We start from the raw sequence: 57,671 nt of genomic DNA, 5'->3' as shown, positions 1-57,671 counted from the left end.
CGCGTTCCACCGCAGTGTCTACACCGCGTCGCACAACCCGCTGCTGTCGTCGCTGCTGGAAGGGCTCTGGGACAAGGCCGACCGCTACCGCCTGATCGGCCTGCGGGCGAAGCCGGACTCGGCCGAAGATTCCGAGCGCGTCCGCCGCGAGCACCTCGCGATCGCCGAGGCCGTCATCTCGGGTGACGCGCGGGCGGCCGAGCAGGCGATGAAGAAGCACGTGCTCGGCAGCCTCGGCCGCCGGGCGATCGCCGCGCTGGCGGACTGAGCACCCGGTGACCCGCGCGCGGGTCACCGGGTGATCGGTCAGCTGAAGGCTTCGGCGTTGTCCTCGGCCCACTGCCGGAAGGTGCGGGCCGGCGCCCCGGTGATGTCTTCGACGGTGGACGTCACGACGCACTCGGCCGCCATCTGCGCGGCCATGGTCCGGATCATGAAGTCCGGCCACCTCGGCTCGGTGTCCTCCGGCGCGACGTCGACGACCTCGATCACGCGGCCGATGACCGCGCCGATCGTCTCGATGTGCTGCTGCTGCGTCAGGGCTTCCGGGCCGGTCAGCCAGTACGCCTGACCCTCGTGGCCGGCCTCGGTCAGTGCGCGGACGGCCACGTCGGCGATGTCCCGCTCGTGGATCGACGCGGTCTGCAGCTGCAGGAACGGCATGCGCAGCGTCTCCCCGGCCCGGATCCGCGGCGCGAAGTTGAGCTGCTTGCTGGAGAACGTCGTCGGGCGGAGGAAGGTCCACGCGATCCCGGACTCCTTCAGCGCGTCTTCCACCGTGGAGTGCGTGGTCGCGTTGCGGGTCTGGCGCATGAGGGGTTCGACCACCGACGCCGACGAGAGCAGCACGACGTGCTCGACGCCGGCCTTCTGCGCGGCGCCGACGAACTCGCCGACGCTCTCCGGGTTGGCGTAGAGAAAGACCTTCTTGATGCCTTCGAGCGCCGCCGGCAGGCTCCCCGGCTCGTCCAGGTCGAGGCGGACGACCTCGACCTCGTCGGGCAGTGCGCCGGGTTTCGGCGTCCGGCTGGTCCCCCGGACGGGGACGCCGGCGGCCAGCAACCCGGCCACCACGTGGCCGCCGACGCTGCCGTAAGCGCCGATGACAAGAACGGACATGCTTCTCCCGGGAGTTGGCGGGCGGCGTTCGGACGAATCGCCGTCAAACTACAGCATCTGAATATTTTAAGCAGCAGTAGGTTTCTGTGGTCGAGCGGCATTGTGGATGTGTCCCAGGACACTATGCGCCGTTCACCGAGGGTGATGCCCAGCTGCCGCGGCGGCAGTTCAGGGCTCGATGCCCGCCGCGCGCAGCCACACCACCCGGCACGTCTCCGAAGCCCGGTCGAGCGCCTCCGGGGAGACCGCCGACGCGTGGTAGAACGTCCGCTCGATCATCCAGCACAGCGCACCCGCGACGGCCCGGGCGCCGTCGGGCTCGTCGTGCGCCGCCACTCCGGCGCGGACGAGGATCGCCGTGATCGCGTCGATGAAGATGTCCGCCGTTTCCAGCCACAGCGCGCCCAGCTCCGGGATGGCCGAGGACTGGTCGATCGCGACGCGCATGATCAGCCCGTGCTCGTGCCAGCGTTCGCGGGTGCGCCGCAGGGCCGTCGCGATCGCGTCGCGGGGCGCCGCCGGGTCGTCGGCCGCCGCGCGGGACTTCTCGTGCAGTGCCTCGACCGTCTTGGTGAAGAGCGCGACCAGCGCCTCCTGCTTGGAACTGAAGTAGAAGTACATCGACGCGCGGGACAGCCCGGCGCGCTGGGCGATGTCGTTGGTCGTGAGCGCGTCGAAGCTCTTGACCGCCAGCAGCTCCTCGAGGACTTCGAGCAGCTTCGACTCGCGCAAGTCCCCTTTGGACGGTGCGGCGCGCCGGCGGCCCGGCTCAGGCATCGGTCGCCGCGATCTGGTGCCCGTCCGGGAAGTCCGTGGACCGCGACAGCGCTTCCCAGGCTTCGATGTCGGCGGTCACCGCGCCCCGGCCGCTCGCCACCAGGCGCAGCGCGTCCGAACCGAGCACCAGGTGCACCGGCGGCCGCTCCGCCTCGATCACCCGCAGCACGGCTTCGGCGGCCTTGGCGGGGTTGCCGAGCTGGTTGCCGCTGGCGGCGTGGCGAGCCGCGCGGATCGGCTCGAAGAGCTCGTCGTAGTCGGCGATCGAGCGGTCGCTGCGGACCATCGAGCGGCCCGCCCAGTCCGTCCGGAACGAGCCGGGTTCGAGGACGGTCACCCGCACCCCGAACCCGGCGACCTCCTTGGCCAGCGTTTCGAGCATGCCCTCCACCGCGTACTTGCTGCCGCAGTAGTACGCCAGCCCGGGCACGGTCATCAGCCCGCCCATCGAGCTGACGGCGAAGATGTGCCCGGAGCGCCGCTGCCGCATGCCCGGCAGGACGGCGTGGACGGTGGCCGCCACCCCGAACACGTTCACGTCGAACTGCGCGCGCAGTTCGGCCATCGGGGACTCTTCGAACACGCCCTCGTGCCCGTAGCCGGCGTTCGCGATCAGCACGTCGATCGGGCCGACGGTGCGCTCCACCTCGCCGACCACGGCGAAAACCGCCTCGTCGTCGGTCACGTCGAGCTGCCGCGCGTGGGCGTGCCCGGGCGCCAGCGCTTCGAACTTCGCCAGGTCATCGGGCTTGCGGACGGTGCCGACGACGGTGTGCCCGGCCGCCAGCGCGCCCTCGGCGAAAGCCCGGCCGAGGCCGCTGCTCGCGCCGGTGATCAGGAAGGTTCGCTTCGTCATGCCGCCGACTCTACACCTCGTCGATAAAACTCGACACTGTGTCGACTCAGTGGTCAGCGGCCGTAGGCTTCGAGCAGCCGCAGCCACACCTCGCTGACCGTGGGGAACGCCGGGACCGCGTGCCAGAGCCGGTCGATCGGCACCTCGCCGGCCACTGCGATCGTCGCCGCGTGGATCATCTCCGCGACGTCGGGTCCGACGAGGGTGAAGCCGACGATCACCTTGCGGTCCTCGTCGACGACCATGCGGGCGCGTCCCCGGTAGCCCTCGGCGTGCACGGCGGATCCCGCCGTGGCGGCCAGGTCGTGGTCCACGACCCGGATGCGCAGCCCGGCGGCCTCGGCCCTGGCCGCGGTCAGGCCGACCGACGCGACTTCCGGGTCGGTGAAGACCACCTGCGGCACCGCGCGCACGTCCGCGGTGGCCGCGTGCCGCCCCCAGGGAGCGTCGTCGAGGGGCTCGTCCTTCGCGCGGGCCACGATGACGTCGCCGACCACGCGAGCCTGGTACTTGCCCTGGTGCGTCAGCAGCACGCGCCGGTTCACATCACCGGCCGCGTACAGCCAGTCGCCGACCCGCATCGTGTCGTCGACCGTCAGCCAGGACCCCGGCGTCAAGCCGACGTTCTCCAGACCGAGGTCCTGGGTGTTCGGCGTCCGGCCGATCGCGACGAGCAGCTCGTCGGCTTCGATCTGTTCGCCGTCGGTGAGCGTGATGGCCACCGTGCCGTCGTCGTTGCGCTTGACCGAACCGGCTTCGGCGCCGACGCGCACCGAAACCCCCTTGTCCTGCAAAGAAACGGTCACCTCCTCGCCGACGAACGGCTCGTTGAGGTGCAGCACGCCGTCGCGGGCCAGCATCGTCACCGACGACCCCAGCTCGCTGAACGCGGTCGCCATCTCCGAGGCCACCACCCCGCCGCCGATGACGGCCAGCCGGGCCGGGACCTCCTTCGCCGCCACGGTTTCGCGGCTCGTCCACGGTTTCGCGTCGCGGAGGCCCTCGATGTCCGGGACCAGCGCGGCGCTGCCGGTGGCGACGACGACCGCGTGCCGCGCGGTCAGCGTGGTCGTGGTGCCGTCGGCGGCGGTCACCTCGACCAGCCGCTCGCCGGCGATCCGGCCGTGCCCGCGGTGCAGCGGGACACCCGCCGACTCGAGCCAGGACACCTGGCCCTCGTCGTTCCAGTGCGACGCGAAGGAGTCGCGACGGCGGAGCACCGCGGCCACGTCCAGCTCGCCGGTCACCGCCTCCCGCGCGCCGGGCACCCGGCGGGCGGCCCGGAGTGCCGCGCCGCTGCGCAGCAACGCCTTGGTGGGCATGCAGGCCCAGTAGGAGCACTCGCCCCCGACCAGCTCCCGCTCCACGATCGCGGCGGTCAGCCCGCCCCGCACCACGCGGTCGGCCACGTTCTCGCCGACCGGGCCGGCCCCGATGACGACGACGTCGTAGGTGGTCACGTCAGCTGCCCTTCGCGGCGCGGCCGAGGCGGATCGCCGAGACGAGGAAGAAGATGCCGCCGAGGACGGCGTAACCGGCCACATTGGACAGTGACGCGTTCGCCGCGGACGCCCCGGCGATGAACGACCCACCGGCCAGCACGGAGATGCCACCACTGAGGATCATCGGCCACTGGCCGCCCATCTTGCGGCGGGTGACGCCGACGACCAGCTGGACGAGCCCGGCCACGATCGCCCAGGCGCCCCACACCCGCAGCACGCCCGGGATACCCGAGGTGGCGGCGACGGCGATCCCGATGGCCGCGAGCGAGCTGATCGCCATGTTCACGTACAGGCCGGTCACCGAGCCGCCGCTCTTGGCCGAACGAGCGTCGACGATGGCCGCGGCGACGTCGAACAACGGGTAGACGACGACCAGGGCGATGCCCACCGCCCCCAAGCCCGACTTGGTCGTCAGGAACACCAGGACCGCCCACACGATGGCGAACGCGAACCGCACGAAGTACAACCGGCGCAGCGCCGGGGCGAACCCACCAACGGCGGGCGAGTCGACAGTAGTCACCATGATCCCTTTCGCAAGACCGAACGTTCTATCTCATCTGAGCTTGTCGGACTTGCCCGGGGACGTCAAGACCGAACGTTCTATCCAAAGTCTTACGGCCGACGCTCGTCGGCCCGCTCGACGTGGCCGGTCAGGCCGAGTTACTCCGCCTCGGAGGCGAGGCGAAAGCGCAGGATTCCTTCGACACCGTCGAGGAACGTGTCGCCGACCTCGGCCGCGTCCGCCAGGCAGCCCGACGCCATCGCGCCGTCGCGCAGCATCACGAAGTGCCGCGCCGCGGGCCCCGCCGGCGTTTCACCGACCTGCGCGAGCAGGTCCGTGACGACGCCGAGGAACCACTCGCGGTGGGCGAGCACGGCTTGGTGCACGGGATGCGCGGGATCCGGGTACTCCGCGACCGCGTTGAGGAAGGCGCAGCCGCGGAAGTGCGCCGACCGGATGCCGTCGGCGATCGACCGGGCGATGGCGCGGAGGGCGTCGACCGCGGGCGGCTCGCCGGCGAGGACCTTGTCGAACCCTTCGCGCTCCATCTCGTGCACACCCCGCAGGTAGGCGACGACGAGGTCTTCCTTGCCCGGGAAGTGCCGGTACAGCGTGGCGCGGGTGATCTGCGCCTCCGCGACGATCCGGTCGATCCCGACGGAGTGCAGGCCTTCCGCGTAGAAGATCCGGGTGGCCGTCTCGAGCAGCCTCGACCGGGCTTCGGACACCTGACCACCGGACTTGAGCGCCATCCGCCCGAGTTTAGCAGAGAGAACGTTCAGTATCGCGCTTCCGGGAGTGCCCGCCCCCGGTTCACTGCACGGGGACGAGCGGGGCGTCGAGGAGGCTCCGATCACCGTCGATGCCGTGCGCCAGCGCGGCCGCCACGTCCTCGTGGGGCGTGCCCGGCCGGACGGCGCCGACCTCGGACAGCCACCGGTAGTGCTCGTCGGCGAGGTCGACGGCGAGCGCGTCGAGGTAGCCCTTCAGGTGGGCCTCGGTGCGCGGGCCCACGATGGGGACCAGCGAGGTCCGCGCCTCGGCGGCGCGCCGGCGCAGCCAGGCCAGCGCGACCTGGACCGGCCCGGTCCCGGTCTTCTCGGCGACGTCGAGGACCGCGTCCAGCACGGCGGCCCGCCCGGCGTCCGCCGGCCGGGCGCTGAGCCGGCCCGGCTCGCCGCGCCGGTACTTGCCCGTCAGCAGGCCGCCCGCGAGCGGCGAGTACAGGACGACACCGAGGCCGTGCGCCTCGGCCATCGGCAGCAGCTCCCGCTCCGCGGAGCGTTCGGCCAGGCTGTACTCGGTCTGGATGCCGGCCAGCGAGGGGTGCCCGCGCAGCTCCGCGCGGACCGCGGCGCCGGCCACCCGCCAGGCCGGGAAGTTCGACAGCCCGCCGTAGCGGATCTTGCCCGCACGGATCAGGTCCTCGAAGCCGGCCAGGATCTCGGCCACCGGGGTGAGGCCGTCGGGGAAGTGCGGCATGAAGACGTCGACGTAGCCGGTCTTCAAGCGCCGCAGGCTGTCCTCCAGCGAGCGGACCATGGTCTTGCGGCTGTTGCCGGTGGTGCCCGGCCGGACCGCGGCCTGCCGGCTCCCGCTGTACTTGGTGATCAGCACGAAGTCGTCGCGGTCGCGGCCGAGGAGCTCGCCGAGCACGGTCTCGGCCTCCCCTGCCTGGTAGATGTTCGAGACGTCGAAGGTGGTGCCGCCGGCGGCGACGAACGTCTCGAAGATCGCCTTCGCGCCCGCGACGCCCGCGGCGGTGGGCGCCGAGCCGAAGGTGGCGGTGCCGAGCACGTACTCCGAGATCCGCAGCCCGCTGTGTCGTCCGAAAGCCTGGTAGCGCACCTGAATCCTCCTCGAGCGGGTATGGTGGCGACGCTACCACAAAAAACGAATGGTCGTTCTTTATGCCGAGAGTCACGCAAGCCCACCTCGACGCCCGCCGCCGTCAGATCCTCGACGCGGCCCGCGCCCGCTTCGCCACGCACGGCTTCGCGCGGACGTCGATGACCGACCTCGTCGAAGCCTCGGGCCTCTCCGTCGGGGCGATCTACCGGTACTTCAAGGGCAAGGACGAGATCGTCACGGCCATCTGCGAGGAGGCGAGCCAGGCGCTGCCCGCCGAGCTGACGACCGGGTCGGTGCACGGGTTCCTCGAGCACATCCGCACGATGGCGCGCGAGGAGGACCACGCGCGGCTGGTGGCGCAGATCTACGCGGAGGCCGCGGTCTCCCCTCCCCTGGCGGCCTTGGTGGACCGGCAGCTCGACGACCTACGCGCGGCCGTCGCCTCGCTGCTGCCAGGCCGCGAGCCGGCCGAGGCGGCCCGGATCGCGGAGGCGTTCGTGGCTCTGTGCCACGGATATGCCCAGCAGCTCGCCGTGCGCGGCGACGTCGACCCGGCGCCTTTCACGGCGGCGCTGGTGGCGATCATCGAGTCCTGAGGGCCGCGTGGCGGGGAGACGAACGTCGCGTCCGCGAGCAAAGCGCTTGCCGTGCTCCCACTCCCCGGGGTTAAGCTGCGCTCGTGCCCCTGACCGTCCGTTTCGCCCGTGGCCGCCGGCCGCGTGGCTGCCAGGCGCCCGCGCGGCGCGTGCGCGGACGCCGGGTGCGGTACGCGATCGGCTCCGAGGCGGGCCAGGTCGACGGGATGCGATGGCACCGTGCGCCGCGCGTCGTGAGGGATCACTGAACACTCGGTGAGCCCCCGCGTTCGTGCGCTCCGGTGATCCCCGACCAGCCACGAATCACCCGGCACCGCCCGGGTCAGGAGCACAGCCACCATGAACTTCTTCTTCCCGGCCGCGCCGGGACACTTCCCCGACGCCAAAGGGTACTTCGGCGCCTTCGGCGGCCAGTTCGTCCCGCAGGCGCTCGTCGCCGCCATCGACCAGGTGGCCGCCGAGTACGACCGGGCCAAGGCGGATCCCGCCTTCGTCGCCCGGTTCGAGGACCTGCTCGCCCACTACGTCGGACGCCCGAGCGCGCTCACCGAAGTGCCGCGCTTCGCCGAGCACGCCGGCGGTGCGCGGGTCTTCCTCAAGCGCGAAGACCTCAACCACACCGGCTCGCACAAGGTGAACAACGCGCTCGGCCAGGCGTTGCTGGCCCAGCGGATGGGCAAGACCCGCGTCATCGCCGAGACCGGGGCGGGCTCGCACGGCGTCGCGACCGCCACCGCGTGCGCGTTGACCGGCCTCGCCTGCACCGTCTACATGGGAGAGACGGACATGCGCCGCCAGGCCGTCAACGTGGCGCGGATGGAGCTGCTTGGCGCGCGGGTCGTCCCGGTGACGTCGGGTTCGCGCACCCTCAAGGACGCGATCAACGAGACGTTCCGCGACTGGGTCGCCCGCGTCGACGACACGCACTACCTGTTCGGGACGGTCGCCGGGCCGCACCCGTTCCCGGCCATGATCCGCGACTTCCAGCGCGTCATCGGCGTCGAAGCCCGCCGTCAGCTCCTGGCCCGGACCGGACGGCTGCCCGACGCCGCAATCGCTTGCGTCGGCGGCGGTTCCAACGCGATCGGCTTGTTCCACGCCTTCCTCGACGACCACGGCGTGCGCCTGGTCGGGTGTGAGGCCGCGGGCCACGGCGTGGCCGGCGGGAAGCACGCGGCGTCGCTGTCGGCGGGCGAACCCGGTGTCCTGCACGGCTCCCGCTCCTACGTCCTGCAGGACGACGAAGGCCAGATCCTCGAAGCCTGGTCGATCTCGGCCGGGCTCGACTACCCCGGCGTCGGCCCGGAACACGCGCACCTGCACGACTCCGGCCGTGCCGAGTACCGCCCGGTGACCGACGACGAGGCGATGCACGCGTTCCGGCTGCTCGCCGTGACCGAAGGCATCGTCCCGGCAATCGAAAGCGCGCACGCGCTGGCCGGGGCGCTCGAGGTCGGCGTCGAGCTCGGCCCGGACGCCGTCCTGCTGGTGAACCTCTCCGGACGCGGTGACAAGGACCTCGACACGGCGGCCGTCCACTTCGGACTGGAGGGCGCGCGATGAGCCTCCGGCTGCTCACCGAGACCCTCGGCCGGGCCGGGACGGAGGGCCGGGCGGCCCTCATCGCGTACCTGCCCGCCGGCTTCCCGACGGTCGACGACGGGATCGCGGCCCTGCGGGCGACCCTCGACGCGGGCGCGGACATCGTCGAAGTCGGCCTGCCGCACAGCGACCCGGTGCTGGACGGCCCGGTCATCCAGACCGCCGACGACCTCGCGCTGCGCGGCGGGGTCCGGATCGCGGACGTCCTGCGCACGGTGCGCGAGGTCCACGCGGCCACGGGCAAGCCGGTGCTGGTGATGTCGTACTGGAACCCGGTGTCCCGCTACGGCGCCGAGCGGTTCGCCCGCGAGCTGGCCGCGGCCGGCGGTTCGGGCTGCGTGCTGCCGGACCTCCCGGTGGCCGAGTCGGCGCCGTGGCGCCGGCACGCGGCCGAGCACGGGCTGGCCACCGTGTTCGTGGTCGCGCCGAGCAGCACGGACGCCCAGCTGGCGGAGACCGCCGAGGCGGGCACGGGCTTCGTCTACGCGGCCGCGCTGATGGGTGTCACCGGCGCGCGGTCCACTGTGGACGCGGGCGCGGCCGTGCTGGCACGCCGGTTGCGCGCGGTCACGGACCTGCCGGTGTGTGTCGGCATGGGTGTGTCGGACGAGGCTCAGGCTGCTGAGGTGGCCGGGTTCGCCGACGGGGTGATCGTCGGATCGGCCCTGGTCAGCACCCTCCTCGACGGCTCGGGGGTGGCCGGGCTCGAACGCCTCACCGGCCGGCTCGCGGCTGGGGTGCGCACGGTGTGAGCCGGGTGGCCGGGCCCGCGGGCCCGGCCACCACTCAAGCCACCTCGATCACGACCTTCCCCGCAGCATGCCCATCTTCGACGATCGCAAGCGCTCGTACGGCTCACAACGGGGCGCGCACCACCTGAACGGGGCCGGGCCGGCGGTGACGTCGGCCCGGCCACCGCTCAAGCCACCTCGATCACGACCTTCCCCGCAGCATGCCCACTCTCGACAACGGCAAGCGCCGCCGGAGCATCGGAAAGCGGATAAACCGCACTGATCACCGGAGCAAGCACACCCTCGAGCGCAAACCGGGCCGCACGCGCCAGATTCACGCGATCAAGCCGCCGCTCGACGAACCGGCCGCCGATCTCCGGCACGGACTGATCGCCCACGGCGACGACATCGCGGGGTGCGCGCGCCAGCGGGGCGACCGCCCGCAGCGAAGCGCCGCCGACCACGTCGACGATCCCGTCGAAGCCGCCGGGGACCAGCTCGCGCGCCGCGGCGACGACGTCCTCCGCGGTGTAGTCCAGGAACCGGACCCCGGCGGCCTCGGCCGGCTCGCGCTTGGCCGCGCTGCCGGTGCCGAGCACCCGCAGCCCGCGTGCGGCCGCCAGCCGGGCGACCGCCAGGCCCACTCCGCCGCCGACGCCGTTGACCAGGATCGTGGCGCCGGCCGGGAGGCCGAGCTGGTCGAGCGCGTCGACCGCCGTCGTGCCGGCCACCGGCAGCGTTGCCACCGCGGTCGCCGGCAGACCCGTCGGGACGCGGGCGGTGTTCGCCGCGGACAGCACCGTCGTCTCGGCGTAGGTGCCGCCGCCGGTCAGCGCGAAGCCGAAGACCGCGTCGCCCACCTCGAGCCCGTCGACCTCGGCCCCCAGCGCGAGAACCGTTCCCGCGGCCTCCATGCCCAGCACGCGGGGGAACGGGCGCCCGCCGTCGAGCCCGGGGACCAGTCCCGCGCGCAGGAGGTGGTCGAGGGGATTCACCCCGGCGACGTCGACCCGGACCAGCACCTCACCCGGGCCGGGGACGGGATCGGGGCGCTCGAAGAGCTCCTGCACCTCGGGTCCGCCGTACCTGCCGAAACCCCACGCCTGTCCCATGTGCCGCTGCCTTCCGGGTGACCGGCCCGGTGGTTCCGGGCACTGCGGCCATGCTGCGGGCTGACACCGGTGTCAGGGGCAACCGCGTGCGGCGCGGGTCACAGCCGCGCCCGGTGCCGGCTGTTGGCGTCCAGCAGCTCGTCGAGCGCGTCCCGGGTTTCGGTCAGGTGCGCGATTTCGGCGTCGATCCGGTCGCGCTCGCCCTGCATGGTGGCGAACGCCGAGTCGACGACGGCCGGGTCGTCGGGGGTCTCGACGCACGGCAGCACGGTCGCGATCACCCGGCTGGACAACCCCGCGTCGAACAGCTGCCGGATCAGCACCACGCGCTCGACCCCGGCCTCGGCGTAGTGGCGCTGCCCGGTGCCGGACCGGGTGCTGGCCAGCAGGCCTTGCGCTTCGTAGTACCGCAGTGAGCGCGGGCTCACACCCGTGCGCCGGGACAGCTCGCCGATCCTCATCCTTCGAAGTTACGCCGGCGGCCGGCCGCCCCTTTCCCCGAACGAGCTCCCCGGCTACAGTCCAAGACCATTGGGAGCGCTCCCAGCACGGTCGGTTCGGCGATGTCCGGAACAGTCGTGCGAAGGAGAAGGTGCATGCGAAGCAGAACAGTGGCCGCCGGTGCGCTGGCCGCGTTGGCCGTGAGCGGTGTGGTCGCCACGACCACGTGGGCGGGCGCACAGGCCGCCGGCTCGGCGTTCTACGTCGACCCGGGGACCAACGCGGCCGCATGGGTCGCGGCGAACGCCGGCGACTACCGAGCCGCGGTCATCCGCGACCGCGTGGCCGCGGTGCCGCAGGCGCGGTGGTTCACCACCACGAACACCAGCACGGTGCGCGGCGAGGTGGACGCCTACACCGGGGCCGCGGCGGCCGCCGGGAAGATCCCGATCATGGTCGTCTACGACATCCCGAACCGGGACTGCGGCGGCGCGAGCAGCGGCGGGGCACCGTCGCACGACGCCTACCGCGCGTGGATCGACCAGGTGGCGGCCGGGTTGGCCGGCCGCCCCGCGGCCATCGTGCTCGAGCCCGACGTGCTCGCGCTCATGACCACCTGCCAGAGCGGCGACCAGCAGAGCCAGACCACCGCGTCGATCGCCTACGCCGGCAAACGGCTCAAGGCCGGCTCGGCGCAGGCGAAGGTGTATTTCGACATCGGGCACTCCGCCTGGCTGTCCGCCGGGGACGCCGCCACGCGGCTGCGGGCCGCCGACATCTCGAACAGCGCCGACGGCATCGCCACCAACGTGTCCAACTACCGCGCGACCGGTGACGAAGTCGCCTACGACAAGGCAGTTCTCGGCCGGCTCGGCGACTCCCGGCTGAAGGCCGTCGTCGACACGAGCCGCAACGGCAACGGGCCGCAGGGCAGCGAGTGGTGCGACCCCGCCGGGCGCGCGATCGGCACCCCGAGCACCGAGCAGACCGGCGACAGCTCGATCGCCGCGTTCCTCTGGGTCAAGCCGCCGGGCGAGGCCGACGGCTGCCTCGCCACCGCCGGTCAGTTCGTGCCGCAGCGGGCCTACGACCTCGCGATCGCCGCCCCCGTGACGACGACGCCGACCACACCCACCAGCACCACCCCGACCAGCACGACCCCCCAGCCGTCCGGCGGCTGCGCGGTCACCCAGCGGGTGATCAGCACGTGGTCGACCGGGTACACCGGGGAAATCGTGGTCGAGAACCGCGGCGCGCCGGTGGACCACTGGACACTCACCTTCACCGCGCCCGGGGTGACTGTGAGCCAGGGCTGGAACGGCAGCTGGACCGACACCGGCGACGTCGTCAAGGTCGAAAACGCGTCCTGGAACGGCACACTCGGCACCGGCGCCACCACCACGATCGGCTACAACGCGAGCTACACCGGGAGCGCGCCGCCGTTCCAGTCGGCGGCGCTGAACGGCACCACCTGCTCCTGAGCACCTTGGTGAATCGTTCAAGATTGTCCAGTAATGGTCAAGAGACAACTGTCACCTCGTGCTCGGCGAATCACTTTCGAGAGGATGACGTGCACGTCATTCATTGGTGATCTCCGAGGAGAGGTGCATGAGCGACCTCAGTGCTCCACCCGGCCCCGGTCTGCGCATCGGGCTGGTCGCGGAGTCGAAGAAAGCCGAAACACGGGTGGCCCTCACGCCCGACGCCGTGCGCAAGGCGATCGGGCTGGGCTACACCGTCGTGATCGAGAGCGGGACCGGTGTGCGCTCCGGGTTCGACGACGAGGCCTACGCCGCCGCCGGCGCGGAAGTGTCGCCGCATCCGGTGTGGGACGCCGATGTCGTGGTCACGATCAACGCGCCCGAGCCGGCCGAGCTCGAGCGGCTGGGCGAGGGCACGGTGCTGGTGTCGATGCTGGCGCCCGCGCTCGAGCCGGACCGGCTGGCGGCGCTGGCCGCCCGCGGGGTCACGGCGCTCGCGATGGACGCGGTGCCCCGCATCTCACGGGCGCAGTCGCTGGACGTGCTCAGCTCGATGGCGAACATCGCCGGGTACCGCGCGGTGATCGAGGCGGCGCACGCGTTCGGGCGGTTCTTCACCGGCCAGGTCACCGCCGCGGGCAAGGTCCCGCCGGCGAAGGTGCTCGTCGCGGGCGCCGGCGTGGCCGGGCTGGCGGCGATCGCGGCCGCGAACAGCCTGGGCGCCGTGGTGCGCGCGACGGACCCGCGGCCGGAGGTCGCCGACCAGGTCCGCTCGCTCGGCGGCGAGTACCTGGCGGTCGAGGTCGAGCAGGAGGCGAGCACCGACGGCTACGCCAAAGCGACGTCGGAGGACTACGACAAGCGGGCGGCGGAGATCTACTCCGAGCAGGCCGCCGACGTCGACATCGTGATCACGACCGCCCTCATCCCGGGCCGGCCCGCGCCGAAGCTGATGACGGCCGAGCAGGTCGCCTCGATGAAGCCGGGCAGCGTGATCGTGGACATGGCCGCCGCCCAGGGCGGCAACGTGGCGGGCACCGTGGCCGGCGAGGTCGTCACCACCGGCAACGGCGTGACGATCATCGGCTACACCGACCTGCCCGCCCGGCTGCCCGCGCAGGCCTCGCAGCTCTACGGCACGAACGTGGTCAACCTGCTGAAGCTGCTCACCCCCGAGAAGGACGGCCGGCTCACCCTCGACTTCGACGACGCCGTGCAGCGCGGGCTGACGGTGGTCCGAGACGGCGAGGTCCTGTGGCCGCCTCCCCCGGTCTCGGTGAGCGCGGCCCCGCAGGCGGCGCCGGCCCCGCAGGCGGAAGCGGAGCCGGAAAAGCCCCGTTCGCCGTGGCCGCGGGTGGCGGGCGCCGGGCTGGGCGGCGTGGCACTGTTCCTGGCGTCGGCGTTCGCGCCTCCCGAGCTGGCCGGGCACCTGACGGTGTTCGTGCTCGCGATCGTCATCGGCTTCTACGTGATCGGCAACGTGCACCACGCGCTGCACACGCCGTTGATGTCGGTCACCAACGCCATCTCCGGGATCATCGTCGTCGGCGCGATCCTGCAGATCACCGGCGGCGGCGCGCTGACCACCGTCCTGGCCACCGCCGCGGTGCTGCTGGCCGCCATCAACGTCGTCGGTGGCTTCGCGGTGACCCGCCGGATGCTGTCGATGTTCTCGAGGAGCTGAGCCCGTGCACGCGGAAACCTGGAAGACGGCGGCCTACCTCATCGCCGCCCTGCTGTTCGTGGCCAGCCTCGCCGGGCTCGCCAAGCACGAGACGTCCCGCCGCGGCCTCCGCTTCGGCATCGCCGGCATGGTGATCGCCTTGGTCGCGACCGCCGCCACCGCCCTCGGGGCCGCCTCCGGGCTCGGCATCACCCTGCTGCTGGTGGCGCTCGTGATCGGCGCGGCCATCGGCCTGTGGCGCGCGCGGGTGGTCGAGATGACCGGCATGCCCGAGCTGATCGCCCTGATGCACAGCTTCGTCGGCCTGGCCGCGGTGCTCGTCGGCTGGAACGGCTTCCTCGAAGTCGAAGCCGGCAGCACCGCCACCGAGCTGACGGGTTCGCTGCTGGGCATCCACCACGCCGAGGTCGTGATCGGCGTGTTCATCGGCGCGGTGACCTTCACCGGGTCGATCGTGGCCTACCTCAAGCTCTCGGCGCGGATCGCGTCCCAGCCGTTGCAGCTGCCCGGCAAGAACGTGCTCAACCTCGGCGCGCTGGTCGCTTTCGCCGTGCTGACCGTGTTCTTCGTGCTCAGCCCGGGCGTCTGGTTGCTGTCGGTGGTGACGCTGCTGGCGCTGCTGCTCGGCGTGCACCTGGTCGCCTCGATCGGCGGCGGGGACATGCCGGTGGTCGTCTCCATGCTCAACAGCTACTCGGGCTGGGCGGCCGCGGCGTCGGGCTTCCTGCTGGGCAACGACTTGCTGATCATCACGGGCGCACTCGTCGGCTCCTCGGGTGCGTACCTGTCCTACATCATGTGCAAGGCGATGAACCGGTCCTTCATCTCCGTGATCGCCGGTGGCTTCGGCGCGCCCGCGGCGACCGGGTCGGCGGAGGTGGCGGGCGAGCACCGCGAGGTCGACGCCGCCGGCGTGGCCGAGCTCCTCGCCGACGCCCGGTCGGTGATCATCACGCCCGGGTACGGCATGGCGGTCGCGCAGGCGCAGGGTCCGGTGGCGGACCTGACCCGGCGCCTGCGGGACCGGGGCGTCGAGGTCCGCTTCGGGGTGCACCCGGTCGCCGGGCGGCTGCCCGGGCACATGAACGTGCTGCTCGCCGAGGCCAAGGTGCCCTACGACATCGTGCTGGAGATGGACGAGATCAACGACGACTTCGCGGAGACCGACGTCGTCCTGGTCATCGGCGCCAACGACACGGTGAACCCGGCCGCGTCCGAGGACCCGGGCAGCCCGATCGCGGGCATGCCGGTGCTGCGGGTCTGGGAAGCGGGTGACGTGGTGGTGTTCAAGCGGTCCATGGCCACGGGCTACGCGGGCGTGCAGAACCCGTTGTTCTTCCGCGACAACAGCCAAATGCTCTTCGGCGACGCCAAGGACCGCGTCCAGGACATCCTGGCCGCGCTTCCCGCCCGGACCCCCGTGGGCTGACTGCCCGGTGCCGCGCCGCTTTCCGGGGCGGCGCGGCACCGGTCATCCGCCCGCGGCGAAGACGCTCAGCGGGTCGGTACGGGTCGGCGTCCAGCCCAGCTCGCGCTGCGCCTTCGCGGAAGTGAGCTGCTGGTCGAGCTGGAACGCGTCCGCGATCGGGCCCATCTGCTCGCGAGCCTGTTCGAGCGTGATCGAGGTCGTCTTCCCTGCCAGACCCGCGGCGCGGGAACAGGCTTCGGCGACCTCCTTGGCCGTCGGGTTGACCCCGCCCACGCCGAGGTACACCGACCCGGCCGGGGCCGACAGCGCGGCCACGTACAGCGTCGCGAGGTCGTCGAGGTGGATCAGAGCCCAGTGGTTGCCGCCGTCGCCGATGTAAGGAATCGCGCCGATTTCCTTGCCCGGCCGGACGAGGAAGAGGTCGATCAGGCGGTTGTCACCGCCGTAGAGCAGGCCCGGCTGGACGACGACCGGCCGGCCACCCTCGGCCGCCCGGGCCAGCACTGCGTCCTCGACCGGCTTGCGCCACGCGACGAGCGCGGGCGGGTTCCACGGCGCGGTTTCGTCGGCCACGCCGGCGGTGTCGCCGTAAACCCAGCTGCCCCCGGTGTGCACGTAGGTGCCACCGCCGACACCGTCCTGCATCGCCTTGGCGGCGGCCAGGTCTTCCGCCCCGCTGGTGGCTTGGGCGAGGTGGATCACCGCCTCGGCCCGAGCTGCGGCGTGGTTGAGGACCTCGAGGTCGGCCAGGCCCCCGCGGACGGCCTTTGCACCGGCCGCGACGACCTTCTCCGCCGCGCCTTCGCTGCGCGCAAGCGCTTCCACGGTGTGTCCGCGTCGAACCAGTTCGGCGACCGTCGCGCGGCCGATGTAGCCCGAACCGCCCGTGATGAAGACCCTCATCGCTGTCCTCTTTCCTGTCGAGTCGCTTTCCACCTTGACCCGCTCAGGCACCGGACGTCCAAGACCTGTTCCGCGCTCTGTGATGCCCGGAGGGCATCAGACCCGCTACTTGAACGCGGACACCCCGGTCAGCGCCCGGCCGATCGTCAGCTGGTGCACCTCGCTCGTCCCCTCGTAGGTGAGCACCGACTCGAGGTTGTTGGCGTGCCGCAACACCGGGTACTCCAGCGTGATGCCCGAGCCGCCCAGGATGGTGCGGCAGGTGCGGGCGATCTCGATCGCCTCGCGGACGTTGTTCAGCTTGCCGAGGCTGACCTGTTCGGGGTTGAGCGTGCCGGCGTCCTTGAGCCGGCCGAGGTGCAGGGCCAGCAACAGTCCTTTGTGGTATTCGAGGGCGCAGTCGGCCAGTTTCGCCTGCGTCAGCTGGAACCCGGAGATCGGCCGGTCGAACTGGACGCGGGTGCCGGCGTAGTCGAGGGTGGCTTCCAGGCAGTCGCGGGCCGCGCCGAGCGCGCCCCAGACGATGCCGAACCGCGCCTCGTCGAGGCAGCCCAGCGGTCCCGACAAACCGGCGGCCCCGGGAAGCATCGCGTCGGCGGGCAGGCGCACTTCGTCCAGTGTCAGCTCGGACGTCGTCGACGCGCGCAGCGACAGCTTGTGCGGCACGTCGGATGCCGCGAACCCGGGTGTGCCGCGGGGCACCAGGAAGCCGCGGATGCCGTCCTCGGTGCGGGCCCACACCGTGGCGACGTCGGCGACGCTGCCGTTGGTGATCCACATCTTGGTGCCGGTCAGCACCCAGTCGTCACCGTCGCGGACCGCGCGGGTGCGCATGCCGGCCGGGTTCGAGCCGAAGTCGGGTTCGGTCAGCCCGAAGCAGCCGATCGCGGTGCCCGCGGCCAGCCGGGGCAGCCACTCCCGCTTCTGTTGTTCGGAGCCGTACTTCCAGATCGAGAACATCGACAGCGATCCCTGCACGGACACGAAACTACGCAGCCCGCTGTCGCCCGCTTCGAGTTCGAGGCAGGCGAGTCCGTACGCGACGGCGCTGGAGCCGGTGCAGCCGTAGCCGGTGAGGTGCATGCCGAGCAGGCCGAGCGCCCCCATCTCCGGCGCCAGCTCGCGCGGGGAGATCCCTTGGTCGAACCACTCGCGGATGTGCGGCCGCACCTTGTCGGCCACAAAGGACCGGACGGTCTTGCGGATCATCCGCTCTTCGTCGTCGAGGAGGTGGTCGAAGCCGAGCAGGTCGGTGACATCGGTTCCAGGCATGGAGAATCAGGCTTTCTGTCGAGGTTCGGCCGTGGGGATCGAGGCGCACACGGCTTCGAGCGCGTGGTCGCGGTGCTCCCGGTGCAACCGGACGGCGTCGTCGACCCGGCCGGCGGCGACCGCGTCCATGATCGCCTTGTGCTCGACGTCGACCCGCTTTCGGTTACGGCTGCTGGAGAAGTAGACGAAGCGGTAGCGGTCGGTCGACTCCCACAGCACCCGGATCATCTGGGCCATGCGCGGCATCGTGGCCGCGTCGAAGACGGTGAAGTGGAAGCGGCGGTTCGCTTCGGTCAGCGCCGCGAGGTCTTCGCGGTCGTGCGCAGCCGCCATGTCGGCGATGGCCGTGCGCATCCGCTCGAGGTCGTCGTCACCGAGGATCGGGACGGCCCGGGTGATCGCTTCGGTCTCCAGCAGGTCGCGGATGCGGTAGGTCTCGACCAGCTCGTCGGCGCTGAGGGTGGCGACGAAGTAGCCGCGTCGCGGCTTGTAGACGACCTGGCCTTCGGCCTCCAGGGTCTGGAGGGCTTCCCGGATCGGCGGGACGCTCACCCCGAACTCGCGCGCCAGGACCTCCTGACGCAGCTGCATCCCGGACTCGAAGGCGCCGGTCGCGATCCGGTCGCGCAGCCAGCGCAGCGTCGCGTGCTGCACCGTGGTCAGTCCCGGCTCGCTTGGCACGGCTCTCACTCCCGGCTAGCATCGGATCGTAGATTTTCTAAAATCGTAGATTGTCCTCGCCCTCCCGGCAACCACCCCCGACCGAAGGCGGATCTCGCGTGAGCCCGAACGCCGACAGTGCCCGCACCCCGCCGCTGGACGGCCTGCTGGTCGCCGACTTCAGCCGGGTGCTGGCCGGTCCCCTGGCGTCGATGTACCTGGCCGACCTCGGCGCCACCGTCGTCAAGGTCGAACGCTCGGAGACCGGTGACGACACCCGCCGCTGGGGTCCGCCCTACGTCGGCGCGACCAGCACGTACTTCGCGAGCGTCAACCGCAACAAGCAGAGTCTCGACCTCGACCTCACCGATCCCGGCGACGCCGAGCTGGCCCGGCGGCTCGCCGCGCGCGCCGACGTCGTCATCGAGAACTTCCGGGTCGGCGCGCTCACCCGCTTCGGCCTCGACCCGGCCGCCGTGCGGGCCGCGAACCCGCGTGCGGTGTACTGCTCGATCTCCGGGTTCGGCAGCGGCGCCGGGGCCGACCTGCCGGGCTACGACTTCGTGGTCCAGGCCCTCGGCGGGCTGATGAGCATCACCGGACAGCCCGGCGCCGAGCCGACGAAGGTCGGCGTCGCCGTGGTCGACGTCCTGACCGGCCTGCACGCCACCATCGCCATCCAGGCCGCGCTCCGCGAACGCGACCGCTCCGGCCTCGGCCAGCACGTCGAGGTGAACCTGCTGTCGAGCCTGCTGTCGTCGTTGGTCAACCAGGGCAGCGCGTACGTCAACGGCGGCGGTGTCCCGGGCCCGATGGGCAACCGGCACCCCAGCATCGCGCCCTACGAAACCCTCGCGACCAAGGACGGCAGCCTCGCCGTCGCCATCGGCAACGACCGCCAGTTCGCCACCATGGCCGCCGTGCTGGGCCGGCCCGGGCTCGCCGAGGACCCGGCGTTCGCCACCAACCACGACCGGGTGCTCAACCGCGCCGAGCTGATCCCGGCGCTGGAGGCGCTCCTGCGTGACCGGACCACCGCCGAATGGACCGCGGAGTTCCGCGCGCGGGGCCTGCCGTGCGGCAAGGTCAACGACCTCGCCGAGGCCATCGGCTTCGCGACCGAGCTGGGCCTGGACCCGGTGGTCACCCTGCCGGACGGTGAATCCGGCATCGCCACCCTCGCCAGCCCGCTGCGGCTGCACGACACGCCCGTCCGGTACCACCGGGCACCGCCGGCCCTCGGCGCCGACTCGGCGGAGCTGCGGGCGTGGCTGGCCGACGCCGAAGCGCCCCGGCTACCGGATCGCCGCTGACCAGCCCCGAAGTGCGATGATCGGAACGGGCCCGGACAGAAGCGGAGGTCCGACGTGGACTTCGACCTGCGGAAGCTGAGGTACTTCGTCGCGGTCGCCGAAGAACTTCACTTCGGGCGGGCCGCCGCGCGGCTGCACATCGCCCAGCCCGCGCTGTCCCGCCAGATCCGCGCCCTCGAAGACGACCTGAAGACTCCCCTGTTCGTGCGGGACCGCCGCAGCACCACCCTCACCGGCGCGGGCGAACAGCTGCTCGAAGACGCCCGCGGCCTGCTTGCCGCCGCCGAGGCGGTGCACCGCCGAGTCAGCGCGGCGGCGTCCGCCAAGCCCGTGCTCACCGTCGGGTTCATGCCGGGCATCGTCGTCACGCCCGCGGTGCGGCTGCTCGCCGACCGGCGCCCGGAGCTGGGCGTCCGGCTGCTGCGCACCAGCTGGCACGACCAGGTCGAAGTCCTGCACGACGGCCGCGTCGACGTCAGCATCGTCCGGCTGCCGATCGACCGGCGCGGGCTCACCGTGCACCCCCTGTTCGAGGAGCCGCGGGTCGTCGCCGTGCCGGCCGGGCACCGGCTGGCCGGCAAGGAGTCCGTCTCGGTCACCGAACTCGCCGACGAGCACCTGCTGCAGGACCCCGACGCCGTTCCGGAGTGGCGCGACATCGCGCTCGAGCTGCGGGACGGCGATCGAGCGGAAGTACCGGGCATTCACAGCGTCGAGGAAAAGCTGGAGCTGGTCGCCGCCGGCGCGGGGATCAGCGTCATCCCGCTGTCGACCGCCACGTTCTACACGCGGCCGGACGTGGTCACCATCCCCGTGGCCGACATCGGCCCGAACCGCGTGTGCCTCGCCTGGCTCGCGGCCCGGCGATCGGCCCTGATCGACGCGTTCGCCGAAGCGGCCGCGAGCTTGGCGCCTCAGCCCGGCTGACGCGCATCGCGCACGCGGAGTGCGCGGGAACTCCGCTTCGAACAGCCGCATGAGCACCACCGGCACCCGATCCAGGCCCAGGTGCCTCGACGTCGCCGGCCGGCGCAGCTCCCCCGGCCCGTGCACCGATCAGGTTTGCCCGCCCCGCCCGTCTGTACCTGTGAGATCGACTCACGAGAGGCTGAAACGGATGCGGAAACTGATCTTCGGCATGAACGTGACCCTGGACGGCTACATCGCCGCGCCGGGCGACGACATCGGGTGGAGCGGGCCGCCGAGCGACGAGCTCTTCCAGTGGTGGCTCGACCAGGAGCGGGCGAGCGAACTGACGCTGTACGGGCGCAAGCTGTGGGAAGCGATGAGCTCCTACTGGCCGACCGGCGACCAGCAGCCCGACGCGACGCCGGCCCAGATCGAGTTCGCGCGCAACTGGCGGGACACGCCGAAGGTCGTGTTCTCCTCGACGATCGACAAGGTCGATTGGAACACCCGCCTGGTCACCGGCGACGCGGTCGCCGAGATCACCCGGCTCAAGGCCGAAGACGGCGGCCCGATGCGCGTCGGCGGCGCGATGCTCGCCGGGGCCGCCATGCGGGCCGGGCTGGTCGACGAGTACGCCATCGCCACCCACCCGGTCCTGGTGGGCGGCGGCACGCCGTTCCTCTCGGCCGTGGACAGCTGGGTGAACCTGAACCTGGTGGAGACGCGGGGGCTTCCCGGCGGCGTCGTGCTGACCCGCTACGAGACGAGGCGATGAGCGCGGTGTGAAGCGCGAGCCTGCCCCCGATCACCGGGTCGGGGGCAGGCCCAGCCACGTCTGGCCGGTCACCTCGAAGCCGGTCAGCTCCGCGATCTTCCCGTCGACGACGCGCAGGACCGCGATGTTCAACAGCCGGTACTCCGGGTCGTCGGGGGTGCGCCGGTACAGCGCGGCGGCGGGCATGCGGTTGACCGTCGTGGCGATGCCGCGCCAGTCGTCGTAGCCGCGCCCGAAGAGCCCGCCGGCGACCCAGCCCTCCACCGCGTCCTCGGCCCCCACGGTCACGGTGCCCGGGTCGGGCAGCATCGCGAAGCGCAGGTCGTCACGCAGCAGGGCCGTCAGCCCGTCGAGGTCGTTGCGCTCGTGGGCGTCGATGTACGACTTCACCACGCCACGCTCGTCGTCCGACAGCTCGTGGGTGGCGGGGCTCCGCCAGTCGAGACGGCGGCCGGACAGCTGCTCGCGCATGGTCACCCGGGCCCGCTGCACCGCGCTGGTCACCGACGCGGCGGTCAGCTCGAGGGCGCCGGCGGTCGTGGACGTGGGCCAGCCGAGGACGTCACGCAGGATGAACACCGCCCGCTGCCGCGGCGGCAGGTGCTGGACGGCGACGATGAACGCCAGCTCGATCGTCTCGCGCGCCACCGCCGATTCCTGCGGGTCCGCGGGGAGCATCCGATCGGGGTACGGCTGAAGGTGCGGCACCTCCAGCCCGGCCGGCACCGGGGTGCGGTCGTTGCGCTTCTCCAGGAAGTCGAGGCAGGCGTTCGTCGCGATCCGGTACAGCCAGGTGCGCAGCGCGGCGTCGCCCTTGAACGACTCCCGCCCGCGCCACGCCCGCAGGAACGTCTCCTGCGTCAGGTCCTGGGCGTCCTCGAAGTTCGCGAGCATCCGGTAGCAATGCACCTGCAGCTCACGCCGGTGGCGCTCGGTGAGGAGCGCGAACGTGGCCTCGTCGGCGCCCAGCGGCCTGGCGTCGGTCATGGTCGTCGATCCTTTCACCGGTGCGAGGCGGGCACCAGAACCGACGACCGGCACGTCAACCGTTGCGCAGGCGCTACAACTCCGCCCGCACCCGGTCTTCAGCCGGATCCGGCGCGGGCAGGCGGCCGGCGGACCGAGCGTGCCGGACCGCCGCGATCGTGCACCCCCCGGCGGCCGCCGCGCAGGCCACCGCGATCTCCCACGCCCAGCGGACGTGCATGGTGAGGGCCAGGTAGAGCTGGATGCCGGCGACGATCGCGTACGTCACCGCCAGCGCTCGCCACGTGGCCTCGCGGTGCATCAGGCACTTCTCCTGGTTTTCATGGTTGCTCAATCGCTTCACGAGGCAGACCGGTTACACACGGCTCGTTGCACCATTCGTGTGAGGGCCGTATCCCCACCCCGACACGCTGAACCTGTGCTCTCGGCGGCCAGGGGGGTCGGGATGCTGGAACGCGACGTCGAAGTGAGCGTGCTGGACGGCGCCCTGCGCCAGGCGGCAGCCGGGCACGGCGGGGTCGTCGTGCTCGAGGCGGCGGCCGGGCTGGGCAAGACGGCTTTGCTCCGCCACACCCGGGAAGCGGCGCGGGACGCGGGCTGCACGGTGCTGTCGGCGTGCGGCGCCGAGCTCGAGCGGGACTTCACGTTCGGCGCGATCCACCAGCTGTTCGGCCCGGTGCTGGCCACGGCGAGCACCGACCGGCTCTTCACCGGGGCCGCGAGTGCCGCCGCCTGCCTGTTCTCCCCCGCCGGCGAGCCGCCGCACTCACTGCACCCGCTGCTGAACGGGCTGTACTGGCTGCTGGTCAACCTCGCCGGAGCCGCACCGGTCGTCGTGCTCGTGGACGACGTGCAGTGGCTGGACCTGCCGTCGGCGCGGTACCTCGGGTTTCTCGCGCGGCGCTTGGCCGACGTCCCGGTCCTCCTGGTCGTGGCGAGCCGGACCGGCGAGGGAGACGGCAGTCCGCTCGACGACCTCCTGACCGCCGGTGACACCCGGCTGCTGGAGCCGAAGGCCCTCAGCGAAACCGCCGTCGGGCAGCTGATCCGGCCGGCGTTCGGCCGGGACGCCGCGGCGGAGTTCCGTGGCGCCTGCCACGCCGCCACCGGCGGAAACCCGCTGCTGGTCCGCGAGCTGGTCCGGGTGCTGGTCGCCGACGGCGTCGAGCCGGACGCGGAGGCGGCCGAGGCCGTCACCGCCGCCGGTCCCGGCGCGCTGCGCCGGCACCTGGTCGCTCGCCTCCGCCGCCGCCCGGCCGCCGTGCAGGCCGTGGCGTCCGCGGTCGCCGTGCTCGGTGACGGCGCGGACCTGCGCTGGGTGAGCCGGCAGGCCGGGCTTTCCGCGCCCGCGGCGGCCACCGCCGTCGAAACCCTGGTCCGCCAAGGGTTCTTCGAGGACGCGGACCCACCCGTGTTCGTGCACGCCGTGGTCCGGGAGGTGGTGTTGTCCCGGTTGCCGTTCGCCGAACGCAGCGCGCAGCACGAGCGGGCGGCCGCGGTGCTGACCGAAGCCGGCCTGCCGGCCGAACGCGTCGCCTCGCACTTGCTGAAGACCATTCCCGCCGGGGACCCGGCCCGGGTGCACACCCTGCTCGCGGCGGCCGGGGAAGCCCGGGCCCAGGGCTCGCCGGACAACGCGGCGGTCTACCTGCGACGGGCGTTGCGCGAGCCACCGCCCCCGGAGCTGCGCTCGGAGGTGAACCGGCTGCTGGGCAACTGCGAGATCCACCGGCTCGCCCCCGCCGAAGCCGAAACGCACCTGCGGCTGGCGTTGTCCCTCGCCGACACCCCCGTGCAGCGGGTGCTGGGCGCCTACAGCCTCGCGCGGGTGCGCAACGCCCGCGGGGCGACGGACGAGGCGGTCGAACTGCTGGCCGGCGCCGTCGGCGACCTGCCGTCCGATGTGCCCGCCGAGATGGCGGCGGAGCTGGAGGCCGAGCTGGTCGGCGTCGCCCGCGCGGACATCGGGTCACGAGCCCGGTTGCTCACGCACCTCGACTCGTTCTGCCGGCGCCCGCGCCGGTCGCCGGCCATCGCGGACGCCCAGCTGTCGATGGAGTCGATCCTGGCGGGCCGCCCGGCGGAGGAGGCCGTCGACCTGGCGAGGCGGGCCCTGGCCGGCGACCGGCTGAGCCCGGACCGGACGGCGGTCTGGGCGGCGGTGCAGACCCTCGTCGTCGCGGATCTGCTGACCGAAGCCGAACGGCACCTCGACCGGGTCCTGGCCACCGCGGTCCGGCGCGGCCTCCTGTTCCCCCTCGCCTTCACCCGGGGTTTCCTGGCCCGCGTCGCGCTCCTGCGCGGGGATCTCACCTCGGCCGCCGACCACGTCGAGCAGGGGCACGCGGTCGTCAGCTCGCCCGACTTCGCCGCCCCGGCGCTGGAAGCGGTCACCGCGCACCTGCTGATCGAAGCGGGCCGGCCGGCCGACGCCGACCGCGTGATCCGCGAAAGCGTGCTGCCCGACGGCGCCGAGCCGCGCACCGGGCCGGACCTGTGGCTGCTCGACGCCCGCACCCGGTTGCGCGCCGTCCAGGACGACCCGCGGGCGATGCTGGCCGACGCCCGGACCTGCGAGCGGTCCTACCGGAGGTGGGGCGCGACGCTGATGCTGGACGTGCCGTGGCGGCTGCGCGCCGCCGACGCCCACCGCCGGCTCGGGGACCGCGCGCGGGCCGGCGACCTCGTGGCCGAGCAGCTGCGCATCGCCCGGTCGTTCGGCGTCGCCCGCCACGTGGGCACCGCGTTGCGCGGCGCGGCCGCCCTCGCCGCGACCCCGGCCGACGCCCACCGGTTGCTGGCCGAGTCGGCCGACCTGCTGGCGCACGGCCCGGCCGGGCTCGAGCTGGCGAGGACGTTGACCCAGCTGGGCAGCCGGCTGGTCGAGGACGGCGACCGCGCCGCGGGGCGGGCGGCGCTGGGCCGCGCCGCCGAGGTGGCTTCGCGGTGCGGAGCGACAGCGTTGTCCGAACGGATCGCCCGGGCGCTGGGCAGCCGCGCCGGCCCGCGTTCGCGCGGGGGCGCCGGATTCACCCCCGCGGAACGCCAGGTCGTCGACCTCGCCACCACCGGCTCGACCAACCGGCAGATCGCCGAACGGCTCTACCTCAGCGAAAAGACCGTCGAGGCGCACCTCAGCAACGCCTACCGCAAGGCGGGTGTCCGGTCGCGGACGCAGCTCGCGGCGCGCCTGGCCGGTCAGGGGGCGAAGGACGACTGCTGACCGGTCTGCCGGCACTGCAGCGTGTACTTGAACGGCAGGTTCGTGTCGTCGTAGGTGCCGCTCACGACGTACTTCTTGCCCACCTGCGGCCGCGGCTTGGTGAAGACACCGCACCGCAGGCCCTGGACGTCGGGGCCGTTGAGGGTGATGTCCCCGATGCCGGCGCCGTTCAGCATCGGCTCACCGGTGGGGTCCATGACGTTGACGTCCTGGATGGTCCGGGTGACCTGCACCTTGTCCAGGACCGGCCGCGGCGCGTTCAGGATCCGCGAGCTCCGCGATGTGCCGAGCACGGTCGCCTTCGGCACCGGCGCGGTGTGGATCTTGTCGGCGATGTCCTTGCCCAGGTACTTCTGGACGGGTTCTTCGGCGTACCGGATGTAGGTGTCGTAGTTCATCGTCAGGGTGAGGCCCGCGGCCTTGACGTCGAACTCCTCGTAGGTCGAGGAAACGAAGAGGCTCCGCCAGTCGTCGATGACGTGCGTCATCGAGTAGTAGCAGACCGCCCACTGGATCTGGCTGTCGTCGGTCCGCACGTTCGGCCCCACGCTCAGCCCGGTGTCCGTGGTGCTCTTGGCGACGTGGCTCCACCAGAAGTTCATGAAGTCCGACACGCCCGGATCCGACGCGTTGCCGAGCAGCTCGTTGAGGGTCGACCATTCGGCGGCGGCCGCCGGGCCCAGGTAGAGGGTCATGATCGAGCCCATGATGGCCGAAAGGTTGAGCGAACCGCTGTGCGTGGAATCGTTGACCTGGACGTTCTTGTCGCCGGAGATCTCCACGAAATCGGCATACTTGGAGATCGCCGCGGTCAGGGATTCGTACCATTCCTGACTGCCGTACAGGCTCGGATCGGTGATGTCCAGCCCGTTCTGCTGCGCGATCGCCTTCGCGACCGTCTGCACGTAGAGGTGGGCTTCGCTCGCCGCCCGCACCCAGTCGCTCGGCAGGTCCGACGAGTTCAGGGTCAGGCTGTCGTCGACCGAAGTCATCGAGGCCGGGGTCGCGCTCTGCAAAGTGAACAAGGGAAGTCCTTTCCGCGAGGAACCGGCGGATCCGCCGGTGCACCCGAAGTTACGAGCGCGCCCCGGCCTGCCGCATTGGGGAAATCCCTCGGGTGCGGACTTCAGGGAAATCCCTGTGCCGCCCACCGGCTGACAGTCCAAAGAGGACTCATCGCTGTCATCGATTCGTAAGGAACCGACCGGCCGCCGTGGGCTAACGTCGAAAGAACGACCCCGGCGAAATCCGGGGAAAACGGGAACCGAGGGGGAATCCGGTGATGGGGCAGGCACACGTCCTCGACGTCGACGGCGTCGACATCCCAGGTGAAGGCGCGAAGCTGCGGGACAGCGGTTCCGCCGTGCGGGTGGAGCTTCCCGGCGGTGTCCTCGCCTGGGCGGTCCCCCACGTCGACACGCTGAAGTCGCTGCTCACCGACAGCCGGGTGTCCAAGGATCCCCGGCAGCACTGGTCCGCGTGGAAAGCCGGGCGGATCGCCCCGGACTGGCCGTTGCGGCTGTGGGTGTCGGTCCAGAACATGTTCACCGCCTACGGCGCCGACCACCGGCGCCTGCGCTCCCTCGTCGCCGCCGGCTTCACCGCCAAGCGGACGCTCGAGCTGAAGCCGTCGATCGAGCGCATCACCGCCGGTCTGCTCGACGAGCTCGCCGCGGCGGGCCCGGAAGCCGACCTGCGCGCCGGGTTCGCCTACCCGCTGCCGGTCGAAGTCATCTGCCGGCTCTTCGGCGTGGCCGACGAGGAACGCGCGGGACTGCGCCGCGTGGTCGACACCGTCTTCGACACCACCACTTCCCCCGAAGCCGCGCAGGCCAACGGCGAGGACATGTACCGCATCCTCACCGGGCTGGCCGACCGCAAGCGCGCCGAGCCGGGTGACGACCTGACGACCGCGGTCCTGCAGGCCGGCGCCGAGCGGTTCGGGAAGCTCTCCGACGCCGAAGTCGTCGACACGCTGATCCTGCTGCTGACCGCGGGCCACGAAACCACGGTGAACCTGCTGGACCAGGCGATCACCGCGCTGCTGACCCACCCGGCGCAGCTCGCCCTGGTGCGCTCGGGGGAACGCACCTGGAGCGACGTCGTCGAGGAGGCCCTGCGCTGGCAGGCCCCGGTCGCCTACCTGCCGTTGCGGTACGCGGTCGCCGACATCGACCTGGGCGACGTGCTGATCCCGGAAGGCGACGCGATCCTCGCGGCCTACGCGGCGGCCGGCCGCGACCCGGCGGCCTACGGCGCGACCGCGGACGAGTTCGACCTGACCAGGGAAGTGAAGCAGCACTTGGCGTTCGGACACGGCGTCCACCACTGCCTCGGGGCGCCGCTGGCCCGGTTGGAAGCCACGATCGCCCTGCGGGCGCTGTTCGAACGGTTCCCGCAGCTGGCCTTCGCGCGCCCCGCGGACCAGCTCGAGCCGATGGGGTCTTTCCTGTCCAACGGGCATCGCGAGCTACCGGTGCGGCTCGGCCCGAGCTGAGGGGCTCAAAGCCAGCCGTTGTCTTCGGCGAGGCGAGCAGCTTCGGCACGGGTGCGCGCTGCTGTCTTGCTGATGGCCGAAGGCCCGAGCTGAGCACCGGGACTGGCCTCAAAGCCAGCCATTGTCCTCAGCCAAGCGAGCAGCTTCAGCACGAGTGCGCGCCTCGGTCTTCCCGATGGCCGAAGACAAATGATTGCGCACCGTGCCGGCGGTGAGGCCGAGCGCTTTCGCGATGTCGGCGACCGTGCCGCCTTCCGCCGTCGCGCGGAGCACGTCGGCTTCGCGGTCGGTCAGCGGGCTGGTGCCGATCGCGAGGGATTCCGCCGCCAGGGCCGGATCGATGAACCGGAGCCCGGCGTGTACCCGGCGGATCGCGTTGAGCAGCTGCTCGGGCCGGGAGTCCTTGACCACGAACCCGGCCGCGCCCGCGGCCATCGCGCGGGCGAGGTAGCCGGGCCGGCTGAACGTCGTGCAGATCAGCACGCGGCACGAAGGCAGCGCGTGCCGCAGCTCGGCGGTGACCGCCAGCCCGTCGCGGCCGGGCATCTGCACGTCGAGGAGCGCGAGGTCCGGGTTCGTGCGCCGGGCGGCCGGGACGACCTCGGTGCCGGAGCCGGCCTCGGCCACGACGTCGATGTCGGGTTCGAGGCGCAGCATCGACGCCAGCGCGCCGCGGACGAGGGCCTGGTCGTCGGCCAGCAGGACGCGGATCACGCCACCGCCCCCTCGGCACGTGCGAACACCCGGTAGCCGCCGCCCGGGCCGCGGCCGTGCTCGAGGTGGCCGGAGATCGCGGCCAGGCGTTCGGTGAGGCCGGTGAGCCCGTGCCCGGCCGCCGGCGCGCCGGTGACCGTGCCGTCGTCGGTGACCTCGACCCACCCGGGGCCGACGCGGACGCGGCAGTGTCCCGCGTCGGAGTGCCGCAGCACGTTGGTGACCGCTTCGCGGACGACGTAGCCGAAGACGCCGTGCAGCTCCGGCTGGACGTCGTCGACCGACGCGGGCAGCTCGGCCTGCACCCCCGCCGCGCGCAACGCCAGCCGGGCACCCGAAAGCTCGGCGGCCAGCGACACCTCGCGGTACCCCGAGACGGTCGCGCGCACGTCGGAAAGCGACTGGTGGCACAGGGTTTCGAGGTCACGCACCTCGGCCAGGGCGGGTGTGGTGTCCGCGGCCGTTTCGAGGATCCGGCGGGCGAGGCCGAGTTTCACCGCCATCGTCGAGAGGTTGTGGCCGAGGATGTCGTGCAGCTCGCGGGCGACGCGTTCGCGTTCGGAGTCCACCGCCAGCCGCCGGATCTGCGCCCGCGCGGCGTCCAGGTGGCCGACGGTGAACGTCAGCGCGAACACCGTGCCCACCGCCGCGGTGACTCCGCCGAGCGCGGCCACCTGACTCCAGTTCACCTGCCCGGACGCGGCCCGCATCCACGCGAGCTGGCCGGCCGCGGTGGCGAACCCGAGCGGGACGGAGAAGCGCAGCGGCAGCAGCATCAGGCCCATCGCGATGGCGAAGGTCAGGTCGGTCAGGTAGTCCGGCGAACCGAAGAGCAGGGCCGGCGTGCCGCCGAAGGCGAACAGCGCGGCGACGATCACCACACGCTGCCGCCGCGGCGCGGAAGGCCCGTGCCACAGCGCGAAGAGGTAGCAGGCGCTGTAGACGCCGAGGGCGACGAGCGCGAAGGCCGTGCGCGGGCCGCTCCGCTCGTCGACGATCACGGCGGCCCGTGGGATCAGCACCAGCAGCGCGAGGCCGTTCACGACGACGGGCACCACCCGGCGCCGCCGGTCCGCCCAGAAGCTCCAGTCCGGCCACTGCCGGACGGAGAACCGGCCGGGATCACGCTCACTCACCGCCTCACCCTAAGCACCGGGAGCGCGAGCCGCCCCATGACAGATGGCACGGGCCGCTCCGGCCCGGCGGTGATCCGCTGGAGACATGGAACCGATGAAGAGGATCTTGCCCGCCGCGCTCGCCGCGGCAGCGGTGGTGTCGGGGGTGTCGGCGGCCGCCGCGACGGACCGGGTGCCGCTGACGTGGGGAGCGTGCCCGGCCGACGTCGCCAAGCCCGGGCTGCAGTGTTCGACCCTCGAAGTGCCGCTGGACTACCACCACCCGGAGGGGCGGAAGATCAGTGTCGCGCTTTCGCGGCTGAAGAGCGCGAACCCCGCCCAGCGCCGGGGCGTCCTGCTGGTCAACCAGGGCGGGCCCGGCTTGACCGGCCTGGACTTCCCGGCGGCCCTCGTGGCCTCGGGGCTGCCGCAGCCGGTGCGGGACGCCTACGACGTGATCGGGTTCGACCCGCGCGGGGTCGGCCACAGCACCCCGGTGACCTGCGACATGACGCCGGAGCAGCGCGACAAGAGCGTGAACCCACCCTTCCCGCACGGTCCCGAGGACGTGGCGAAGGCGGCTGAGGCCGCGAAGACCGTCGCCCGGCAGTGCTTCGCGGCGGAGACGGCGGCGCTGCTGCCGTTCATCACCACCGCGAACACCGCGCGGGACATGGACCGGGTCCGGGCGGCGCTGGGCGAGCCGAAGGTGTCGTACTACGGCGATTCGTACGGGACCTACCTCGGCGCCGTGTACACGACACTGTTTCCGCAGCGCAGCGACCGCGTCGTCCTGGACAGCAGCCTGGGGCCGGAGGGCTACGACGTCGAGGCGCTGCGGAGCCAGGGACTCGGGTTCGAAACCCGGTTCCCCGACTTCGCGAAGCTCGCCGCGGCCGACCCGGCGAAGTACGGCCTGGGCAGCACTCCGGCGGCGGTGCGGGCGAAGTACTTCGAGCTCGCCGAGCGGCTGGACCGGGCTCCCGTGCCGGGCTACGACGGCACGACGTTCCGCACGATCACCGCGGCCCTGCTCCGCTCGGACACCACGCTGCCCGCGCTCGCCGCGCTGTGGCACCAGCTCGACGTGAACGAGCCGAAGCCCGCGGCGGCCGCGGCCGGCGGGGACAACTTCGCGACGAGCTACCTCGCCGTGGTGTGCGGCGATTCGCGGTGGCCCCAGGCGGTGCGGACCTACCAGCGCAACGTCGAGGTCGACCGGGTCCGTTACCCGATGTATGGCCCCTACGCGGCCAACATCCGCCCGTGCGCGTTCTGGCCGGCGCCGGCGGAGCCGCGGGTGCGGATCACCGGCGACGGCCCGGCGAACGTGCTGATGCTGCAGAACCTGCGCGACCCGGCCACCCCGATGCCCGGTGCCCTCCGCCTGCGCGCGGCGTTCGGCGACCGGGCCCGGCTGGTCACGGCCGACCAGGGCGGCCACGTGGCCTACCTCAACGGCGCGAACCAGTGCGGCAACGACGCCGTCAGCGACTACCTCGCCACCGGTCACCGCCCGGCCCGCGACACCTTCTGCCGGGCCTGAACGGTTCCTGGGTCCGGGTCGCCGGCCGGTCGGGGCACGGCCGGCGACCCGGGTGCTCAGACGCCGCTGACCTGGCGGATCCAGCTGCGGCCCGCCGCGACGCTGCCGTAGGTGGTCGTGCTGGAGCGGTCGCTGGTCGAGCACACCCCCACCTGCACGCCGTCGTCGAGCATCGGGCCGCCGGAGTCGCCGCCGGCCACCGCGCCGTTGGGGGTGTCGGCCGAGATCGCCGGGCCGCCGAAGTAGTCGCTCGCGCCGGTGTCGGAGATCCGCACCGACGCCTGCTTCAGCACGCTGGACTGGTGGTTGCCCTCGTCGCTCGACTGGGTCGCGCCCCAGCCGTAGACCCGGGCGGCGTCGCCTTCCTGCGCGTCCGACGAGCTGCCGGCGAGCCGGGCGTACGTGCTGCCGCCGTTGGTGTTCAGCTTGATCAGGGCCAGATCGCCGCCGGAGTAGACGTAGGTCGACGACGCTTTCGCGTGCACCCCACCGGAAGCGCTGTTCGAGCCGACGTAGAGATCGATGTCGCTCAGCCGCTGCCCGTTGTTGTCGTACATGCAGTGCTTGGCGGTCAGCACCCAGCGCGCGCCGATCAGCGTGCTGGTGCAGAAGAACGTGTAGCCGTTGGCGTGCCCGTTGAAGCGGGTGATGTAGCCGGGGTTCTGGGCGGTGCTGCCGCCGATGATCGACGGCTGGGCGTCGGGCGACAGCGGCGCGACGGTCGGGGCGGCCGAGGCGGGGGCGGCGAGCGTCGCGAGCGCGGCGCACGAACCAGCCAGCAACGCGGCGGCGCGGACGAACCGGCCGGATGACTCACGCATGGGGACTCCTTGACGGGGAAACCGGTGGGGACTCACCGAACGTAAGCGAGTCGTGCGCTGCCGGTAACCGTCCGAAGATCCGAGCCGATCAACGGAACAGGACAGATCGTTCGTCGGGTGACAGCGGCGGGCACCGGCTGTTAAACCGGATCGGTCCGGCACGACCGGACACCGTCCCCCGGCCCGGCGTGATCCGCCCGGTCCGAGTTCCCTTCCCCCGCACCACGCCCGAGGATCACGATGCCGTTGTTCGCGGCGCCGCAGCCGAAACCGGCCGAGCGGGAGCTGGCGCACGCACTGGCCGCCGGCCCGTTCTGCCGTGCGCTCTCCCTCGCCATCGACCGCGGCGGGCTCGGGCTCGCCCGCCTCCACGACCGGCTGGCGGCCGCGGGCGTGCCGGTCAGCACGACGACGCTCAGCTACTGGCGCACCGGCCGGACCCGCCCGGAGCGGCCGGGCTCCCTGCGCGCGGTCGCGGTGCTGGAGGACGTCCTCGGCCTGCCCGCGCGGTCACTGACCGAGCTGCTGGTCCTCCCCGGCCACCCGGGCGCCCCCGATCCGGTGCGCTGGGAACGGTTGTGGGGCCCGCGCGACAGCGTCCTGCCGGCCCTGCATTCGTTCGACGCGGCCGACGAGACGTCGTTGCTGGTGGTCAGCCTGCACGAAGCCCTGCACGTCGGCGCCGACCGCTCGCTGACGTCGTTGCGGGTGCGCGAGGTCGTCCGCGCGGTGGACGAGCCGGTGCAGGCCAAGGTGGTGGCCCTGCGCGGCTGCCGGCCGGGCAACCCACCCCGGCTGGTGTCGACGCGCTACTGCCGGCCGGTGCGCACCGAAGTGCTGCCGGAGGCGGGGTTCGTGCTCAGCGAACTGGTCCCGGAACGCCCGTTGCGCATCGGCGAGACGGCGATCATCGAGTACGAGTTCGAGTACACGGACGGCGTACCGGACACGAGCTACGACCGCCGGTTCCGGCACCTGGTGGCCGAGCACCTGCTGGAGGTCCACTTCGCCACGCGGGACTTTCCGGCGACGTGCCACGGTTACCGGCTCGACTCGACCGACGGGCCGGAACGCGACGTCGTCGAAGTGCCGTTGTTCCCGGCGACCCCCGCCCACGTCTTCACCGACGGCGTCGGCCCCGGTATCCGGGGGATGCGCTGGAGCTGGGGGTAGCCGATCACGCGCACCGCTGCCGATCTGGCCGGCGCCCGCGTCCGCTTCTGCCCGCCGGTCAGTTCCCGTGCGGTCCGGGTGCGGCGCTGCCGGAGTACTCGCCGAGGCCGGAGACCAGTTCGGTGAGCTCGGGGTCGCTGTCGTAGCGGCGCTGGTGCAGTTCCGCGATCTTCGCGCCCATCTCGGGATCCGGGTCGTCGGTGATGTCGAACGACATGAACTTGTCCACCAGCGGCAGGCCGACCCGATCGGTGTTGCGGTGCGCCGGGTGGATGAGGTACTCCCAGTAGCCTTGGAGGTCCTCGATCACGAAGGTCGCACCCCACTCGTACTCGCCGCCGTAGTCGCGGCCGACGACGAACGACTTCACCGACGGGATCGACCGGCCCTGGTTGCGCAGGCTCTCCAGGGCCTCCTCGACGGCCGCCGAGCCGGCGTCCGGCTTCAAGGTGAACCGGTTTCCGTGGAAGATCATGGGGTTTCCTTTCGAATACGAGTGGCGGCGACGGCAACGGCCGCGCCGACGGTCAGTGCGATCCCGGTCCAGGTGAACGTGGCGGCCACCCCGACGGTCCGGATGAGAGGTTGAACGACGGGCGGGGAGAGAAACTGGCCGAGGAAGATGCCCGCGACAAGTCCACTGAGGACTCGACCGCGCCGGTCCGGCGGAGCCTGCTCGCTGAGCATCAGGGTCAGGTTGGGCACCGCGAACCCGACACCGGCTCCGCCGACGAGCAGGCCTGCCGCGACGCCGGCAACCGTGCCGGACACGCCGATCAGCAACCAGCCGGCGCCGAGCAGCGCGATGCTCGTCGCCGTGACCACCGTGGTGGTCAGGCGGCGGCGCACCGCGGGGAACGCCAACGCGCCGAGCGCGCTGGTGAGCGTGCTGCCCGCGATCACCGCGCCGACGACGACCGGTCCGGCACCGAAACCGCCCAGCAGGAACGGCAACTGGGTCGGCGCCATGTAGAACACCAGTGTCGCAACGATTGCCAGCGCGTAGACGCCCAGTATCGGACCGGTCATCGTCCTGCCGCGGTGCGCGGACGCGGTGGGCGCGTCGCGGGGAACATCGCGCACCGTGCAGACCGCGAACAACGCGACGACGGCGGCGACCGCGTAGATCCAGAACGGGGTCCGCCAGCTGACCGTGGCCAGGACTCCGGCCAGCGGCAGGAAAACCACGCCACCCAGGCTCGCGAAGGCCTGCTGAAGCCCGAGGAACGACGCCCGGCGTGGCCCGTCGAACCAGTCGGTGATCGTCGCGGTGACCGCCGTCATGACGCCCCCGACGGCGATCCCGAGCAGTGCCCGGGTGGCGAGCAACAGGTAGAGATCGTCGACGAAGTACCCGGCGGTTCCGCAGACGGCGTACGCGGCGAGGCTGAACACGAGCAGCGGGCGCCGCCCCACCCGGTCCGCGACCACCCCGGACACCGGCGCGCTCACGGCGATCATGAGCGAGGTGACCGTCAGCGCGAGCCGGACCAGGAGGTCCGCGCTCGGCGATGCGGCGTAGACCGTGCTCATTTCCGGCAGGCTGGGTGCGATGATCGCCGCCGCCATGATGGTCAACGCCGCCGCGCCCAGGATCGTGCCGCGGGCGAGACCGCCTGGCGTTGTCCGGTCGACCTGAGCTGTCATGCCACCACAGTCGCCCGGCAGCCGTCCCCACCGCGTCGGCGACGGTCACCTATATCCCGCCTACGGCCGGAAGTGAGTCGCCTACTGTTCACCTCATGCGAACGCCACTCCGGCCACCCGGTTCGCTGGTCGGCAGACGCGACGAGACCAGCCGCCTTGACGCCCTGCTCGACGCCGCGGAGAAGGGCGAAGGCGGGGTGCTCGTGCTGCGTGGCGAGCCGGGGATCGGCAAGAGCGCCCTGCTGGACCACGTCGAGCGGACCGCGAGCGGCCGGTTTCGGGTGATCCGCGCGGCCGGGTCGGAGTTCGAGGTGGAGCTGCCGTTCGCCGCACTGCACCAGCTCTGCGTCCCCGCGCTGGCCCGGCTGGACGAGCTCTCCCCGGCCCACCGCGACGCCCTGCGGGTGGCGTTCGGCCTGGCCGACGGCAGGCCGGACCGGTTCCGGATCGGCTTGGCGAGCCTCGCGTTGCTGGCCGTGGCCGCGCGGGAACGTCCGCTGCTGTGTGTGGTCGACGACGCCCACTGCCTGGACGACGCGTCCATGAAGGCGCTGACGTTCGTGGCCCGGCGGATCGCCGCGGAGCCGGTCGCCATGGTGTTCGCGGCCCGCGCACCGAGTGCCGGCCACGGGCTGGACGAACTACCCGGCGTCCTGCTGGCCGGCCTGAGCGCCCCGGACGCCCGCGCGTTGCTGGCCGCGCACAGCGTCTCCCCGACCGACGAGCGGATCCGCGACCGCGTCCTGGGCGAGGCGCGAGGCAACCCGCTGGCGCTGATCGAGCTGCCGAACGCGGGCGGCTTCGCGTTGCCCGGTCCGGCGTCGGTGCCGAGCCGGATCGAGCAGAGCTACCAGTCCAGGCTGGCGGACCTGCCCGAGGCCGCCCGGGTGCTGCTGACCATCGCGAGCGCGGAGCCGACCGGCGACCCGGGGCTGTTGTGGGACGCCGCCGACCGGCTGGGCGTCGACGTGCGCGCGAGCACCACCGCGGCCGAGGCCGCCGGCCTGGCGGAGTTCGCCAGCCAGGTGCGGTTCTGCCACCCGCTCGCCCGTTCGGCGGTGTACCGGGCGGCCGAGCCGGACCTGCGGCGCGCGGCACACCAGGCGCTGGCCGCGGCCACTGATCCGGTCACCGCGCCGGACCGGCGGGCCTGGCACCGCGCTCAGGCCAGTACCGGGCCGGACGAAGAGGTCGCCGGCGAACTGGAGTCGTCGGCGTCGCGCGCACGGGCTCGTGGCGGTGTTGCTGCCGCGGCGGCGTTTCTCGAACGCGCGGCGGCGTTGTCCCTCGAGCCGGGCAAACGCACCGAGCGCACGCTCGCCGCGGTACGGGCGACGCTCGACTCGGGCGCGGCCGACGCGGCCCACACCCTGCTCACCACCATCGACCCCACCGCACTCGACGAGTTCCACCGCGCGACGGTCGACCTGCTGCGGGGGAAGATCGCGGTCGTCCGGCCCGGGGACGACAGCGGACCGACGCTGATGCTGCGCGCGGCGCAACGGCTCGCCACGCTGGATCCGCAGCGGTCGCGAACGTACTTCCTGGCCGCGGTGGAGATGGCGCTCGCGGCCGGCCGGGCCGGCGGAGCGCTGGACCGGGTCGTGGCGGCGGCACGCGACGCGCCGGCTGTGCCGGGACCGCCGGACGTACTCGACGCGCTGGTCGGGCTCGAGGGCGGGAACCGCCGCTGCGGCATCCCCCTGGTCCGGCGGGTGCTCACCGGCGCGACGGCCGAGTGGACGCGGGCTCCCGGCCTGGCCAGCATGCTTGCCGGTGAGCTGTGGGACGAGGACGCCCACGCGGCGGTCATCGACTGGCTGGTGCGGACCGGCCGGGACACGGGTTCACCACTGACGCTCCGGCTGGGGCTGTCCCAGGCGGCCGTCGCCGCGGTGCTGACCGGCGACTTCGGGCAGGCCATGGCGGCGATCGCCGAGGAAGAGGCGATCGCGGGTGCCTTCGGCGACGCGCCGCAGATGTACGCGCGAGTGCACCTGGCCGCCATGCGCGGCCGCGCGGCGGAGGCGCTCGGCCTGTTCGCCGAGCTGGCAGGTCAGGACGTCCTCCTGTTGACGGCGAACGTCCACTGGGGCGCGGCACTGCTGCACAACGGCACCGCGGACTACCGGACCGCGCTGGACGCGGCCCGCCGCGCCACCGCGCCCGGCGACCTGTTCCTCGCCGGTATCGCCCTGCCCGAGCTGGTGGAGGCCGCCGTCCGGTGCGGCGAACACGCGGCCGCCGAGTCGGCACTGAGCTCCCTCGTCGAGCGCACGGAACCGACCGGCACCGGCTGGGGCCGGGGCGTCACGGCCGCGGCCCGCGCCCTGGTCACCGACGAGGAAGACGACTACCGGGAAGCCATCAAGCACCTGGCGGACAGCCGCGTGGCGCCGTACCGCGCCCGGGCACACCTGCTGTACGGAGAATGGCTGCGCCGCAAGGGCCGCCGCGCCGACGCCCGCCGGCAGCTGCGCACCGCCCACGATCAGCTGTCCGCGATCGGGATGGAGGCGTTCGCCCAGCGCGCCGCGGCCGAGCTCCGCGCAACCGGTGAGGTGGCACGCAGCCGCGCGTCCCGCGCCTGCGACGACCTCTCCATGCACGAAATGCACGTCGCCCGCCTGGTCGCCACCGGCGCGACCACCAAGGAGGTCGCCGCCCGCCTGTTCCTCAGTCCGCGCACTGTCGATGCCCACCTGCGCAACATCTTCCGCAAGCTCGGCATCACCTCTCGCAAGGAGCTCAAGAGCATTCCGGATATCGGGGACGTAAAACGAGCGGTGTGACTCCCGATCCTGGGAGTCACACCGGGACTACGCCGGGTTCTCCGCGACGGCGAGGTAGTCCGTGTAGATCTGCGGCGAGCCGGAGAACGAGGCCAGCTGCTTCCACTCCTCGTACATCTGCTTGGTGTCGCGGTGGGCGGCCGCGAACTCCGCAGCCTCACCGGTGGCGATGTCGGGCTCGGGGTAGAAGACGTCCAGCGCGTCCAGGCTCGCGATCTCCATCATCATCACGTACTGGTCGAGGCGGTTGCCCCGCTCGCCCTTGAGCACGTGGAACCGCCAGTCCGGGTAGTCGTCGATCCGGTGGTGGTTCTCGGCGATGAACCGGTCGAACTCCTCCTCGGTAACACCGGCGCGCAAGGCCAGGTTGTGGATCCCGACAACCCGGGCGACGGGCTCCTCCCCCGGGCGGTCGCGGTAGCGGGGGCCGGGCGTGACCGTGCTCCGCGGATTGTCGGCCAGCAGCCGGTAGTCGGTGAACAACGTCGGCAGCTCACCGAACGTGCCCAGCCGCCGCCACCGCGCCAGCACCGCCTCCGCCTCGGGGTGCTCCGCCCAGAACTGCCGGGCCGGCTCGGTCTGCTCACCCCGGGCCGTGACGTAGCGGTCGCGCTGCTCGGCGCTCTCGATCTCGTACAACATCAGGTACTGCCCGGCCCGCTCTCCCCGCAACCCGCGCAGCAGAGTCCACCGCCACCCCGGGTACAAGGGCAGGTGAACGCCTTCACCCCGCACGAAGGTCTCGAACTCTTCCGGCGTGACACCAGCTTCTGTGTCGATGGCGATGTACTGGAAGGTGAACACCGACGAGCGTCCCATTGCGCGTCCAATCCTCGGGCCGGGAACGGGATCGCGCGTCCGACAAGCACGACTCCCCAGCACCACATCCTGCCCGCTCCGGAGCAGCGGGTCCTGGACGCGATCCGGCGGGTCGCACCGTCTGCGAAGATCAACCAGCGTCGGAGCTACCAGGAATCACCGATCGTTTCGCCGACAACCGCGCGGAGATGGCTGTCCGCGGACGATCCAGGTGTGATGGCCAGGGACGTTGTCCCGCCTGGCACGGCACCTGCGCCGAGCTGGGGATCAGCCCGAAACCGACCCGGCCTTACCGGCCGCAGACCAACGGGAAGATCGAACGCTTCCACCGACCCCTCGCCGAAAGCCGGGCCCACACCTCGGAAATCCGCGGCACGAGGCGCTACCGGAGTGGCTGCATTTCCACAATCACCACCGACCCCACAGCTCAACCGGCGGCAGGCCACCGGTCACCCGGCTGACCAGCCTCCCTGGACAGCACACCTAGCCGAGCCGAAACCCGGTTCGGCGCCCTCCTGCGGCCTCGTCGAATGCCGCCTGGCCGGCGTGCTCCCAGCCCGGTCGCCACATTGTGTCGCGGAGCCAACCCCGCGGCAGCCGTGGACTGGCGCCGCCTCCGGTGTCCCCGATTCGTGGCCGATCAACGCATCGGGACCCGTCCGGCTCAGTCGGCCCAGTACGCCGCCAGTGCCTTGCCGATCCGGGTCAGTGGCGCGGGTGCGGTCATCTCGTGGTGGGCACAGCCGATCTCGTGGACCGCCACGGTGCCCTTGACATACGGGCGCCAGTCCTCGGCGGTCGGCGCGGGGACCGCCCGGGCGCGGGTGGCCGTGAACAGCAGTGCGTTGCCGCCGAAGGACGGTGGCCGATGGGACATCGTGATCCGGTAGTTGTTGAGGAGCACCTCGCGCAACGCCTCGAACTGCTCGGCGTCGAACCGGGCGAACGCCGTACCTGCCCCCCGAATGGTCGCGAGGACCTGGGCGGCGTCGAGCGGACCCGCCGCGTCCGCCTGTTCGGGTGCGAAGACGTGCAGCAGACCTCGCAGGTGGTCCTGCTCGGTCGGCAGCTCTTCGGGCCGGTCATCCGGATCCGGCACCGAGGTGTCGAGCAACGCGAGGAGCTCGACGCGGTGTCCTCGCCGCTCCAGTTCCGCGGCGACGGCGTGGGCCACCAAGCCCCCGAACGACCACCCCAGCAGGTGGTACGGGCCCGACGGCTGCACGCTCTGCAGCCGGGTGGCGTAGTCCGCGGCCATCTCGGCGATCGACTCCGGCAGCGGGCCCGGCTCGGCGATCCCGCGCGCCTGCAGGACGTAGAGCGGGCGAGTGGCCCCGATGTGCCGGAGCAGCCCCGCGTAGGACCAGCCGAGGCCGCCCCCGGCGTGGAAGCAGAACAGCGGCGCCAGCCCTCCCCCGGACCGCAAGGGCAGCAGCACCTGCAGGGCCTCGCCGTCCGCGGTGTCGTCGTCCAGGCGCTCCGCCAGCCGCGCCGGTGTCGGGGCGTCGAAGAGCAGCCGGATCGGCATGTCCCGGCCGGTCGCCGCGCGGACGCGGTCGATCAGCCGCACGGCCAGGACGGACGACCCGCCGAGGACGAAGAAGTCGTCGTCCACACCCGCCTCGTCGACGTCCAGGACCTCGGCGAACAGCGTGCACAGCACCTGTTCCCGGGGTGACCGCGGCAGCCGCCGGGCCGGGCCGGACGTGGCCGGAGGCGCCGGCAAAGCCGCGCGGTCGAGCTTGCCGTTGGCGGTCAGCGGCAAGGCGTCGAGGACGACGATCGCCGACGGCAGCAGGTACGCGGGCAGCAGCGCGGCCAGGTGGTCCCGCAGTTCCGCCGGGTCCACCCCGGCCGCCGCGGGGACCACGTAGGCGACCAGCCGGACGTCCCCGGGGCCGTCACCGCGGGCCGCGACGGCGGCTTGCCGCACCCGGGGGTGCCCGGTGAGCACGTGCGCCACCTCGCCCGGCTCGATCCGGAACCCGCGGATCTTGAGCTGGTCGTCGGTCCGGCCCAGGTACACCAGCTCGCCGTCGCGGCCGCGCCGCACCCGATCACCGGTGCGGTACATCCGGGCGCCGGGCGGCCCGGCCGGGTCGGCGGTGAAGCGCTCGGCGGTCGCCGCCGGGCGGCCGAGGTAGCCGCGCGCCAAGCCGGTGCCGGCGAGGTACAGCTCGCCCGGCGCGCCGGGCACCACCGGCCGCAGCCGGTCGTCGAGGACGCGGACGGCCATCCCGGACAGGGGTGCCCCGATCGGGAACACATCGCCGACCGGGCCGCGCGTGGTGTGGCACGTCGCGAACGTCGTGGTCTCGGTCGGTCCGTAGCCGTTGCCCACGACGGTGCCGGGACAGGCGTCGAGCACCCGGCGCACCGCCCGCGGCGAGACGACCTCGCCGCCCGCCCAGACCTCGCGCACGCCGCGGAAGGCCGCCGGATCGTCCTCCGCGATCACGGCGAACAGCGCGGCGGTGATGAACAGGCCGGTGATCCCCGCGGCGCCGATCGCGCGGCGCAGCGCCGCGGCGTCGAGCCCGCCCAGCGGCGCCACCACGATCCGGCCGCCGGTGAGCAACGGCACCCACAGCTCGTAGGTCGACGCGTCGAACGCCGTCGACGCGTGCTGCAGCACGCGCTCGGCGTGCCCGTGCCGCCAGGCGGGGTCACCGGCCAGGTCGAGCACGGCCTGGTCGGTCACCGCGACGCCCTTCGGCGTTCCGGTCGACCCGGAGGTGTACATGACGTACGCCAGCGAATCCGGCCGCCGCGCCACCGCGCCGGCCATGGGCTCGCCGGCGACGGCCCGGATCACCGGGAGACCGAAGCCCGTGACGTCGTCGTCCCCCGCCAGGACGGCGATCGCGGCGGTGTCACGCAGTATCAGCTCGGTGCGCGCGGCCGGCTGGGTGCTGTCGATCGGGACGTACGCGGCGCCGGCCCGCACGATCGCCAGCACGGCGACGACGAAAGCGGCGGACCGCCCGAGCAGCACGCCCACCGGGGTTTCCGGGCCGGCGCCGGCGTCGCGCAACCGGGCCGCCAGGACAGCCGCCCGGCGATCCAGCTCCCGGTAGGACAGCCGTTCCTCGCCGTCCTCGACGGCGATCGCTTCCGGGGTCCGCGCCACCTGCGCGGCCCACGCACCGGCGAGGTCGCCCGGGCGGGTCGGCGCCGGCGGGACCGCGAGGTGCCGCAGTTCGGCCGGGTCGAGGAGCTCGACCGCGCCGATCCGGGTCCCCGGGTCGGCCAGCACGGCCGCCAGCAGCCGTCGCCACCGCGTCACCAGGTCGGCGGCGGTGGCCGGGTCGAACAGATCGGTGCTGAACTCGCACAGTCCCGAGATCCCGGCCGGGTCACCGTTCTCGTGGTGCTCCTGCAACCCGAACGACAGGTCGAAGCGGGCCGCGCCGAGCGACGCTTCCTGCGGGACGACCGTCAGGCCGGGCAGGGTGAACTCTCCGGCCGGAGCGCTCTGCAGCGTGAGCGAGACCTGGAACAGGGGGTGGTGCGCGGCCGAACGCGCCGGCGCCAAGTGCTCCACCAGCATCTCGAACGGGACGTCCTGGTGCGCGTAGGCGGCCAGATCGGTCTCCCGCACCCGCGCCAGCAGCTCGGCGAACGACGGGTCGCCACTCGTGTCCGTGCGCAGGACGAGCATGCTGACGAAGAACCCGACGACGTCGTCGAGCGCGTCGTCGTGCCGCCCGGCGACCGGTGCCCCGAGGACGATGTCGGTGCCCGCGCCCACCCGCGTCAGCAGCGCCGACAACGCCGCCTGCAGCACCATGAACACCGTGGCGCCGTGCGCGCGCGCCACGGCGAGGACTTCGCGGTGCAGCCCGGCGTCGAAGGTGAAGGTGAACGAGTCGCCGAGCCCGGTCGCGACGGCGGGCCGGGGTCGGTCCGCGGGCAGCTCCAGCCGGTCGGGCAGGCCGGCCAGCGTGGCGCGCCAGAACCCCAGCTGCGCGGCGAGCGGGCTGCCGGGATCCTCGGCGCTGCCCAGGGTTTCCTGCTGCCAGAGGGCGTAGTCGGCGTACTGCACCGGCAGGTCCGGCCACGACGGCGCCGTTCCCCGCACGCGGTGTTCGTAGGCGGTCCGCAGGTCTCGGGCCAGCGGCGCACTCGACCAGCCGTCGCCGGCGATGTGGTGCACCAGCAGCACGATCACGTGGTCGTGGCGGCCGACTTCGAAGACCGACAGCCGCGCGGGTGCTTCCGCCGCCAGGTCGAAGCCGTGCCGGACCGCGTCGCGAACGCGCTCGGCCAGTGCGGCCTCCGGCACCACGGCGCGCTCCGGCGCCGGCGCTTCCGGCCGGATCACCGCGAACGGGCCGGCGTCGTCGGTGTCGAAGACCGTGCGCAGCGCCTCCTGCCGGGTCGTCACGTCGTGCCACGCCGCGCACAGGGCATCGACGTCGAGGTCACCGGTGACCCGCAGCACCAGCGGCAGGTTGTAGGTCGCGGCCGGCCCGTCGAGCCGGCTCAGGAACCACAACCGGCGTTGGCCGTGAGACAGCGGCAGGCGGTCCGGGCGCACCGCGGGCCGGAGCGGGACCCGGGTGGCACCGCCGTCCAGGCGGGCGGCCAGCCCGGCGACGGTCGAGGTCTCGAAGACCGTGCGGATCGGCAGTTCGGCGCCCAGTGTCGAGCGCACCCGGTTGGCCAGCCGGGTGACCAGCAGCGAATGGCCGCCCAGGACGAAGAAGTCGTCGTCCGGACCGACCTCGGGCAGCCCCAGCACCTCGGCGAAGAGACCGCAGAGGAGCTCTTCGCGCGGCGATCGCGGAAGCCGACGCACGGGCTCGGCGAACAGCGGTGCGGGCAACGCCGGGGTGTCGACCTTGCCGTTCGGGGTGCGCGGCAGCTCGTCGAGCACCACGACAGCGGCGGGCACGAGGTGAGCGGGCAGCCGCTCCGCCAGGAACGCCCGCAGCGCGGCGCCGTCGCGCGCGCCGCCCGCCGCGTAGCCGACCAGCCGAGGTTCCCCGCCGTCGTCCGCGCGGACCGCCACCGCGGCCTGGACGACGTCCGGGTGCTGTGCCAGCACCGCGGCCACTTCGCCGGGTTCGACGCGGAAACCGCGGATCTTGACCTGGTCGTCGGTCCGGCCGAGGAACTCCAGCGTTCCGCCGGCCTGCCACCGGACGCGGTCACCGGTCCGGTAGAGCCGCGCGCCCGGCGGGCCGGCCGGGTCGGCGACGAACCGGGACGCGGTCAGGCCCGGGCGGTGCGCGTAACCACGGGCCAGGCAGGCGCCGCCGACGTACAGTTCGCCCGGCCGCCCGGGCGGGACCGGCAGCAAGCCGGCATCGAGCACCCGGACGGTCACGCCGGCGACGGGCCCGCCGATCGGGACCGGCAGCCGCCAGTCCTCCGGGTCACCCGGGAGCGTGTGGCTGGTGACGACGTGCGTTTCGGTCGGGCCGTACTGGTTGTGCAGCCGCCTCCCGGGCACCTGCGCGCAGAACCGGCGGACCTCGTCGCCGGCCTGCAGGGCCTCCCCCGCGTGGATGACGCCGGTGAGTTCGGGCAGCGTGCTGCCCTGCTCGCGGGCCGCGTCGACCAGTGCTTCCAGCACCGCGTTGACGGTGTAGAGCTCGTTCGCGCCGGTTTCGGCGAACCAGGTGGCCAGCGCGGCCATGTCGGTGCGGGCCGCGGCGGGAACCACGACGAGCGTCTTGCCGTACAGCAGCGCCGACAGCAGCTCCTGGATCGAGGCGTCGAAGCTGTGCGAGGCGAACTGGGCCGTCCTCAGTGGACGGTCGGCGGGGACCACGGCGGCGTGCGCCGGCAGCAGGTTCAGCAGCGCGGCGGCCGGCATCAGCACGCCTTTCGGGCGCCCGGTGGAACCCGAGGTGTAGATCAGGTACGCCGGGTGTTCCGGCCGCAGCGGCCGGACGCGATCGGCGTCCGCGGGATCCGTCGCGGCGTGGGTCGCCAGCTCCGCCGCGACGGACGCGGTGTCCAGCAGCAGCGCGTCGACGCCGTCGGCGGGCACCGCGCCGGTGGTGGTCAGCAGCAGCACGGGCCGGGCGTCGGCGAGCATGTACTCGATCCGGGCGGCCGGGTAGTCCGGGTCCACCGGCACGTACGCCGCGCCGGCCTTGAACACCGCGAGCACGGCGACCACCCACAGCTCGGAGCGCGGCAGCGCCAGCGCGACCACCTGTTCCGGCCCGATCCCGCGGGCGATGAGCAGCCGTGCCAGGCGGTTGGCCTGCTCGTTCAAGGCGGCGTAGGTCAACTCGGTCCGGTCCGCGACGACCGCCAGGCGGCCCGGGGTCCGCGCCGCCTGCGCTTCGAAGAGCGCGGCGAGGCTCGTGACGGGCGCGGTGGCGGCCGGACCGGTGCCGTGCGCGGCCAGTGCCTCGCGTTCGGCCCCCGAGAGCAGGTCGACCCGGCCGATCCGCCGCTGCGGGTCCTCGGTGACGGCGAGCAGAAGCCGTTCCCAGCGGGCGACGAGCGCCTCGACCGTGGTGGCGTCGAACAGGTCGGTGCGGTACTCGGCCATCCCGGTCAGGCCCCCGGCCGCCGCGCGTTCGGACAGGTTGAGCGCCAGGTCGAAGCGCGCCGTGCCGACGGGCGCCGCCTCGCCCCGGACGTCGAGACCGGGCAGGTCGAACCGGCCGGCCGGGGTGTTCTGGACGGCGAGCGAAACCTGGAAGAGCGGGTGGTGCCCGGCCGACCGCCGCGGGTTGAGGGCATCGACCAGGTGCTCGAACGGCAGGTCCTGGTGGGCGTAGGCGGCCAGGTCGGACTCCCGCACGCGCGCCAGCAGTTCGGCGAACGTCGGGTCCCCGCTCGTGTCCGTGCGCAGGACGAGCGTGTTGACGAAGAACCCGACGAGGTCGTCGAGCTTCTCGTCGAGGCGGCCGGCGACCGGGGTGCCGAGCGCGACGTCGGTTCCGGCGCCGAGGCGGCCCAGCACCGCCGCCAGCCCGGCCTGGACGACCATGAAGAGAGTGGTGCCGGTCGCGGCCGCGAGGTCGCGCAGCCGCCGGTGCAGCCGGGTGTCCCAGTCGAACCGCAGCTCACCGCCGCGGTGGCTCGCCACGGCCGGCCGAGGCCGGTCGGTCGGCAGCTCGGTGCGCTCGGGCAACCCGGCCAGCCGGGTGCGCCAGTAGCCCAGCTGTCGCGTGAGCTCACTGTCCGGATCGGACTCTTCGCCGAGGAGTTCCCGTTGCCAGAGCGTGTAGTCCGCGTACTGCACCGGCAGTTCGCTCCACTGTGGAGCTTCTCCGGCGCAGCGGGCCGCGTACGCCGCGACGAGGTCGCGCGCGAGGGGGCCGGCCGACCAGCCGTCCCCGGCGATGTGGTGCAGGAGCAGGACGAGCACGTGGTCGGTGGGGCCCAGTTCGGCCAGCTCCACCCGGAACGGTGGTTCGCCGGCGAGGTCGAAGCCGTACCGGACCGCCTCGCGCAGGTGCTCGGCCAGCTTTCCCGGCGCGACGCGCCGCCGCGGCAGGGCCACTTCGGCGGGCGGGGTTACGATCTGGACGGGAGCCTGGTCCCGGTCGGCGACGACGGTGCGCAGGATTTCGTGCCGCGCGACGACGTCGCCGAGCGCGGCCCGCAGCGCGCCGACGTCCAGAGTCCCCTTCAGCCGCAGCACGAACGGCATGTTGTAGGTCGCGCTCGGTCCCTCCACGCGGTGCAGGAACCACAGGCGCCGCTGCGCGAACGACAACGGCACCTCGGCGGGCCGCGCCCGCCGGGCCAGCGGTGGCCGGACCGGGGCGCCGTCGTCGATCAGGCGCGCCAACCCGGCGACGGTCGGGGCGGCGAAGACATCGCGGATCGGCACCTCGGCCCCGAGCACCGCGCGGATGCGGCTGACCAGCCGGGTCGCGAGCAGCGAGTGGCCACCGAGGTCGAAGAAGCCGTCGTCCACGCCCACCGACGGCAGGCCGAGCACCTCGGCGAACAACCCGGAGAGCAGGTCTTCGCGCGGGGTCCGCGGCGCCCGGCCGCCGCGCGAGCCGAACGTGGGCGCGGGCAGCGCGGCGCGGTCGAGCTTGCCGTTGACCGTGACCGGGAGCGTGTCGAGCACGACGACCGTGGCGGGGACGAGGTGGGCGGGCAGCCGCTCGGCCACGAACGCACGGACCTCGGCGCCCTCGACCCGCCGCCGGGCCGGCGCCGTCGCCGGGGCGGCCGGTCCGGGAGCCGGGCACAGCCGCAGCGCTCCGGCGGCGAACACGACGTCCACGAGGTCGGGTCCGGCGTCCGACACAGTCACGCGGCCGCCGAGGGTGTACAGCTCGTCCGGGTCGACGCCCGTGCTCGGCGCTGTCCCGGCGAGCAGCGCGGACTCCTCGGCCAGCCGGGCGTTCGGGATGCCCAGCACCCGGACGTCGGCCAGCCCGGCCAGCTCGCTCGCCGAGCCGAACTCCGCCCAGTCGCGGCGTTCCAGGGCGGACACGTCCCGCGCCGGTCCGGTGTGCAGCACGACGTCGAGCCGGTGGGCCGAGAGCTCGTTGCGGAATCCGGCACGGGGCACTCGCACCTCGACCCCCGAAAATCCGCTCAGCCCGGCGAAGAAGCCCGGGTCCAGCACCAGCTCCGGCTCGGGGCCGGCCCCGAGCGCCGCTTCGCGGGCGGCTTCGGGCGACGCACCGTGCGCCACCGCGATGCCCGCGCGCAACGCCGGCAGGGTGCGCAGGTTCCGGACGTCCCCGACGAAGATCCGCCCGCCGGGAGCCAGCAGCTCCCGCGCTCCGGCCAGCACCCGTTCGAGGTAGCCGGTGCCCGGGAAGTACTGCACCACGGAGTTCAGCACCACGACGTCGAACCGGCCCGGCGGCAGCCCGGAGAAGTCGTCCGCCGCTTGGGCACGCAGGGTCACCCGCTCCGCCCACGGCTCCGAGGCGATCCGCTCCGCCAGACCCGAGACCGCGTGCGGCGAGAGGTCGGTGCCCCAGTATTCCACTGTGGACGGTGCCACCCCGGAGAGCACGATCCCGCTGCCCGCCCCGATTTCCAGGACGCGCCGAGGCGCGCTTTCGAGGACCTGGCGCACCCGTTCCGCCCGCCACGCCGCCATCTCGGCAACCGGGATCGGCGCGCCGTCGTAAGCCGAGTTCCAGCCCTCGAACTCGGACGTGAGGCCGGCGTAGAGCCCGTCGTAGGTGGACTGCCATTCGGCGACCACGGTCTCGTCCCGGACAACGGTTTCCCGGCCGGTGACGTACCCGACGAGGTGCTCGCCGGTCCGCTCGCCGCGGTGCACGGCGGCCGCGGCCGCGCCGACCGCGGGGTGCGCGGCCAGCGCCGACTCGACCTCGCCGAGCTCGATCCGGAACCCGCGCACCTTCACCTGGTCGTCGGCACGCCCGACGAACTCGAGCAGGCCGTCCTGCGACCAGCGCACGACGTCGCCGGTGCGGTACATCCGCGTGCCCGGGGCGCCGTGGGGGTCGGGCAGGAACCGCGCCGCGGTCGGCCCGGGCCGCCGGTGGTAGCCCAGAGCCACGGCCGGCCCGGCGACGTACAGCTCGCCGGGCGTGCCCGGGGCGACCAGGCGCAACCGGGCGTCCAGGACGTAGACGCGCGCGCCGGCGACCGGCCGGCCGATCGGTGGCGGCCCCGCCGTGAGCGGCGCGCTGATCGTCGCGCACACGGTCGTCTCGGTCGGGCCGTAGGCGTTCACCATCCGGCGGCCCGCGGCGAACCGGGTGACCAGCGCCGGCGAGCACGCCTCCCCGGCGACGACCAGCGTCCGGACGGTCGGCAGGGTCTCGCCCTCCGGTGTGGTCGCCAGCAGCGACGGCGGCACGGTCAAGTGCGTGATGCCGGACTCCGCGCAGAGCTCGGCCATGCCCGCGCCCGACGGCTGCCAGCCCGGTGGTGGGACGACGGCCGCGCCGCCGGAGAGCAGGGCCAGGCAGAGATCCCAGAACGCGGCGTCGAAACTCGGGGACGACACCAGCAGGACGCGCATGTCCGGTGCGGGCGCGAGGTGCTTCCGGTGCGTGGCGACGAGGTTCGCCACTCCCGACTGCGACACCAGCACGCCCTTCGGCACCCCGGTGGAGCCGGAGGTGTAGATCAGGTACGCGGGCGCCCCGGGTGCGGCGGGCCACGGCCCGGCCGGGGGCACCGCCGCCAGTTCCGCCGCGAACTCCGCGGACCGCACGTCCACGACGCCGGGGGCCGGCTCGGCGCCGAGCACGAGGGACGCGCCCGCGTCGGCGAGCATCTGCTCCCGCCGCGCCGCCGGGTAGGCCGGGTCGACCGGGACGAACACCACGCCCGCCTTGGCCGCGGCGACCACCGCGGCCACCCACTCCGGCGAGCGCGGCAGCACCAGCGCGACGCGGTCACCCGCGCGCAAGCCGCGCGAACGCAGCCACGCGGCCCACCGGCCGGTCCACGCGTCCAGTTCGGCGTAGGTCCAGCGCCGGGCCCCGCAGGCGAGTGCGACGCGCTCCGGCCCGTCGGCCGCCACCGCGCCGAACAGCTCGGCGAAACCCCCGGTGTTCCCGGTCATCTTCAGTCCCCCACAGACCAGCCGGACAGCAGCCCGGCCCGTTCCTCGTCGGTCATGATCTCGAGCCGCCCGATCGGCGTCGCCGGGTCGGCGGCGGCCCCGGTCAGCAGGATTTCCCAGCGCCGGAGCAGGTCCGTCACCGTTTCCGGGTCGAACAGGTCGGTGGCGAACTCGACGAGCCCGCTCAGCCCGGCGGGCTCGCCGTCGTCGTAGTGATCGGTGAGGCTGACGAACGCCTCCACGCGCGCCGTGCCGGTCCGCACCGGGCGGCGGCCGACCCGCAGCCCGGGCAGGTCGAGCTCGCCACGCGGCGCGTTCTGCAGCGCGAGCACGATCTGGGCCAGCGGCTGGTGCGCCGTCGAGCGTTCCGGGTTGAGGACCTCGACGAGATGCTCGAACGGCACGTCCTGGTGCGCGTAGGCGGCCAGGTCGGTCTCGCGGACGCGGGCGAGCAGTTCGGTGAAGGCCGGGTCGCCGCTCGTGTCGGTGCGCAGGACCAGGGTGTTCACGAACAGGCCGACCAGCTCGTCCAGGGCCGGGTCGGCCCGGCCGGCGATCGGCGCTCCGAGCACGATGTCCGTGCCCGCGCCCATCCGCGTCAGCAGCGCCGAGAACCCCGCGTGCAGGACCATGAACAGGGTCGCGCCGTGTGCCGCGGCGAGCCCGGCCAGCGCGCGGTGCAGGACCGCGTCGAGCTCGAACCGCACGACGTCGCCCGCCCCGCTCGGCCGCGTCGGCGGCGGGCGGTCCGCGGGCAGCTCCAGCCGCTGCGGCGCCCCGGCGAGGCGGGTGGTCCAGTAGGCCGTCTGCCGGGAAAGCACGCTCTCCGGGTCGGCCTCGTCGCCGAGCAGCTCGCGATGCCACAGCGCGTAGTCCGCGTACTGGACCGGGAGCACGTCCCACGCCGGGGCCGTGCCGGCCGACCGTGCGGCGTAGGCCTCGACGAGGTCACGGGCCAGCGGCCGGGTCGACCAGCCGTCGCCCGCGATGTGGTGCAGCACCAGGACCAGCACGTGTTCGCCGTCGGCGGCCTCGAGCAGCTCCGCGCGCAGCGGCGGCTCCGCGGTGATGTCGATCCCCAGCCGGACCGCTTCGTCGACGTGCTTGGCCAGATCGGCGGCGTCGACCTGGCGCACCGGCAGCGGCACCGCCGAGACGGGCAGGATCCGCTGGTGCGGGACGCCGTCGCGGTGGGGGTAGACCGTGCGCAGGACCTCGTGGCGCGCGGTCACGTCGGTCAGGGCGGCCTGCAGGGCTTCGACGTCGAGACGTCCCCGCAGGTCGAGCGCGAGCGGCATCGAGTACGTGGCGGAGCGCCCGTCCCGGCGGTGCAGGAACCAGAGCCGTCGCTGGGCGAAGGAGAGCGGCACCGGCTCGGGCCGCTCGCGCGGGCGCAACGGCGGCACCGGCCGGGGCCGCTCGAGCAGCTCCAGCACGCCCGCGACGGTGGGCCGGTCGAACACCGAGCGCACGGCGAGTTCGGCGCCGAGCGCGCCGCGCACGCGCGCCACGAGCCGGGCGGCAAGCAGCGAATGCCCGCCCAGCTCGAAGAAGCTGTCGTCGATGCCGACCTCGGCCACGCCGAGCACGTCGGCGAACAACCGGCAGAGGATCTCCTCCGCCGGCGTCCGCGCGGCCCGTGAGCCGGGACGGCCGGCGCCCGGGGCGGGTAGCGCGGCGCGGTCCACCTTGCCGTTCGGTGTCAGCGGCAGCGCGGCGAGCACGACCACCTCGGCGGGCACCTGGTGCTCGGGCAGCCGGTCCGCGCAGTCCCGCCGCAGCTGCGCGGCGTCGGCGTCCCCGGCCACGTAGGCGAGGAGGCGGTCGCCGTCGGCGACGACGACCGCGTCCAGGACGCCGGGGCGGCCCGTGAGGACCGCGGCGACCTCGGCGGGTTCGATCCGGAACCCGCGCACCTTCACCTGCTCGTCGGCGCGGCCGCGGTACTCCAGCACTCCGGCGGTCGTCCAGCGGACGACGTCGCCCGTGCGGTACATCCGGGTCCCCGGCTCGCCGTGGGGGTCGGGGACGAACCGCGCCGCGGTCAGGCCCGGGCGGCGGTGGTAGCCCCGCGTCACGCCGGCGCCGGCGACGTAGAGCTCGCCGGGCACCCCGGGCGCCACCGGCCGCAGCCGGTCGTCCAGCACCCGCACGGCCAGGCCGGGAAGCGCCGACCCGATGGGCACGTCCGGGACCGCGGGGTCCACAGTGGACCAAGTGACGTGCACGGTGGTCTCCGTGATGCCGTACATGTTGACCAGCTCGGGTCCCGGCGCGAACCGCTCGGCCCACGCGGCGAGCACCGCCGGGCGCAGGGCCTCGCCGCCGAAGACGACCAGCCGCAGCGCGGGCAGGTCCGGCTCGCCCCGGGCGTGCGCCAGCCCGGCGAACGCCGACGGTGTCTGGTTCAGGACGGTGACGCGCTCGCGGCTCAGCAGCGCGAGGAACTCGTCCGGCGCCCGCGTGACCGGCCGCGGCACCACCACCAGCCGCCCGCCGTGCAGCAACGCACCCCAGATCTCCCAGGTGGAGAAGTCGAAGGCACTGCTGTGGAACAGCGACCAGACATCGTCCTCGCCGAACCCGAACCTCGACGCGGTCCCGGTGAACAGGCCCGTGACGTTGCCGTGCTCGACGACGACCGCCTTGGGCGACCCGGTCGAGCCGGAGGTGTACATGACGTACGCCGCGTGGCCGGGCCGCAGCGGCGACCTCGCCACCGGTGGTGTCGCGGTCCGCCACCGCGGGTCGTCGACGAGCACGGCGGACGGCCCGAACCGGGCGGCGGTCGCCGAGTGCGCGAGCACCGCCACCGGCTCCGCGTCGGCCAGCACGAAGGCGATGCGCGCCTCCGGGTGATCCGGGTCGAGGGGCACGTACGCCGAACCGGCCTTCACCACGGCCACCAGGGCGACCACCAGGTCCACCGAACGGGGCACGGCGACCGCGACCCGGCTTTCCGGCCCCGCCCCGCGCGCCACGAGCTCACGGGCGAGCGTGTTCGCGCGCGCATCCAGCTCGGCGTAGGTGAGCTGAACCCCTTCGCACGTCACCGCGATCCGGGCGGCCGAGGCGGCCGCACTGGCCTCGAACCACGCCGCCAGCGTCGGCGCCGGCGCGACGGGGTCCGGCGGGGCCAGCAGCCGCCGCCGTTCCTCGCCGGTCAGCACCGGGACGCGGTCGACATGCTGCCCGGGATCGGCTGCCACCGCCTCCAGGAACCGCAGCCAGCAGCTGACCAGCCCGGCGACGGTGGCCGCGTCGAACAGGTCGATCCGGTGCCCGGCCAGCACGTCGACGCCGCCCCCGGGCCGCTCGGTCATGCTGATCGCCAGGTCGAACCGGGCCCAGCGCAGCGGGAACGGCTCCGGGCGCACCGCCAGGCCGGGCAGGTCGAACCGGGCGGCCGGCGTGTTGTGCAGGGCGAAGGACACCTGGAACAGGGGGTGGTGCGCGGCGGTCCGGACCGGGTTCACCAGCTCCACCAGGTGCTCGAACGGCACCTCCTGGTGGGCGTACGCCGCCAGGTCGGTCTCCCGGACCCGGTCGACCAGCTCGGTGAACCGCGGGTCGCCCGAGGTGTCGGTCCGCAGCACGAGCGTGTTGGCGAAGAAGCCGACGAGCCCGCTGAGGGCGTCGTCGGTGCGGGCCGCGACCGGCGAGCCGAGGACGATGTCCGTGCCGGCTCCCCACCGCGTCAGCACCGCCGCGAAAGCCGCCTGCAGGACCATGAAGAGGGTCGCGTTGCGGCTCTCCGCCAGCTCGGTCAGCGCGCGGTGGACCGGCGGGGAGATCTCGTACCGCACCACCTCGGCCGCTCGCCCGGCCACGGCGGGGTGCGGCCGGTCGGTCGGTAGCGGCATCCGGACCGGGATCCCGGCGAGCGCGTCCCGCCAGTACGCGGCCCGCCGGGCCATCGCCTCGCCGGCGAGCAGTTCCCGTTGCCACACCGCGTAATCCGCGTACTGGACCGGCAGCGGCGCCCACTCCGGCGCCCGCCCGGCCAGCCGCGCGCCGTAGGCGGTGATCAGGTCCCTGGCCAGCGGCGAAAGCGACCAGCCGTCCCCGGCAACGTGGTGCAGGAGCAGCACGAGCACGCAGGTGCCGTCGCGCAGGCGCAGCAGGTGCGCGCGCAGCGGGACGTCGGTGGCGAGGTCGAAGGCCGTTCCGGACAGCGCGGCCAGCCGCGCGGGGAGGTCGTCGACGTCGGCGACCACCAGTTCCGGGTGCACCGCGCCGGCCGGCCGGACGACCTGGACCGCGCCTTCGGCGTCTTCGGCCAGGACAGTGCGGAGGACTTCGTGGCGGTCCGCGACGTCGGCGAGCGCCGACCGCAGCGCACCGGCGTCGACCTCGCCGGTGAGCCGCAGCGCGAGCGGGATCGTGTACACCGGTGTCGGACCGTCGAGGCGGTGCAGGAACCACAACCTCGCCTGCCCGGCCGAAAGCGGAATCCGGTCCGGCCGCGGGTCCGCCCGGTCCAACCCGGGCGGCGCGCCCTCCGCGGTGTCGAGTTCCGCGGCGAGCGCCGCCACGGTCCGCGCCCGGAACACCTCCCGGATCGAGACCGCCACCCCGAGCACCGCCCGGATCCGGTTGACCAGGTGGGTCGCGAGCAGGGAATGCCCGCCCAACGCGAAGAACCCGTCGTCGACGCCGACCCGGCGCACGCCCAGCACTTCGGCGAACAGCTCGCACAGCACCTGTTCGCGTGGGGTGCGGGGCGTTCCCGCGCCGCCCTCGAATTCCGGAGCCGGGAGTGCCGCGCGGTCGAGTTTGCCGTTGGGGGTGAGCGGAAGTTCCGCCGGCACGAGGACCACGGCGGGGACGAGGTACCCGGGCAGCCGGGCCGCCAGGTCCTCCCGCAGCTGCGCGCCGTCGGCGTCCGGCCCCACCGCGTAGGCCACCAGCAGCCGGTCGCCGTGCACGTCTTCGCGGACGGCCGCGGCGGCCCGGAGCACCGACGGGTGCGCCGCGAGCGCCGCTTCGACCTCGCCGAGCTCGATCCGGTGGCCCCGCACCTTGACCTGCTCGTCGACGCGGCCGCCGAACTCCAGCCCGCCGTCGGTCCCGCACCGGACGAGGTCGCCGGTGCGGTACATCCGCGTGCCCGGCTCGCCGAAGGGGTCGGCCACGAACCGCTCCGCCGTTCCCGCGCCGCGCCCGAGGTAACCGAGCGCCACCCCCGGCCCGGCGACGTAGAGCTCGCCGGTGATCCCGGGACCGACCGGGCGCAACCGGTGGTCGAGCACGCGGATCCCGACGCCGGGCAGCCCCGCGCCGATCGGCACGGGCCCGTCGCCGTGCAGGGGTTCGCTCATCGTCGCGCAGACCGTCGTCTCCGTCGGCCCGTACGCGTTGATCATCCGGCGGCCGGGAGCCCAGCGGGCCACCAGCGACGCCGGCGCCGTTTCCCCGGCGACCACCAGCGTGCGGACCGAAGGCAGCCGCTCCGCTTCGGGCACGGTCGCCAGCAGGGACGGCGGCACGGTCAGGTGCGTGACACCGGCTTCCGCGGCGATCCCGGCCAGCCCGGGTCCGGACGCGGCCCAGTCCGGTGGCGGCACCACCAGCGTGGCCCCCGCGGAAAGCGTCACGACCAGCTCGGCGACCGCAGCGTCGAAACTCGGTGAAGCGAACAGGAGGACCCGGGCGTCCCGCGTGATCGCGAAGCGGGCGCGCTGGGCGGCCGCGAGGCCAGCCAGCCCGGTGTGCGGCACCAGCACACCCTTCGGCGTTCCCGTGGAGCCGGAGGTGTAGATGAGGTACGCGGGCGCGGACACCGGCACGATCACCCGCGGTGCGCCGTCCGGGCCGTCGTCACCCAGGTCGGCTTCCCCCAGGACCAGGGCCGGAGCGGCGTCGGCGAGCATGTGGTCGATGCGGGCGGGCGGGTAGTCCGGATCCACCGAGAGGAAGGCCGCGCCGGTCTTCGCCACCGCGAGCACGCCCGCGACCCAGGCTGGTGACCGGCGGACGGCCAGGGCGACCAGCTCGCCCCGGCGGACCCCGCGGGCGGCCAGCCGCGCGGCGATCCGGTCCGACCAGCGGTCGAGTTCGGCGTAGCTCCAGCCACGGCCGGCGCACTCCACGGCCACGCGCGGACCGGCGGTGACGGCCGCGGCGGCGAACAGCCCGGCCAAGGTCTGCGGCGTGACCCCGGGGGCGGGTACCGGCGGGGCGTCCGCTCCGGGCGGGACCAGCACGGCACCCGCCCGCGCGTCGGCGGCGAACGAGCGCAGGACCGCGAGGAACGCGTCGCGGCGGCCGGCCAGCCCCGCGGCGTCGTGCCGCGCCGGGTTGCCCTCGAAGTCGATCCGCATCCCGGCCTCGTCGGGTCGCGTGTAGACGGTGACGAGGAAGTCCTCCACCGCGCGGATCGACAGGTTGCGCATGCTCGCTTCGTGTCCGCCGAAGCGCACTCCACCGCCGAACGGGCCGATGTTGACGTGGGGCCCGCTGTGCAGCGGGACGCCGGACGGCAAGCCCAGCTCCCGGCGCAGCGTCTCCCCGCGGTAGCGCTGGTGCCGCAGCAGCCGCCCGGTCTCGTCGGACACCCGGCGGGCCAGTTCGGCCAGCGGGAGTCCCGGCTCGGCCGGGACGAGCAGCGGCAGCACGTTGGCGGTCAGGCCCGGCACCCGCTTCGACTCCGTGGTCCGGCGTCCGCTGACCGAGAGCCCGAGCGCCGCCCGCGATCCCCCGTCCGTCGAGTACGCGTACGCGGCCGCCGCGGCCAGGACCACGCTCGACCAGCGGAGACCGAGCTCGCCGGCCAGGCCGGCGAGCTCGTCGCGCAGGCTCCACGGCAGGTAGGTGGTCAGCCTCAGCTGCCGCCGGCCCGCGGGAGCGGGGGCCGGCGGTGGAGCTGGCGGCAGCGTTCCGGCGAGCCTGCCGAGCCAGTAGGCGCGGTCTTCGGCGTGCGCGGGCGACGCCTGGTACTCCGCGTCCGCGTCGAGCAGCGTGGCCAGCGGGCCGAAGACCCGCTCCGGCGCCCGGCCGGCGAGCAGATCGGTGTAGACCGCCGCGACGCGCTTGGCGACCAGGTCGTAGCCGAACCCGTCGAGCGCGATGTGGTGGTAGGCCTGCAACCAGAGGTGCCGCCGGGGCCCGGCCCGGTACAGGGCGTAGCGCAGCGGCGGCCCGGCGGCCAGGTCCATCGGCCCGGCCAGCACCTCCCGCATCCGCGCCTCCGCGGCGGCCACGGGGTCCGGTTCCGCCGAGACGTCGATCAGGGGTACCGGCACGTCTTCGGCCGGGACGACCAGCTGCCGCGGCCCGTCGGCGGTGTCCACGAACCGGGTCCGCAGCGCCTCCGCCTCGCCGACGGTGTGCGTCACCGCGGCCCGGAACGCCTCGACGTCCAGCTCTCCCGGGATGTCGGCGTATTCGCCGACGACGTGCACCGGGTTGGCGGGGTCGAGCTGCTGCGCGTACCAGATCCCGAGCTGCGCCGACGACAACGGCCTGCGTGTTTCCCCGCCCACCGGGCACCGCCCCCTCTGCACCGCAGGACCGGCGCTCCACAATTTTTCGGCACCCCACCCCAAGGCGCTCTCCGCCAAGCTACCCCGCCGCCGGAAAATGGGTCAAGCCCATTGGCGGAAGCTCGTGACTCGGCCACCTCGCTCGTGCTAGACAAGACTTCTGAGGTTTCTCGGAAACGCATTCACAGGGGGATTCGATGACCTACTCGCGTTATTGCCGTTCGGTGCTGGCCACGCCGGCGCCGATGACTTCGCGCTACTCGCGGGCGCACACCTCGGGCGCCGACATGTGCGTGGTGGATCTCGAAGATTCCGTTTCCCCACAACAGAAAGCGGAAGCTCGACGGGTCGCCGAGAAGTTCTTCGAGCCCGATCCCGCCGTCGACGGCGACCGGCCGCTGCTGGCCATCCGGATCAACGCCGTCAGTACCCGCGACGGGCTGCGCGACCTGCTCGCGATCCTCGGCTACGCCCACAAACCGGACGTCGTGGTGATTCCCATGGTGGAATCGCCGCGGGACATCGAAATAGTCGAGCAGGTCCTCGGCGATGAATACGCGGAAACCGACCTGTTCGCCATTGTCGAGACGCCGCGGGGAATCGACCGGATCGAGTCGATCGCCCACGCGTCACCGCGGTTGAAGACGTTGTCGTTCGGCCAAGCCGACTACGCTTTCGCCATCGGCGCCCGCCTTCGCTGGGACACCCTCGCGCACGTCCGCTCCCGGATGGTCAACAGCGCGCACGCCGCCGGGCTGTACGTGGTCGACTCGCCCCTGTTCGAGCTGGCCGACCCGGTCCGGCTGCGCGAGGAGGCGGAGCTCGCCCGCGACTTCGGCTTCCACG

The 57,671-nt window shown here is 73.1% G+C and carries 40 protein-coding genes and 1 pseudogene (2 of these 41 only partly in view); 18 read left to right on the top strand and 23 right to left on the bottom strand.

Going from position 1 to position 57,671, the window contains the following annotated elements; all coding sequences use genetic code 11:
• Nucleotides 1–268, top strand: the end of a protein-coding gene (locus M8542_RS09505) for a GntR family transcriptional regulator (RefSeq protein ID WP_257919667.1). It extends 401 nt beyond the left edge of the window; only the last 268 of its 669 coding nucleotides appear in the window; the start codon falls outside the window, past its left edge; it ends in the stop codon at nt 266–268.
• A gap of 38 nt (nt 269–306) precedes the next feature.
• Here M8542_RS09505 and M8542_RS09500 read toward each other — a convergent pair whose 3' ends face one another.
• The 7 genes from M8542_RS09500 to M8542_RS09470 all read right to left on the bottom strand — a co-directional run bounded on the left by M8542_RS09500 (nt 307) and on the right by M8542_RS09470 (nt 6,604).
• The gene (locus M8542_RS09500) at nt 307–1,119 is read right to left on the bottom strand and encodes an SDR family oxidoreductase (protein WP_257919666.1); all 813 of its coding nucleotides are present in this window, start codon (nt 1,117–1,119) and stop codon (nt 307–309) included.
• 168 nt (nt 1,120–1,287) lie between these two features.
• On the bottom strand, nt 1,288–1,851 hold the full coding sequence (locus tag M8542_RS09495; protein WP_257919665.1) for a TetR/AcrR family transcriptional regulator: 564 nt from the start codon (nt 1,849–1,851) through the stop codon (nt 1,288–1,290).
• A gap of 37 nt (nt 1,852–1,888) precedes the next feature.
• Nucleotides 1,889–2,752 carry an oxidoreductase gene (locus M8542_RS09490; RefSeq protein ID WP_257919664.1) on the bottom strand — a complete coding sequence of 288 codons (864 nt, stop codon included), beginning with the start codon at nt 2,750–2,752 and terminating at the stop codon, nt 1,889–1,891.
• Nucleotides 2,753–2,805: 53 nt separating this feature from the next.
• Complete coding sequence (locus M8542_RS09485) at nt 2,806–4,212, bottom strand: dihydrolipoyl dehydrogenase family protein (RefSeq protein ID WP_257919663.1); 1,407 nt, start codon at nt 4,210–4,212, stop codon at nt 2,806–2,808.
• A 1-nt stretch (nt 4,213) separates the two neighbouring features.
• Nucleotides 4,214–4,777, bottom strand: coding sequence for a hypothetical protein (locus M8542_RS09480; RefSeq protein WP_257919662.1), 564 nt, complete (start codon nt 4,775–4,777; stop codon nt 4,214–4,216).
• Nucleotides 4,778–4,914: 137 nt separating this feature from the next.
• Nucleotides 4,915–5,508: a TetR/AcrR family transcriptional regulator gene (locus M8542_RS09475; RefSeq protein WP_257919661.1), complete on the bottom strand. Its 594-nt coding sequence runs from the start codon at nt 5,506–5,508 to the stop codon at nt 4,915–4,917.
• Between the two features lie 61 nt (nt 5,509–5,569).
• Nucleotides 5,570–6,604, bottom strand: coding sequence for an aldo/keto reductase (locus M8542_RS09470; protein WP_257919660.1), 1,035 nt, complete (start codon nt 6,602–6,604; stop codon nt 5,570–5,572).
• Between the two features lie 62 nt (nt 6,605–6,666).
• Here M8542_RS09470 and M8542_RS09465 point away from each other — a divergent pair, with 62 nt between their 5' ends.
• The 4 genes from M8542_RS09465 to trpA all read left to right on the top strand — a co-directional run bounded on the left by M8542_RS09465 (nt 6,667) and on the right by trpA (nt 9,557).
• Nucleotides 6,667–7,203 (top strand): TetR/AcrR family transcriptional regulator, encoded by a 537-nt coding sequence (locus tag M8542_RS09465; RefSeq protein ID WP_257919659.1) that lies wholly within the window; start codon nt 6,667–6,669, stop codon nt 7,201–7,203.
• Between the two features lie 83 nt (nt 7,204–7,286).
• Nucleotides 7,287–7,451, top strand: coding sequence for a tryptophan biosynthesis modulator TrpM (trpM, locus tag M8542_RS50590; RefSeq protein ID WP_372508513.1), 165 nt, complete (start codon nt 7,287–7,289; stop codon nt 7,449–7,451).
• Between the two features lie 91 nt (nt 7,452–7,542).
• The gene (gene trpB, locus M8542_RS09460; protein WP_257919658.1) at nt 7,543–8,766 is read left to right on the top strand and encodes a tryptophan synthase subunit beta; all 1,224 of its coding nucleotides are present in this window, start codon (nt 7,543–7,545) and stop codon (nt 8,764–8,766) included.
• Complete coding sequence (gene trpA / locus M8542_RS09455; protein ID WP_257919657.1) at nt 8,763–9,557, top strand: tryptophan synthase subunit alpha; 795 nt, start codon at nt 8,763–8,765, stop codon at nt 9,555–9,557. Before trpB ends, trpA begins: the two co-directional genes overlap by 4 nt.
• Nucleotides 9,558–9,724: 167 nt before the next feature.
• Here the strand turns inward: trpA and M8542_RS09450 are convergent, their stop codons facing one another.
• The gene (locus tag M8542_RS09450) at nt 9,725–10,648 is read right to left on the bottom strand and encodes a quinone oxidoreductase family protein (protein WP_257919656.1); all 924 of its coding nucleotides are present in this window, start codon (nt 10,646–10,648) and stop codon (nt 9,725–9,727) included.
• 98 nt (nt 10,649–10,746) lie between these two features.
• Nucleotides 10,747–11,109, bottom strand: coding sequence for a MerR family transcriptional regulator (locus M8542_RS09445; protein WP_257919655.1), 363 nt, complete (start codon nt 11,107–11,109; stop codon nt 10,747–10,749).
• Between the two features lie 150 nt (nt 11,110–11,259).
• Here M8542_RS09445 and M8542_RS09440 point away from each other — a divergent pair, with 150 nt between their 5' ends.
• From M8542_RS09440 to pntB, 3 genes are all read left to right on the top strand, one after another.
• The gene (locus tag M8542_RS09440) at nt 11,260–12,570 is read left to right on the top strand and encodes a glycoside hydrolase family 6 protein (protein WP_308210249.1); all 1,311 of its coding nucleotides are present in this window, start codon (nt 11,260–11,262) and stop codon (nt 12,568–12,570) included.
• Nucleotides 12,571–12,697: 127 nt separating this feature from the next.
• Nucleotides 12,698–14,254, top strand: a complete 1,557-nt coding sequence (locus M8542_RS09435) for a Re/Si-specific NAD(P)(+) transhydrogenase subunit alpha (protein ID WP_257919653.1) — start codon at nt 12,698–12,700, stop codon at nt 14,252–14,254.
• Between the two features lie 4 nt (nt 14,255–14,258).
• A complete protein-coding gene (gene pntB, locus M8542_RS09430; RefSeq protein WP_257919652.1) occupies nt 14,259–15,683 on the top strand; it encodes a Re/Si-specific NAD(P)(+) transhydrogenase subunit beta in 1,425 nt (474 codons plus the stop codon).
• A gap of 42 nt (nt 15,684–15,725) precedes the next feature.
• On the opposite strand, the gene M8542_RS09425 is transcribed toward pntB, so the two are convergent.
• The 3 genes from M8542_RS09425 to M8542_RS09415 form a co-directional block, all read right to left on the bottom strand.
• A complete protein-coding gene (locus M8542_RS09425; protein WP_257919651.1) occupies nt 15,726–16,586 on the bottom strand; it encodes an NAD-dependent epimerase/dehydratase family protein in 861 nt (286 codons plus the stop codon).
• A 105-nt stretch (nt 16,587–16,691) separates the two neighbouring features.
• Nucleotides 16,692–17,858 (bottom strand): acyl-CoA dehydrogenase family protein, encoded by a 1,167-nt coding sequence (locus M8542_RS09420; protein ID WP_257919650.1) that lies wholly within the window; start codon nt 17,856–17,858, stop codon nt 16,692–16,694.
• Nucleotides 17,859–17,864: 6 nt separating this feature from the next.
• Nucleotides 17,865–18,548, bottom strand: coding sequence for a GntR family transcriptional regulator (locus M8542_RS09415; RefSeq protein ID WP_257919649.1), 684 nt, complete (start codon nt 18,546–18,548; stop codon nt 17,865–17,867).
• An 89-nt stretch (nt 18,549–18,637) separates the two neighbouring features.
• Here M8542_RS09415 and M8542_RS09410 point away from each other — a divergent pair, with 89 nt between their 5' ends.
• From M8542_RS09410 to M8542_RS09400, 3 genes are all read left to right on the top strand, one after another.
• A complete protein-coding gene (locus M8542_RS09410; RefSeq protein ID WP_257919648.1) occupies nt 18,638–19,831 on the top strand; it encodes a CaiB/BaiF CoA transferase family protein in 1,194 nt (397 codons plus the stop codon).
• A 54-nt stretch (nt 19,832–19,885) separates the two neighbouring features.
• A complete protein-coding gene (locus tag M8542_RS09405) occupies nt 19,886–20,758 on the top strand; it encodes a LysR family transcriptional regulator (RefSeq protein ID WP_257919647.1) in 873 nt (290 codons plus the stop codon).
• Between the two features lie 190 nt (nt 20,759–20,948).
• Nucleotides 20,949–21,515 carry a dihydrofolate reductase family protein gene (locus M8542_RS09400; protein ID WP_257919646.1) on the top strand — a complete coding sequence of 189 codons (567 nt, stop codon included), beginning with the start codon at nt 20,949–20,951 and terminating at the stop codon, nt 21,513–21,515.
• A gap of 30 nt (nt 21,516–21,545) precedes the next feature.
• On the opposite strand, the gene M8542_RS09395 is transcribed toward M8542_RS09400, so the two are convergent.
• Together M8542_RS09395 and M8542_RS09390 are read right to left on the bottom strand one after the other, a co-directional pair.
• Nucleotides 21,546–22,502: an RNA polymerase subunit sigma-70 gene (locus M8542_RS09395; protein ID WP_257919645.1), complete on the bottom strand. Its 957-nt coding sequence runs from the start codon at nt 22,500–22,502 to the stop codon at nt 21,546–21,548.
• A gap of 73 nt (nt 22,503–22,575) precedes the next feature.
• Nucleotides 22,576–22,836, bottom strand: a complete 261-nt coding sequence (locus tag M8542_RS09390) for a hypothetical protein (RefSeq protein WP_257919644.1) — start codon at nt 22,834–22,836, stop codon at nt 22,576–22,578.
• A gap of 111 nt (nt 22,837–22,947) precedes the next feature.
• On the opposite strand from M8542_RS09390, the gene M8542_RS09385 reads away from it, so the two are divergent.
• Nucleotides 22,948–25,725, top strand: coding sequence for an ATP-binding protein (locus M8542_RS09385; RefSeq protein WP_257919643.1), 2,778 nt, complete (start codon nt 22,948–22,950; stop codon nt 25,723–25,725).
• Here the strand turns inward: M8542_RS09385 and M8542_RS09380 are convergent.
• Nucleotides 25,701–26,750, bottom strand: a complete 1,050-nt coding sequence (locus tag M8542_RS09380; protein ID WP_257919642.1) for a hypothetical protein — start codon at nt 26,748–26,750, stop codon at nt 25,701–25,703. The genes M8542_RS09385 and M8542_RS09380 overlap by 25 nt on opposite strands.
• A 257-nt stretch (nt 26,751–27,007) precedes the next feature.
• Here M8542_RS09380 and M8542_RS09375 point away from each other — a divergent pair, with 257 nt between their 5' ends.
• Entirely contained in the window at nt 27,008–28,222 is a 1,215-nt protein-coding gene (locus M8542_RS09375; RefSeq protein WP_257919641.1) for a cytochrome P450 family protein, read from the top strand.
• A 108-nt stretch (nt 28,223–28,330) separates the two neighbouring features.
• Here the strand turns inward: M8542_RS09375 and M8542_RS09370 are convergent, their stop codons facing one another.
• Together M8542_RS09370 and M8542_RS50305 are read right to left on the bottom strand one after the other, a co-directional pair.
• Nucleotides 28,331–28,936 carry a response regulator transcription factor gene (locus M8542_RS09370; RefSeq protein ID WP_257919640.1) on the bottom strand — a complete coding sequence of 202 codons (606 nt, stop codon included), beginning with the start codon at nt 28,934–28,936 and terminating at the stop codon, nt 28,331–28,333.
• On the bottom strand, nt 28,933–30,072 hold the full coding sequence (locus M8542_RS50305) for a sensor histidine kinase (protein ID WP_257919639.1): 1,140 nt from the start codon (nt 30,070–30,072) through the stop codon (nt 28,933–28,935). Before M8542_RS50305 ends, M8542_RS09370 begins: the two co-directional genes overlap by 4 nt.
• 94 nt (nt 30,073–30,166) lie before the next feature.
• Between M8542_RS50305 and M8542_RS09360 the strand changes: the two genes are divergently transcribed.
• Nucleotides 30,167–31,597, top strand: a complete 1,431-nt coding sequence (locus M8542_RS09360; protein WP_257919638.1) for an alpha/beta hydrolase — start codon at nt 30,167–30,169, stop codon at nt 31,595–31,597.
• 56 nt (nt 31,598–31,653) lie between these two features.
• On the opposite strand, the gene M8542_RS09355 is transcribed toward M8542_RS09360, so the two are convergent.
• A complete protein-coding gene (locus M8542_RS09355) occupies nt 31,654–32,418 on the bottom strand; it encodes a S1 family peptidase (RefSeq protein WP_257919637.1) in 765 nt (254 codons plus the stop codon).
• A gap of 240 nt (nt 32,419–32,658) precedes the next feature.
• Between M8542_RS09355 and M8542_RS09350 the strand changes: the two genes are divergently transcribed.
• A complete protein-coding gene (locus M8542_RS09350; RefSeq protein WP_257919636.1) occupies nt 32,659–33,591 on the top strand; it encodes a hypothetical protein in 933 nt (310 codons plus the stop codon).
• A 58-nt stretch (nt 33,592–33,649) separates the two neighbouring features.
• Here M8542_RS09350 and M8542_RS09345 read toward each other — a convergent pair whose 3' ends face one another.
• Both M8542_RS09345 and M8542_RS09340 read right to left on the bottom strand, forming a co-directional pair.
• Nucleotides 33,650–34,066 (bottom strand): Dabb family protein, encoded by a 417-nt coding sequence (locus tag M8542_RS09345; RefSeq protein WP_257919635.1) that lies wholly within the window; start codon nt 34,064–34,066, stop codon nt 33,650–33,652.
• A complete protein-coding gene (locus tag M8542_RS09340; protein ID WP_257919634.1) occupies nt 34,063–35,238 on the bottom strand; it encodes an MFS transporter in 1,176 nt (391 codons plus the stop codon). Before M8542_RS09340 ends, M8542_RS09345 begins: the two co-directional genes overlap by 4 nt.
• A gap of 95 nt (nt 35,239–35,333) precedes the next feature.
• On the opposite strand from M8542_RS09340, the gene M8542_RS09335 reads away from it, so the two are divergent.
• Complete coding sequence (locus tag M8542_RS09335) at nt 35,334–38,030, top strand: AAA family ATPase (RefSeq protein WP_257919633.1); 2,697 nt, start codon at nt 35,334–35,336, stop codon at nt 38,028–38,030.
• A 27-nt stretch (nt 38,031–38,057) separates the two neighbouring features.
• On the opposite strand, the gene M8542_RS09330 is transcribed toward M8542_RS09335, so the two are convergent.
• A complete protein-coding gene (locus M8542_RS09330) occupies nt 38,058–38,849 on the bottom strand; it encodes a hypothetical protein (protein ID WP_257919632.1) in 792 nt (263 codons plus the stop codon).
• A gap of 239 nt (nt 38,850–39,088) precedes the next feature.
• On the opposite strand from M8542_RS09330, the pseudogene M8542_RS09325 reads away from it, so the two are divergent.
• Nucleotides 39,089–39,336: pseudogene (locus M8542_RS09325) on the top strand (integrase core domain-containing protein); the annotation flags it as partial.
• Nucleotides 39,337–39,513: 177 nt separating this feature from the next.
• On the opposite strand, the gene M8542_RS09320 reads toward M8542_RS09325, so the two are convergent.
• Nucleotides 39,514–49,341 carry a non-ribosomal peptide synthetase gene (locus tag M8542_RS09320; protein ID WP_257919631.1) on the bottom strand — a complete coding sequence of 3,276 codons (9,828 nt, stop codon included), beginning with the start codon at nt 49,339–49,341 and terminating at the stop codon, nt 39,514–39,516.
• Between the two features lie 2 nt (nt 49,342–49,343).
• The gene (locus M8542_RS09315) at nt 49,344–56,825 is read right to left on the bottom strand and encodes a non-ribosomal peptide synthetase (RefSeq protein ID WP_257919630.1); all 7,482 of its coding nucleotides are present in this window, start codon (nt 56,823–56,825) and stop codon (nt 49,344–49,346) included.
• A gap of 197 nt (nt 56,826–57,022) precedes the next feature.
• Between M8542_RS09315 and M8542_RS09310 the strand changes: the two genes are divergently transcribed.
• Nucleotides 57,023–57,671, top strand: partial view of an HpcH/HpaI aldolase/citrate lyase family protein gene (locus M8542_RS09310; protein WP_257919629.1) — the 5' portion only. It continues 218 nt past the right edge of the window; 649 of the gene's 867 nt are visible here — the first part of the coding sequence; its start codon is at nt 57,023–57,025; its stop codon lies off the right edge, out of view.

Source organism: Amycolatopsis iheyensis, assembly GCF_024703995.1.
GTDB classification, from domain to species: Bacteria; Actinomycetota; Actinomycetes; order Mycobacteriales; family Pseudonocardiaceae; genus Amycolatopsis; species Amycolatopsis iheyensis.
Note: the sequence above shows the minus strand (reverse complement) of the source record. Positions and strands in the feature narration are given on the sequence as shown.

What these genes read in the sequence shown, in the direction of transcription:
- M8542_RS09445 (WP_257919655.1), bottom strand. Translation starts at nt 11,109, where the DNA reads ATGAGGATCGGCGAGCTGTCCCGGCGCACGGGTGTGAGCCCGCGCTCA.
- M8542_RS09320 (WP_257919631.1), bottom strand. Translation starts at nt 49,341, where the DNA reads ATGACCGGGAACACCGGGGGTTTCGCCGAGCTGTTCGGCGCGGTGGCG.
- M8542_RS09385 (WP_257919643.1), top strand. Translation starts at nt 22,948, where the DNA reads ATGCTGGAACGCGACGTCGAAGTGAGCGTGCTGGACGGCGCCCTGCGC.
- M8542_RS09400 (WP_257919646.1), top strand. Translation starts at nt 20,949, where the DNA reads ATGCGGAAACTGATCTTCGGCATGAACGTGACCCTGGACGGCTACATC.
- M8542_RS09420 (WP_257919650.1), bottom strand. Translation starts at nt 17,858, where the DNA reads ATGCCTGGAACCGATGTCACCGACCTGCTCGGCTTCGACCACCTCCTC.
- trpA (WP_257919657.1), top strand. Translation starts at nt 8,763, where the DNA reads ATGAGCCTCCGGCTGCTCACCGAGACCCTCGGCCGGGCCGGGACGGAG.
- M8542_RS09350 (WP_257919636.1), top strand. Translation starts at nt 32,659, where the DNA reads ATGCCGTTGTTCGCGGCGCCGCAGCCGAAACCGGCCGAGCGGGAGCTG.
- M8542_RS09355 (WP_257919637.1), bottom strand. Translation starts at nt 32,418, where the DNA reads ATGCGTGAGTCATCCGGCCGGTTCGTCCGCGCCGCCGCGTTGCTGGCT.
- M8542_RS09395 (WP_257919645.1), bottom strand. Translation starts at nt 22,502, where the DNA reads ATGACCGACGCCAGGCCGCTGGGCGCCGACGAGGCCACGTTCGCGCTC.
- M8542_RS09490 (WP_257919664.1), bottom strand. Translation starts at nt 2,752, where the DNA reads ATGACGAAGCGAACCTTCCTGATCACCGGCGCGAGCAGCGGCCTCGGC.
- trpB (WP_257919658.1), top strand. Translation starts at nt 7,543, where the DNA reads ATGAACTTCTTCTTCCCGGCCGCGCCGGGACACTTCCCCGACGCCAAA.
- M8542_RS09425 (WP_257919651.1), bottom strand. Translation starts at nt 16,586, where the DNA reads ATGAGGGTCTTCATCACGGGCGGTTCGGGCTACATCGGCCGCGCGACG.
- M8542_RS09340 (WP_257919634.1), bottom strand. Translation starts at nt 35,238, where the DNA reads ATGACAGCTCAGGTCGACCGGACAACGCCAGGCGGTCTCGCCCGCGGC.
- M8542_RS09330 (WP_257919632.1), bottom strand. Translation starts at nt 38,849, where the DNA reads ATGGGACGCTCGTCGGTGTTCACCTTCCAGTACATCGCCATCGACACA.
- M8542_RS09475 (WP_257919661.1), bottom strand. Translation starts at nt 5,508, where the DNA reads ATGGCGCTCAAGTCCGGTGGTCAGGTGTCCGAAGCCCGGTCGAGGCTG.
- M8542_RS09465 (WP_257919659.1), top strand. Translation starts at nt 6,667, where the DNA reads ATGCCGAGAGTCACGCAAGCCCACCTCGACGCCCGCCGCCGTCAGATC.
- M8542_RS09335 (WP_257919633.1), top strand. Translation starts at nt 35,334, where the DNA reads ATGCGAACGCCACTCCGGCCACCCGGTTCGCTGGTCGGCAGACGCGAC.
- M8542_RS09500 (WP_257919666.1), bottom strand. Translation starts at nt 1,119, where the DNA reads ATGTCCGTTCTTGTCATCGGCGCTTACGGCAGCGTCGGCGGCCACGTG.
- M8542_RS09360 (WP_257919638.1), top strand. Translation starts at nt 30,167, where the DNA reads ATGAAGAGGATCTTGCCCGCCGCGCTCGCCGCGGCAGCGGTGGTGTCG.
- M8542_RS09345 (WP_257919635.1), bottom strand. Translation starts at nt 34,066, where the DNA reads ATGATCTTCCACGGAAACCGGTTCACCTTGAAGCCGGACGCCGGCTCG.
- M8542_RS09450 (WP_257919656.1), bottom strand. Translation starts at nt 10,648, where the DNA reads ATGGGACAGGCGTGGGGTTTCGGCAGGTACGGCGGACCCGAGGTGCAG.
- M8542_RS09480 (WP_257919662.1), bottom strand. Translation starts at nt 4,777, where the DNA reads ATGGTGACTACTGTCGACTCGCCCGCCGTTGGTGGGTTCGCCCCGGCG.
- M8542_RS09375 (WP_257919641.1), top strand. Translation starts at nt 27,008, where the DNA reads ATGGGGCAGGCACACGTCCTCGACGTCGACGGCGTCGACATCCCAGGT.
- M8542_RS09435 (WP_257919653.1), top strand. Translation starts at nt 12,698, where the DNA reads ATGAGCGACCTCAGTGCTCCACCCGGCCCCGGTCTGCGCATCGGGCTG.